The organism is Enterobacter sp. 296B2, from assembly GCF_034106185.1.
In the GTDB taxonomy this organism is placed as follows: Bacteria; Pseudomonadota; Gammaproteobacteria; order Enterobacterales; family Enterobacteriaceae; genus Enterobacter; species Enterobacter cloacae_N.
Window position 1 is genome coordinate 57,478 of the sequence record NZ_JAWNCA010000018.1, and the last position, 43,970, is coordinate 101,447.

Genomic DNA, 43,970 nt, shown 5'->3' on the forward strand with positions numbered 1-43,970 from the left:
CGATAAGCCCGCCGGAGAGCAGCATGTCGTCGCGCAGAAATATCGCCAGGAAGGGAACGACGGCGTAAAACCCAATGTTAAAAACAAACTGACTACCCAGTAAAACGGGCGGCCAGAGCGTGGTGGCGGGGCGAAGGGACATTGTCGAACACTCGTCCCTACACGATAAAGTGAATGTGCTTTTTGCCATGGAACGGCGAGATCTCAATTTTGGTTTTGACTCTGAAGACCTCCCAGAGCAACGACTCGGATAAAATGTTCTGCGGTGTTCCGGTCGCCACAATTTGCCCTTTCTGCATCACAATCAGCGAGTCGCAGAACATTGAGGCGTGGTTGAGATCGTGGATGGCGACAATGCTGGTAACAGGTAATTCGCTGATCAACTGCATCAGCTGCATCTGATGATGGATGTCCAGGTGGTTGGTCGGTTCATCCAGCAGGATTTCCGTTGGGGTCTGGGCCAGCGCGCGGGCAATATGTACGCGCTGGCGCTCGCCGCCGGAGAGGCTCAGCCAGCCCTGCTCGCTGCGGTCCAGCATATCGACACGCTGCAGAGCCGCGGTGACGGTGTCGTCATCTTGCGCGCTCCAGTTCGAAAAAGCGGAGTGGTGCGGAATACGCCCGAGTTTCACCACGTCGCGCACGCGCATATTGGCGTCGGTCATCCCGTGCTGCTCAACGAACGCCACCCGGCGGGCAAGCTGCTTTTTGGCGATGCGGGAAATGTCCTGCCCGTCCAGGGTCACGCTGCCCGCATCCGGGCGACGCAGGCCAGCCAGGATACGCAAAAGAGACGATTTGCCGCAGCCGTTAGGGCCAAGGAGACCCACGGTTTCGCCCCGGGAAACCTTCAGCGAGACGTCATTGACGATAACTTTTTTGCCGACCTTCCAGGTAATATTTTCAGCGCAGATACTCATCACTTATTCCTTGAACGGTAGATAATCACGGCAAAGAAAGGCACGCCCACCAGCGCGGTGACTACGCCGACGGGGAGGCTTTGCGGCGCAATCAGCATCCGCGAGGCGATGTCGGCCAGCACCATCAGGATCGCCCCGGCCAGCGCGCTGGCAATCAGCAGCGTGCGGTGCAGCGGCCCGAACAGGAAACGCATAACGTGCGGTACCACCAGCCCCACAAAGCCGATTGAACCCGCCATGCTGACAATCGTCGCGGTAATTAGCGCGGTAGTGGTAAAGAGCGTCAGGCGAACCCACGGGACGGCAATACCTAAAGAGGCCGCGGCGTCATCACCAAAGGTAAAGGCGTCCAGCGCCCGGGAATAGTAGAGGCAGACGGCAAGGCCCGCCAGCACGACAACCAGCGCCAGCTGGAATTCCGGCCATCGCACGCCGCTAAAGCTGCCCAGTAGCCAGAACATCACGTCGCGCGCCTGCTGGGCGCTGGCGGAGGTGCTGATGGTATAGGCGGTAATGGCGTTGAACAGCTGAGAGGCCGCAACCCCTGCCAGAATGGTACGTTCATTCCCCCCGCGCGCGCCGTTCGTCAGAAACGCGACAAACGCAAAGGCGGCGAACGCCCCGGCAAACGCGCCCGCAGAGAGCGATACCGCGCCGGTGCCGATGCCCAGAACGACGACCGACACCGCCCCGGTTGAAGCACCCGCCGACACGCCGAGCACGTAAGGTTCTGCCAGCGCGTTTTTCAGCAGGCTTTGCAGCACGGCGCCGCAGATGGCTAAACCGGCCCCGCAGCACGCCGCCACCAGCGCGCGGCTCAGGCGGAAGTCCCAGATAACGCTCTCATAGATGCGGTTGAGCGGAACGTCGGTCAGCCCCAGCTTATTACCGATAGCATAAAAGACATTGGACAGCGGAATCGACAGCTCGCCGACGCTGACGCCAAGGGCAATCACCAGAAACAGCAGGATAACAGCAAGAAGAGCAGAAGTGGTCAGGATCAGGCCCTGGCGGGCCTGAAGTACGGCAACTGTCATCAGTTCAGCCCCAGCTTTCTGAGCTGTTCGCCCACCTGTTCAGCACCGTAAATCGTACGAATCGTCGGGTTCATCGCCTGACCGTCCATCACCACGATATGGCCTTTCTTCACGGCGTCCATCTGGCTGACGGCGGGATCGCTTTTCAGGAATTTGATTTTCTCTTCCGCGTTATCCAGCGCCCAGCGGTTACGATCCAGGCTGGAGACCACAATCACATCCGGGTTCGCAGCGATAATGCTTTCCCAGCCGACGGTTGGCCATTCGGTCTCAGCAGTAATGGCGTTATGGCCGCCCAGCAAGTTGGCAATAAAACCGGAGGCGCTGTTTTTCCCGCCGACATAGGCATCCGCCGAAGGCGAGGCGCTTGAGAACCAGAAGACAAACGAGAGATCTTTTTTGTTTTTACCAAATTCCTGACGCAGGTCGGCCTCGCGTTTTTTGAAATCGGCAATGACGGCCTGGCCGCGCGCTTCAACGTTGAAAATCTTCGCGAAATCTTCAATCTCTTTATAAAGGTACGTCATATCCCACAGCGTCTGGCGGCTGCCGTACATATCGCCTGCGGCCTTTTTGGTGGCGCACATGCCTGGTGATAAATAGCTGTTCACGCCGACGGTGGCCAGATCTTCACGTTTTGCGACCTTACTTTCCGGCCCGAGCAGCAGCGGCAGCTGGGCAGGAACAAAATCGGGATTTTGCGAAAGGATGGATTCAAGGGTAGGAATTTCAACCGTCAGGGTTTTGATTTTGGCATTCTGTTCCGCCAGCTGCGGCAGCACTTTTGTCGGCCAGAAGGCGCTGGCCTTCACCTTATCTTCAAGGCCCAGCAGGAGCAAAATTTCCACGGTGTTCTGGCCCAGGGCCACGACGCGTTCCGGCGCTTTAGCGAATGTCTCTTTGTAGCCACAGTTTTCAATCGTCAGAGGATATGTGGTTGCCAGAGCGGAACTGACCGACGCAATCGCCAGGCCTAACGCGCAGATGACCTTCTTCATGAAATGCTACCCTTCATTAAAATTATTTTTGATGCAAATGAAACGCATTATTAAGGCGGAATTTTATACAGAGGAAACGATTTTGTGTCAATGAGGGACAATTGCGCAGGGTAACAAAAGGCGGTGTCAGAAAAACACCGCCGGAATAAAGCCTTAAATGAGACTCTCTTTATCAATCCCGAGACGCTTCATGCGCGACAGCAGGGTGGTGCGTTTTAACCCCAGCCGCTGGGCCGCCCCTTTCGGCCCGGCCACCACGCCGTTGGTCTCTTTCAGCACGCGCAGAATGAGCTGATATTCATCTTCTCCCTCTTTCGCTACCTCGGCGGTGGGTACGGTCACGTCAGGAAGGGCAATCTCCGGCAGGGAGAGCTGCAGCACGTTCCCGCGCGTCAGCAGCACCGCGCGCTCAATGACGTTTTCCAGTTCACGCACGTTGCCCGGCCACTCCATCGATGAAAGGGTGCGCAGCGTCTCGGCGGGAATGCTGTCGATGTTTCGCCCCATCCGGCGCGCGATTTTCGCGGTAAAGGCCTTGACCAGAAGGGGGATATCTTCCGGGCGTTCGCGCAGCGGCGGCAGGCAGATCGGAAAGACGTTCAGGCGATAGTAAAGGTCGCTTCTGAATTCGCGGTCGGTAACCATTTTTTTCAGATCGCGGTTGGTGGCGGCAATCAGGCGCACGTCGGTCTGGATAAGCTTGTTGCTGCCGAGGCGCTCAAACTCCTGCTCCTGCAAAACGCGCAGCAGCTTGGGCTGTAGCTCCAGCGGCATATCGCCCACTTCGTCGAGGAAAAGCGAGCTTTTATCCGCCAGCTCGAAACGTCCCAGGCGCTGGCTGCTGGCTCCGGTAAACGCGCCGCGCTCGTGGCCGAAGAGATCGCTTTCCAGCAGACCCGCTGGCATCGCCGCGCAGTTCATCTTCACCATGCGGCGGCTGTTGCGGTTGCTCAGGTTATGGATGGCGCGGGCAATCAGCTCTTTACCGGTACCGGTTTCGCCGAGGATCAGCACCGTGCTGTCGCTCTGTGCCACCATTTCCACCTGCTTGAGGACGCTGTACATGGCGTCGCTGCGCCCGATGATTTCGCCAAACTCGCTGTCCACGTTGTTGAGCTGCTCGGTCAGGGCCAGATTCTCGTCCACCAGCCGCTCTTTCAGGCGGTGGATCTCCTGATAGGCGAGGGCGTTATCCAGCGCGATAGAAATACGCTCGGCGATCTGGCGCAGCAGCTTCAGGTTGGCGGTGGTAAACACGGCTTCATCGCACTGCGCCAGTTTGAGCACCCCAAGCATGGTGCTGCCGGACATCAGCGGCAGCAGGCACAGGGTCTGAATTTTGTTGCCCCAGGTGTTAAACAGCATCCGCTCGTACGGCGCCACCGGATCCTGCTCGCTAAGGTTAAGCAGCAGGATCTCCTTGCTTTTAAACACCCGCTCAGAAAGGGTGCCCGCTTCGTCCACCTCGCTCTGCTCGTGCGCCGGGTTGGCCTCATCGAGGTAGTGGGTGGAATAGATGTTCAGCTTGCCTTTGCGGTTCCCGCGCAGCGCGATGCTGATGGCGTCGATTTTGAAATAGTGGTGGATCTCCTTCGAGACTTCGCTGACCAGCTCATCCATATCGAGACGCGACAGCACGGCGTTGGTGATGGCGACCAGAATACGAAAGTTGTCGCGCTCGCGGCTCAGCAGGTCGTAATCCACGTTATTGGTGACGCGGCTTTGGATCTGCTCCGCGACGACGGCCACGATCTGGGTAAAGGTATGCAGACGCTCGTACTCCGCCTCGCTCCAGGGCTGGTCGATATTGCGGATAAACTCGCAGCCGCCAAAAATATGGCCCTCCGCCGCCAGCGGCAGCATGCCGTAATGACCGAAAGGCTGATAAAGATTGCTCTCTGCCAGCCGCGGCCACGCCATCCGAAACTCTTCAAAATTGCAGTGCAGCACTTCAGGCCGGGAGAGAATGCGGCGCACCGGGCCATGCGCCAGATACGTCTCGTCCTCGTACTCAAACGCTTTGCCATTATCGCGCGTTGAGTAGTAGCTCGCGCGGTGCGTTCCGCTATGCCAGAGCACAATCGCCGCGCTGTCCGCCAGCGCTGATTGCCTGACCAGCCGCGTCAGGGCATCGCTCAGCGCGCCGAGATCGGGCTGTTGTAAAAGTGTGCGCGTAATGTCAAACAGGCCCTGCTGTCCAAGATCGCTCATCGGTGTATACGGCATTATTGCTTTCCAATAGAAACTGGCAAAAAAGAGAGATTCAGTGCTGACCGCTTATGGCGCGGCTCTAGCAAATTCGGGGTAGCGGCTCAGCGTGCGGCAGGTCCAGCGTGCGCTTCACGCCATAAAGCCCGGCCAGGCGCACCCCTTTGCGCTCAACCACGTCGCCGATGATGGCCGCGTCTTTCCCTAAGGGATGCGCACGTAGCTGCTCAAGCACCGCCTCAGCAGCCTGGCGCTCCACGCCGATCGCCAGCTTGCCTTCGTTAGCAAAGTTTAGCGGGTCAAGCCCCAATAGCTCGCACAGCCCGCGTACGGCAGGCTTAACGGGCAGGCTGCGCTCGGTGAGTTCAATTCCGCACCCGCAGCTTGCGGCGAACTCGTGGACGACGGCATTCACCCCTCCACGGGTGGCATCGCGCAGGGCCTTCACGCCGGGAATGGCGCGCAGCGTCTGAATCAGCGGGGTGAGTACCGCGCAGTCGCTGCGAAGCTCGCCGTCCAGACCTAATCCTTCGCGCAGGTTAAGGATAGTCGCCCCGTGGCAGCCCAGCGTGCCGGTCACGATCAGCACGTCGCCGACGCTAAGCCGCTGCGCGCCCCAGTGAACGTCTGCGGGGATCGCCCCCATGCCGGCGGTGTTGATGAAGAGCTTATCGGCCGCACCGCGCTGGACCACTTTGGTGTCCCCGGTGACGATAGCGATCCCCGCCTCGCGCGCGGTGTGCGCCATGCTGTTCACCACCGCCGTGAGCGTTTCCATCGGTAACCCTTCTTCGAGAATAAATCCGCAGGAGAGGTAGCGCGGAATGGCGCCGCTGACCGCTACGTCGTTGGCCGTGCCGCAGACGGCGAGCTTGCCGATATCGCCGCCCGGGAAGAACAGCGGGTCAATCACGTAGCTGTCGGTGGAGAACGCCAGCCGATCGCCCTGTGCGGTGAGGGACGCGAGGTCAATGCGCGCCTGATCCTCCTGCTCGGCAAGCCAGGGGTTATTGAAGGCCTCCATGAACAGCCGGTTAATCAGCTGCTGCATCGCCTGTCCACCACTTCCGTGCGCCATTTCCACCGTGTTCATTCTTCACACTCCTGGTTGCGATACTGATACCACGCGGCGCAGGCTCCTTCGGAGGAGACCATCAGCGCGCCAAACGCGGTTTGCGGGTTACAGGTGTTGCCAAATAACGGGCAGTGATGAGGTTTGCATTTGCCGGTAAGCACCTCGCCGCAGCGGGCGCGGGGATCGTCGCACACCTGCTGTGGCTGTGGGCGGAAGTGCGCTTCGGCATCGAATGCGCGATAGGCAGGCGTCAGGCGCACGCCGGATTCGGCAATCAGCCCCAGCCCGCGCCACTCGCTGTCGCCCTCAACGCTAAACACGTCGGCTATAGCCTGCTGCGCCCGTTCATTTCCCGCATCGGGCACCACGCGGCGATACTGATTTTCCACCGCGCTCAGGGCCGCTATTTTCTGCTCAACCAGCATGGTCACACCTTGCAGTAGATCAAGCGGTTCGAAACCAGCGACCACTAACGGACGATTGTACTGTTCAGCGATAAAACCGTAGGCGTCTGTGCCAATCACCATGCTGACGTGGCCCGGTGCCAGAAACGCGTCGATGCCGTTGTCCGGCTCTTCCAGCAGGCTGCGCAGCGTGGGAATGAGCGTAATGTGCTGGCAGAAAAAGAAAAAGTTACCGACACCGCGCGCTTTCGCCTGCTGCAGCGTGATTGCCGTAGCGGGCATGGTGGTCTCAAAACCCAGCCCGAAAAAGACGACCTTGCGCTCAGGGTTATCCATCGCCAGCGTCAGGGCATCCATCGGTGAGTAAACGATCCGCACGTCCGCCCCGTGCGCTTTCGCCTGCAGCAGCGAGCCGTTTTTCCCCGGCACGCGCATCGCGTCGCCAAAGGTGCAGAAAGTAACGTCGGGCTGGCCGGCAATTTCAATGCAGCTGTCGATGCGCCCCATCGGCAGCACGCACACCGGGCAGCCGGGGCCGTGAATAAACTCGATGTTCTCCGGCAGCAGCTGGTCGAGGCCAAATTTGAAGATGGCGTGCGTATGTCCGCCGCACACCTCCATGATCCGCAGCGGCTTTTCTTTCGTGTAGTCCAGCAGCGCCGCGCGCGTTTTCAGATGCCCGATAAGCTGCATCACCTGCTCCGGCGCGCGGTATTCATCAACGTAACGCATGATTACCTTTCCTCGCCGTACAGGAGCGCGCCCACGTCCGGCTCCACGTCAAACATGTTTTGCAGCGCGTCGAGCGTGTCGCGGGCTTCTGCTTCGTTAATCACGCTCATCGCAAAGCCTACGTGGACCAGCACCCACTGGCCGAGACGCGAGGCGCCGCTTTCATCGGTGCTGCCCACCAGCGTCAGGTCGACGTCGCGTAGGATGCCGCAAACCTCGACTTTGGCCTGATTGCCGTCAATGGAGTGGATTTGTCCGGGTACGCCTATGCACATCGTTCGCTCTCCAGCCAGTCCAGCCAGGCGTCCATCCCGTCGCCGCGCGTGGCGGAAACCAGCAGGATGTGAATGTCCGGGTTCACCTCGCGGGCATACGCCATGCACTTATCAACGTCAAAATTCAGGTACGGCAGCAGGTCGACTTTGTTCAGCAGCATGATGGAGGCGGCGGCGAACATGTGCGGATACTTCAGCGGCTTGTCTTCGCCTTCGGTCACCGAAAGCACCGCCACCTTGTGTCGTTCACCCAGATCGAAGCTCGCCGGGCACACCAGGTTGCCGACGTTTTCAATAAACAGGATGCCGTTATCTGCCAGCGGCAGGCGCGGGGCGGCGTCGGCAATCATCTGCGCGTCCAGGTGGCAGCCTTTACCGGTGTTGACCTGGATCGCGGGCGTGCCGGTTTCACGAATGCGCGCCGCGTCGTTAACGGTTTGCTGGTCGCCTTCGATCACCGCGCAGGAGACGCGTTCATTCAGACACTTCAGGGTTTCGGTAAGCAGGGTGGTTTTTCCGGATCCGGGGCTGGAGACCAGGTTCAGCACCAGCTGCCTGCGCGCGGCAAAGCCCGCGCGGTTGCGGGCAGCGATCTGGTTATTTTTGTCCAGCACGTCGAGCTCCACCTCCAGCATCTGGCGCTGGCTCATGCCCGGCGCGTGGGTGCCCGCTTCGCCGTGGCCGTAATGCAGGTCACCCGCGTCGGAGCGCTGCGGTGCAAAGGTGATCCCGGTCAGGGCCGCCACAGGACGCGGGGCGGGGGAAAAGGGCGCGGAGCGAAACGCGGAGTGGGGGCGGTGTTCATCCCCTTCTATATACAGGTTGCCTTCGGCGCAACCGCAGGTACTACACATACTTTACTCCTTCTCAATTTCGAGACGTTGGATCTGCATGCCGTCATCCGCCACGATGCGCAGCCTGGCGCTCTGGCACTGCGGGCAGCGCTGAACCTTCGATGACAGCAGGGTGACGTACTGCTGGCACTGTTCGCACCAGCACTCCGCCTGCTGTTCTTCAATATGCAGCGCGCAGCCTTCCGCCAGCGTGCCGCGGCACACCAGCTCAAAGCAGAAGGTCAGGGCGCTGGTCTCGACGCAGGAAAACGCCCCGATCTTCAGCCAGACGCCGGTGACGCGTTTCGCGCGGTTTTGCACTGCCTGCTGTTCGATAAGTTCCAGAGCCCGCTGGCAGAGGGTGATTTCGTGCATGACGCCTCCTCAATGAATTGCGCCATTAAATGCAATAACGGTGCCAGCTTGATTTTTGTTAAGGCGTGACGATGTCAACGCTGTCGAAATGACACGTCGACATCGCAGCGTTGACAGTGACTTTTTTGATAAAAGCAATATGAATCAATTAATTAAAAACTGGCACGGAATCTGCTTAACAGCCGCTATCTCCATTAACCGGATACCTTTTATGACTATTTGGGAAATCAGCGAAAAAGCGGATTACATCGCGCAGCGCCACCAGCAGCTTCAGGATCAGTGGCACCTCTACTGCAACTCTCTGGTTCAGGGGATCACCCTGTCAAAAGCGCGTCTGCATCACGCGATGAGCTGTGCGGCGCAGGGCGATATGCGATTTGTCCTCTTCGGCCATTTCACGGTTTTTGTCACCCTGGCAGACAGCTTTAACAGCCACACCATCGAGTACTACGTCGAGAACAAAGAGGGTGAAAAACAGTGTATTGCGCAGGCCCAGCTGATGGCCGACGGCATGGTCGACGGCTACGTCAGCAACCGCGATCGCCAGCAGGTGCTTGAGCACTATCTGGAGAAAATCTCGCCGGTTTACAACGGTCTCTACGCCGCGGTTGAACACGACTTGCCGGTCGACCTGAAACAGCTGGTCGCGGGAAAGATTCCCGCTAACCCTGCCTGATAACCGCGTGTCGAAAAGTGTCGATGAGACAGTTTTTCGTCGTCAAAAATGACCATCACCTGAGGATTGCCCGGTGAACCGTTTTGTAATTGCTGACTCGACGGTCTGTATTGGCTGTCGAACCTGTGAGGCGGCGTGCTCGGAAACGCACCGCCTGCACGGGCTGCAGTCCATGCCGCGCCTGCGCGTCATGCGTAATGAAAAAGAGTCTGCCCCGCAGCTCTGCCACCACTGTGAAGATGCCCCGTGTGCGGGCGTGTGCCCGGTTAACGCCATCACCCGCGTCGATGGCGCGGTCCAGCTGAACGAAAGCCTGTGCGTCAGCTGCAAGCTGTGCGGCATCGCCTGCCCGTTCGGCGCCATTGAATTTTCCGGCAGCCGCCCGTTGCATATCCCGGCGAACGCCAATACCCCGAAAGCGCTGCCTGCGCCACCCGCTCCGGCGAAGGTGAGCACGCTGCTGGACTGGGTGCCCGGCATCCGCGCTATCGCGGTGAAGTGCGACCTGTGCAGCTTTGACGAACAGGGCCCGGCCTGCGTGCGGACCTGCCCGACCAAAGCGCTGATCCTGGTCAACATCCGCGACATCGCCCGCACCAGCAGGCGCAAGCGCGAGCTGACCATTAATACCGACGTCGGCGATCTTTCGCTTCTGCAGTCGCTTAACGAGGGGGCGAAATGAACGCGATATTTATGATTAACAGCGCCGTGGCGTACTTTGCCGCTGCCGCCGTGCTGGCGCTGGTGTTCTCTTTCCATAAAACCCTGAGCGGCTGGATAGCCGGTATCGGCGGGGCGGTCGGCAGCCTGATGACGCTGGCCGCTGGCGGCGTGGTTCTGCTCGGCGGGCAATCCGTGGAAACACTTATGCCGCTGATTCGCCACACCGTGGCGATTACACCGCTAAACGCCATCTGGCTGGTGACCTTTGGCCTGTGCGGGCTGTTTATCAGCCTGTTCAATATTGACTGGCACCGTCATCAGCAGGTCAAAGCCAACGGCCTGCTGGTGAACCTGCTGATGGCCACGGCGGTCTGCACGGTTATCGCCAGCAACCTCGGCGCGCTGGTGGTGATGGCGGAGATCATGGCCCTGTGTGGCGTGTTCCTGACGGGCTGCAGCGCCTCCGGCAAGCTGTGGTTTGCGCTCGGTCGCCTCGGGACGCTGCTGCTGGCGCTGGCCTGCTGGTTGGTGTGGCAGCGTTTCGGCACCCTGGACTTTTCCGCGCTTAACGGCCAGACGCTGGGCAACGACGTCTGGCTGCTTGGCGTCGTCGGCTTTGGCTTGCTGGCCGGGATTATCCCGCTGCACGGCTGGGTGCCGCAGGCGCATGCGAATGCCCCGGCGCCGGCTGCCGCGCTGTTCTCCACAGTGGTGATGAAGGTGGGGCTGTTCGGTATCCTGACCCTCACGCTGACCGGCGGTCAGCCGCCGCTGTGGTGGGGCGTGGTGCTGCTGATTGCGGGCATGGTCACCGCGTTCGTTGGCGGGTTGTACGCCCTGATGGAGCACAACATTCAGCGCCTGCTGGCGTACCACACCCTTGAAAACATCGGCATCATCCTGCTCGGTATGGGCGCGGGCGTCGCCGGGCTGGCGCTTAACCAGCCGGCGCTGATTGCTGCCGGGTTTATCGGCGGCCTGTATCACCTCGTCAACCACAGCCTGTTTAAAAGCACCCTCTTCCTCGGGGCGGGTAGCGTCTGGTTCCGCACCGGCCATCGGGATATCGAAAAGCTCGGCGGCATCGGCAAAAAGATGCCGGTGATTTCACTCGCCATGCTGGTGGGGCTGATGGCGATGGCTGCGCTGCCGCCGCTGAACGGCTTTGCCGGGGAGTGGGTGATCTACCAGTCCTTCTTCGCGCTCGGTCAGAGCGATCTCTTTATCGCGCGCCTGTTAGGCCCGCTACTGGCAGTCGGGCTGGCGATTACCGGGGCGCTGGCGGTGATGTGCATGGCGAAGGTTTACGGCGTGACCTTCCTCGGCGCGCCGCGCACTCGCGAAGCTGAAAACGCCTGCTGCGCACCGGTACTGATGTGTGCCAGCGTGGTCGCGCTGGCGCTGTGCTGCATTGCGGGCGGGGTTGCCGCGCCGTGGCTACTGCCGCTGCTGGGCAACGCCGTTCCGCTGCCGCTGACCACGGCGCATACCGTCGTATCCCAGCCGATGATGGCGCTGCTGCTGGTTGCCGCACCGCTACTGCCGTTCGTGCTGATGCTGTTCTTTAAACGCGACCGACTCGCCTCCCGCTCGCGCGGCGCGGCGTGGGCCTGCGGCTACGAACACGAGCAGTCGATGGTCATCACCGCCCACGGTTTCGCCATGCCGGTGAAGGAAAACTTCGCCGCCGTGCTGAAGCTGCGCCGCTGGCTGAACCCGGTGGGCTGGGTACCGGGCTGGCAGAGCGCCGCCGCACCCGCGCTGTTCCGCCGTCTGGCGGTCATCGAGCTGGCGGTGCTGGTGGTTATTGTGATTTCACGAGGAGCCTGACATGAGTCTGTTACTGGCAATTCTTCAGGCGCTGGTGCTGTTCGCCGCCGCGCCGCTGCTGTCGGGCACCACGCGCGTGGCGCGCGCCCGAATGCACAACCGCCGAGGGCCTGGGGTGCTCCAGGAGTACCGCGATCTCTTCAAGCTGCTTTCTCGTCAGAGCGTGGCCCCGGACGCCGCAGGCTGGGTCTTCCGCCTGACGCCGTTCGTGATGGTTGGCGTGATGCTGACCATCGCCACCGCTCTGCCGGTGGTGACGGTGGCGTCGCCGCTGCCGGCGCTCGGCGATCTAATCACGCTGATTTACCTCTTCGCCATCGCCCGTTTCTTCTTTGCGATTGCGGGCCTGGACACCGGAAGCCCGTTTACCGGCATCGGCGCCAGCCGCGAGGCGATGCTCGGCGTGCTGGTGGAGCCGATCCTGCTGCTGGGGCTGTGGGTCGCCGCGCAGGTGGCCGGTTCCACCCATATCAGCTTTATCACCGACACCGTTTATCTCTGGCCGGTGGCCCGCTCCATTCCGCTGGTGCTGGCGCTCTGTGCCTGCGCGTTCGCCACGTTTATTGAGATGGGCAAACTGCCATTCGATCTGGCGGAAGCCGAGCAGGAGCTGCAGGAAGGTCCGCTTACCGAGTACAGCGGCTATGGCTTCGCGGTGCTGAAGTGGGGCATCAGCCTCAAGCAACTGGTGGTGCTGCAGATGTTTGTCGGCGTCTTCGTCCCGTGGGGACAAATGACGCACTTCACCGCGGGTGGTCTGGTGCTGGCCGTCGTGATTGCCGCCCTCAAGCTGCTGGTCGGCGTGCTGGTGATTGCCCTGTTTGAAAACAGCATGGCGCGCCTGCGTTTTGTCGAAACGTCACGCATCACCTGGGCCGGTTTTGGTTTTGCATTTTTAGCGTTCGTCTCCTTGCTGGTGGCGTGATTAAAGAGAATTTTTATGTCTGAAGAAAAGAAAGGTCAGCAGTATCTCGCCGCGTTGCATCAGGCTTTCCCCGGCGTGGTGCTGGAGGAGTCCTGGCAAACCAAAGACCAGGTAACCGTCACCGTGAAGGTGAACTACCTGCCGGAAGTGGTGGAGTTTCTTTACTATCGTCAGGGCGGCTGGCTGTCGGTGCTGTTCGGTAACGACGAGCGCCAGCTGTGCGGCAACTACGCGGTGTACTACGTGATGTCGATGGAGCAGGGCGAGAAGTGCTGGATCACCGTGCGCGTTGAAGTCGACCCGAATAAGCCGGAATACCCGTCTGTCACGCCGCGCGTGCCTGCCGCCGTCTGGGGCGAACGCGAGGTGCGCGACATGTACGGCCTGGTGCCGGTCGGCCTGCCGGACGAGCGCCGCCTGGTGCTGCCGGACGACTGGCCGGACGAACTCTACCCGCTGCGCAAAGACAGCATGGACTACCGCCAGCGCCCGGCGCCGACCACCGACAGCGAAACCTACGAGTTCATCAACGAGCTCGGCAGCAAGAAGAACAACGTGGTGCCGATCGGCCCGCTGCACGTCACCTCCGACGAACCGGGCCACTTCCGCCTGTTCGTCGACGGTGAGAACATCATCGACGCCGACTACCGCCTGTTCTACGTCCATCGCGGCATGGAAAAGCTGGCGGAAACCCGCATGGGCTATAACGAGGTAACGTTCCTCTCTGACCGCGTGTGCGGCATCTGCGGCTTTGCCCACAGCACTGCCTATACCACATCTGTGGAAAACGGCATGGGGATCGTGGTGCCGGAACGCGCGCAGATGATCCGCGCCATTCTGCTGGAGGTGGAACGCCTGCACTCACACCTGCTTAACCTCGGCCTGGCCTGCCACTTCGTTGGCTTTGACTCCGGGTTTATGCAGTTCTTCCGCGTGCGCGAGGCGTCGATGAAGATGGCGGAGATCCTCACCGGGGCGCGTAAAACCTATGGTCTGAACCTGATCGGCGGGATCCGCCGCGACCTGCTGAAGGACGACATGATCCAGACCCGCCAGCTGGCTCAGCAGATGCGCCGCGACGTGCAGGAGCTGGTGGATATGCTGCTCAGCACGCCAAACATCGAGCAGCGCACCGTCGGCATCGGCCGCCTTGACCCGGAAATCGCCCGCGACTTCAGTAACGTCGGCCCGATGGTACGCGCCAGCGGCCACGCCCGCGACACCCGCGCCGATCACCCGTTTGTCGGCTACGGCCTGCTGCCGATGACCGTGCACAGCGAGCAGGGCTGCGACGTCATCTCGCGCCTTAAGGTGCGCATCAACGAGGTGTTCACTGCCCTGAATATGATCGACTTCGGCCTCGATAACCTGCCGGGCGGCCCGCTGATGGTGGAGGGCTTCACCTACATCCCGAACCGCTTCGCCCTTGGCTTTGCCGAAGCACCGCGCGGGGACGACATTCACTGGAGCATGACCGGCGACAATCAGAAGCTGTACCGCTGGCGCTGCCGCGCGGCCACCTACGCCAACTGGCCAACCCTGCGCTATATGCTGCGCGGCAACACGGTTTCCGATGCGCCGCTGATCATCGGCAGCCTTGACCCGTGCTACTCCTGCACCGACCGCATGACCGTCGTGGACGTGCGTAAGAAGAAAAGCCAGGTGGTGCCGTACAAAGAGCTTGAGCGCTACAGCATCGAGCGTAAGAACTCGCCGCTGAAATAAGGACTCGCCATGTTTACCTTTATCAAAAAAGTCATCAAAACCGGCGTGCAGACCAGCAGCTATCCGCTGGAGCCGATGCCGGTGGACAAAAACTTTCGCGGCAAGCCGGAGCACAATCCGCAGCAGTGCATCGGCTGCGCGGCCTGCGTCAACGCCTGCCCGTCGAACGCCTTAACGGTGGAAACGGATCTCAAAACCGGTGAGCTGGCCTGGCAGTTCAACCTCGGGCGCTGCATTTTCTGCGGCCGCTGCGAGGAGGTCTGCCCGACGGTCGCCATTCGCCTGTCTCAGGAATACGAGCTGGCGGTGTGGAAGAAAGAGGATTTTCTGCAGCAGTCGCGCTTTGACCTGTGCAACTGCCGCGTCTGCCAGCGCCCGTTCGCCGTGCAAAAAGAGATCGACTACGCCATCGCGCTGCTGCAGCACAACGGCGACGCCCGCGCGGAGCATCACCGTGAAAGCTTCGAAACCTGCCCGGCGTGCAAGCGTCAGAAGTGTCTGCTGCCGTCCGACCGCATTGATATCACCCGCCACATGAGAGAGGCCAGCTGATGGAAAACCTACTGGGCCCGCGCGACGAAAACGGCCTTCCGGTGCCGATGACGGTGGACGAATCCATCGCCAGCATGAAGGCGTCGCTGCTGAAAAAAATCAAACGCTCGGCCTACGTTTACCGCGTGGACTGCGGCGGCTGCAACGGCTGCGAGATTGAGATCTTCGCTACCCTGTCGCCGCTGTTTGACGCCGAGCGCTTCGGTATCAAAGTCGTGCCGTCCCCGCGTCATGCGGACATCCTGCTGTTTACCGGCGCCGTCACCCGCGCCATGCGCTCGCCCGCGCTGCGCGCCTGGCAGTCCGCACCGGACCCGAAAATCTGCATCTCGTACGGCGCCTGCGGCAACAGCGGGGGCATCTTCCACGACCTTTACTGCGTCTGGGGCGGCACCGACAAAATCGTGCCGGTGGACGTCTATATTCCAGGCTGCCCGCCGACGCCCGCCGCAACGCTGTACGGCTTTGCCATGGCGCTCGGCCTGCTGGAGCAGAAAATCCACGCCCGCGAGCCGGGCGAGCTGGACAACCAGCCTGCCGCCATTCTGCACCCGGACATGGTGCAGCCGCTGCGGGTGAAGGTTGACCGCACGGCGCGCAGGCTGGCGGGCTACCGCTACGGGCGTCAGATTGCCGACGATTATCTGCGCCTGCTGAGCCAGGGCGACCATCAGGTGGCGCGCTGGCTGGAGGCCGAGAACGATCCGCGTCTTAATGAGATTGTGGCGAATCTGAACAGCATCGTGGATGAGGCGCGTATCCGATGAGTGAAACGGTGGTGTTCAGCCAGCTGAGCCGTAAGTTTATTGATGAGAACGATGCCACGCCGGATGCGGCGCAGCAGGTGGTCTATTACAGCCTGGCGATTGGGCATCACCTTGGGGTGATTGACTGCCTGGAGGCGGCGCTGAGCTGCCCGTGGCCCGAGTATCTGGCGTGGATCGCCACGCTGGAGGAGGGCAGTACGGCGCGGCGCAAGATGGAGGGCGTGCCGAAGTACGGCGAGATCGTCATCGACGCCAACCACATTGCGATGCTCGCCAACGCCTTTGACGCGACGCTCTGCAGGCAGACCCCGGCGCAGCAGGCGTGGAGCACAACGCTGCTCGGCATGTTGCACGATATTCATCAGGAGAGCGCCATCTACCTGATGGTGAGGAGATTACGTGACTGACGTTTTACTGTGTGTCGGCAACAGTATGATGGGCGACGACGGCGCGGGTCCGCTGCTGGCAGAAATGTGCACCGCGAACCCGCAGGGCAACTGGGTAGTGATTGACGGCGGCAGCGCGCCGGAAAATGACGTGGTCGCCATACGCGAGCTGCGTCCGGAGAGACTGTTAATCGTCGATGCCACCGATATGGGGCTCAACCCCGGCGAGATCCGCCTGATAGACCCGGACGACATCGCCGAGATGTTTATGATGACGACGCACAATATGCCGCTGAACTACCTGGTCGATCAGATTAAAGACGACGTGGGCGAGGTGCTGTTTTTGGGGATCCAGCCGGACATTGTCGGGTTCTATTACCCGATGACGCCGCCGGTGAAAGAGGCGGTGGAAGTGGTCTATTCACGGCTTGCGGGGTGGGCTGGAAAGGGGGGATTTGAACCCCTCACCCCGGCCCTCTCCCCATAGGGGAGAGGGTGTGTTTTGTCCCCTCTCCCCTATGGGGAGAGGGTTAGGGTGAGGGGTAAGGACAGGCTACTCCAGATCCCCCCCGTTACTCGCAATCACCTTCTTATACCACCAGAACGATTTCTTGCGCTTGCGGTCCAGCGTGCCGTTCCCGGCGTCATCGCGGTCAACGTACACAAACCCGTAGCGCTTGCTCATCTCGCCCGTTGAGGCCGATACCAGGTCGATGCAGCCCCAGGTGGTGTAGCCCATCAGCGGCACGCCGTCCTCGATCGCGTCGCCCATCGCGCGGATATGCTCGCGCAGGTAGCTGATGCGGTAGTCGTCGTTGATCTCGCCGTTGGCGTCAATCTCGTCCTTCGCCCCCAGGCCGTTTTCCACCAGGAACAGCGGCTTCTGGTAGCGGTCGTACATCATGTTCATGGTGATGCGCAGGCCGAGCGGGTCGATGCCCCAGCCCCACTCGCTCACCTGAATGTGCGGGTTACGCAGGGACTTCACGATGTTCGCCGCGCTGGTGTTGCCCGCGTTCATGTCCGCCGACGCGCAGCGCGAGGCGTAATAGCTGAACGAGACAAAATCGACGGTGTTTTTCAGAAGTAGATCGTCGCCGGGATCTTTCACAATCACCACGCCTTTCTCGCGGAACACGCGGGCAGAATAGGCCGGATAGCTGCCGCGCGCCTGCACGTCGATAAAGAACAGGTTCTCGCGGTCTTTCTCCAGCGCCATCCACACGTCTTCCGGCTTGCAGGAGTAGGGGTAGAAGTTCCCGCCCGCCAGCATGCAGCCGACCTGGTTTTCCGGGTTCACCTCATGGGCGATTTTGGTCGCCAGCGCGCTTGCCACCAGTTCATGGTGCGCGGCCTGGTATTTCACCTGGTCTTCGTTTTCACCTTCCTCAAACACCAGCCCCGCGCCAGAGAACGGGCTGTGCAGCATGATGTTGATTTCGTTGAATGTCAGCCAGTATTTCACCAGCCCGTTAAATTCTTCAAAGCAGGTGCGGGCGTAGCGGGCGAAGAAATCGACCATCTTACGGTTGCGCCACGAGCCGTACTCCGTCACCAGGTGCATCGGCACGTCGAAGTGGCACAGGGTGACCAGCGGCTCAATATTGTACTTTTTGCACTCCTCGAACACCGCGCGGTAGAAGGCAATACCCTCTTTGTTCGGCAATGGCTCGTCGCCGTTCGGGTAGAGACGGCTCCAGGCAATCGAGGTGCGGAACACCGTAAAGCCCATCTCCGCCATCAGGGCGATGTCTTCTTTGTAGCGATGGTAAAAATCAATCGCCTCGTGGCTCGGGTAGAATTCGTCGTCACGCAGCGAAAAACGCTTTTCCTGACCGATCTTCACCGCCAGACGATGCGCGCCGTGGGGGATCATATCGACCGTTGTCAGTCCTTTGCCGCCCTCACGGTAAGCACCTTCACACTGGTTGGCGGCAAGCGCGCCGCCCCATAAAAATCCTTGTGGAAAAACAGACATTCTTACCTCGCTTTCAATTTATGCTTTTGCTGCGTTGTTCTGAACCGGTGCGGTCTGCAGGGCGCGCGCTTTTTCAGCTTCGTCTTCGACCGGGATATCCTCAAACCCTAAAAGCAGGGTCAGAACAAACGACAGCACCACCGCCAGCCCCATTACGCCAAACACCCAGACGATGGTCATCGGGTTAGACGGGTCGAAGAACTGCACGCTGGTGAATAGCCCCGGCGCCGCCATCGAGTGGCTGGCGAGACCGGCCATACCGGCGACCGCCCCGCAGATAAAGCCGCTGATCAGGCTCGCAATCAGCGGACGTTTCAGACGCACCGCCACGCCGTACAGCGCCGGTTCAGAGATCCCCGCCATAATGGCGGAGGCCGCTGCCGCCAGCGCCGTCTGGCGCAGCTCCGGGTTTTTGGTTTTCCACGCCACCGCCAGCGACGAGCCGCCGAGCGACAGGTTAGCGCCGATTTCCGACGGCATGACCATCCCTTCCTTGCCCGTTTCGGCGATGGTCTGAATGATGGTCGGCGTAAACACGCGGTGCATCCCGGTCATCACCAGCAGCGGCCAGAGCGCGCCCATGATGGCGACGGAGAGCCAGCCCAGATAGCCGTGAATGGTGTAGACCAGCGCGGAGATGGCGCTACCGATCCAGATCCCCAGCGGGCCAATCAGCACGATGGCGAGCGGGGCGGCAATCAGCACGATCAGCATCGGCTTCAGGAAGTTTTTGGTTACCGCCGGGGTAATGCGATCTACCCAGCGTTCGATGTACGACAGGCACCAGGTCATCACCAGTGCCGGGATGACGGTGTAGGTGTATTTCACCGCCGTCACCGGAATAAAGGCGAACTCAACGTGTTCGCCCTGCGCGGCTTTCGCCATCAGCTCGATAAAGCTCGGGTGCACCAGCACGCCCGCGATGGCGATCGCCAGAGACATATTGGTTTTGAACTTCACCGCCGCCGAGGCCGCTACCATCAGCGGCAGGAAGAAGAACGCGCCGTCGCCGATGACGGTCAGAATGGTGAGCGTCGGCGCGCCTTTTGGCAGCACGCCGGTCATCTCAAGGATCATCGCCAGCAGCTTGACCATCGAACCGCCGATGATCGCCGGGATCAGCGGGGACATGGTGCCGATCAGTGCGTCGAGGATCCCGGCACCAATGCGGCGTAAGGTCAGTTTCTGCGGACCTTCCGGTACGGCAGGCTGCAGGCTGGTTGGCAACAGACTCACCACTTCGCGATACGCCTGTGAAACGGTGTTGCCAATAATGACCTGACACTGGTTGTCATTGCGCACCACGCCGAGCACGCCGCTGATGCTTTTCAGGCGCGCAACGTCGGTGAGGGTTTCGTCTTTCAGAACGAAACGCAGTCGCGTCATGCAGTGGGTGACGGCGACGATGTTCTCTTTGCCGCCCAGCGCGCTGATAACGTCGTTCGCCAGCGCAGCGTAATTTTTGGCCATCGGATGTGATCCTGTTATCGTTGTGTGAAATGTAGGAAACCGGTTCCACATAATCATCATGAGTTTCTTTTGATGAAACAAGATCGCTTTTTGAACATTTTTCTTTTTCGTGATTCAGATCGCAATGAGATGCCGAAAGCGTGATGTTGCCGCTGCGACAATTTTTCCGCGGTGCAGTACACTGCCCGCATGAGTTTCGGATGGAAGAACAGTATGACCACGATGCTGGAAGTGGCGAAGCGGGCAGGCGTTTCGAAAGCGACGGTTTCCCGGGTGTTGTCGGGTAACGGCTACGTTAGCCAGGAGACCAAAGACCGGGTGTTTCAGGCCATTGAAGAGAGCGGCTATCGCCCGAATTTGCTGGCGCGCAACCTGGCGACCAAACGCACCCAGACCCTGGGGCTGGTGGTGACGAACACCCTTTATCACGGCGTCTACTTTAGCGAACTGCTGTTTCACGCCGCGCGGATGACGGAAGAAAAAGGGCGGCAGCTGATCCTCGCCGACGGCAAGCACAGCGCCGAAGAAGAGCGCGAGGCGATCCAGTATCTGCTGGATATGCGCTGCGATGCGGTGATTATCTACCCGCGTTTTCTGAACGTGGAAGAGCTGGACGAGCTCGTTGAGAAATGCGAGCAGCCGATTATGGTGCTCAACCGCCGCCTGCGGAAAAACAGCAGCCACAGCGTCTGGTCCGATCATAAAGCCTCGTGTCAGGACGCGGTGTCGCAGCTGATTGCAAAAGGGCACCGGGAGATTGCATTTATCACCGGCTCGATGGATTCCCCCACCGGGGTCGAGCGTCTTTCCGGTTACAGGGATGCGCTGGCGCAGCACGCTATTCCGCTGCGCGAGGGGCTGATTGCGCAGGGGAAGTGGAACCCCACCAGCGGCGCGGCGGCGGTTTCTGAACTGCTTGCTCGCGGGGAACGCTTTACCGCGCTGGTGGCGAGCAATGACGATATGGCGATCGGCGCCATCAAGCAGCTGCACGACAGCGGCGTCGCTACGCCGGACGCGGTATCCGTCATCGGTTTTGACGACGTGGCCATCGCGCCCTATATCGTGCCATCGCTCTCCAGCGTGCGTATTCCGGTGACGGAGATGATTCAGGAGACCATCAGCCGCCTGATCTTCATGCTCGACGGCGGGGAGTTTAAATATCAGCAAACCTTCTCCGGCGAGCTTGTCCTGCGCGACTCCGTCATTGATGGCCCGTACCGCTGACGTCGACATCTGTCATCGTCACTAATGACGATGACAGAAAATTTGTTTTACATTTCCATTAAAATCAAACATTTAAATGTTGGCACGGTTTATGAATAGCTTCGCGCATAACAGTTATGCCGGAGAAGCAGATGAACCGTTTTATTATGGCCGATGCCAGTAAGTGCATTGGTTGCCGTACCTGTGAAGTGGCGTGCGTGGTTTCCCATCAGGCGGAGCAGGACTGCGCCTCTCTCACTCCCGATACTTTCCTGCCGCGCATCCACGTCATTAAAGGCGTGAATATTTCCACCGCCGCCATCTGTCGCCAGTGCGAAGACGCACCGTGCGCCAACGTCTGCCCGAACGGGGCGATTAAGCGCGAGAAGGGCTTTGTGCACGTGATGCAGGAGCGCTGTATCGGCTGCAAAACCTGCGTTGTCGCCTGCCCGTATGGCGCGATGGAGGTGGTGGTTCGTCCGGTGGTGCGCAACAGCGGTATGGGGCTGAGCGTGCGGGCAGAGAAGGCCGAAGCCAATAAATGCGACCTTTGCTATCACCGTGAAGCCGGCCCGGCCTGTATGGAAGCCTGCCCGACGCACGCGCTGGTCTGCGTGGATCGCGATAAGCTTGAGCAGATGAGCGCCGAAAAACGCCGTCGCGCGGCGTTCGACACATCGTCATCGCTGCTGTTTTAAGCCGCGATGAGCGTTAACGGCGTACAGCTTCGGGTGCGCGGCAAGGTGCAGGGCGTGGGGTTTCGGCCCTTCGTCTGGCAGCTGGCGCACCGGCTGAAACTTGTGGGCGATGTCTGCAACGACGGAGAGGGTGTTCTGGTGCGCCTCGCGGGTAATGGGGGGGACTTTACCGCGAGGCTGCGCCAGGACTGCCCACCGCTGGCGCGTATCGACGAGGTTGATACGCAGCCCTACAGCTGGTCTGGCGTGCCGACGGAATTTACCATCCGCCAGAGCGAGCGCGGAGCGATGGACACGCAAATCGTGCCGGATGCCGCCACCTGTCCGGCGTGTCTGGCTGAAATGCGCGACCCTGGCGAGCGCCGCTACCGTTACCCGTTTATCAACTGCACCCACTGCGGGCCGCGGTTTACTATTATCCGCGCGATGCCCTATGACCGTCCGGCCACGTCGATGGCCGCATTTCCGCTGTGCGCGCCGTGCGAAACCGAGTACCGCAACCCGGCTGACCGGCGTTTCCACGCCCAGCCGGTGGCCTGCCCGGACTGCGGGCCGCAGCTGGAATGGCGGGCCGGAGATGCCGTTGGTGCCCGTGAATCGGCTTTACGCGCGGCGGTGGCGATGCTGAAAGGCGGCGGCATTGTCGCGGTTAAAGGGCTGGGCGGTTTCCACCTCGTCTGCGACGCGCTGGATCCGCAGGCGATACTGAAACTGCGGATGCGCAAGCAGCGCCCGACGAAGCCGCTGGCGGTGATGATCCCGGATGCGAACGACCTGCCGGAGACGATACAGACGCTGCTACGCTTGCCCGCCGCACCGATTGTGCTCACGCCAAAAGCCTCGCTTCCCGCGTTTCCCGAGGAAATTGCACCGGGGCTCGATTGCATTGGCGTGATGCTGCCCGCGAACCCGCTCCAGCATCTTCTGATGATGGACTGCCGGCGCCCGCTGGTGATGACCTCCGGCAACCTCAGCGGCAGACCGCCTGCCGTCACTAACCAGCAGGCGCTGGAGGAGCTCAGCGGCATCGCGGACGGCTTCCTGCTGCATAACCGCGACATCCTTCAGCGCATGGATGATTCGGTGATGGATCGGGATGGCGCTATCCTGCGTCGCGCGCGCGGCTTTGTGCCGGACGCCGTCACGTTGCCCGCGGGTTTTGAGGATATCCCCGCCATGCTGTGCACCGGTGCAGAGATGAAAAACACCTTCTGCCTGGTGCGCGGGAACCAGGCGGTACTGAGCCAGCACTTTGGCGATCTCAGCGACGAGGGCGTCGAGGCGCAATGGCACAGCGCGCTCTCGACGATGCAGGACATCTATGCCTTTCAGCCGGAGCGCGCGGTGTGCGATGCCCATCCGGCGTACCGCGCCCGACGGTGGGCGCAGGAGCAGGCACTGCCCGTCGAAACCGTGCTGCATCATCACGCCCATGCGGCGGCGTGTCTGGCTGAGAACGGCTGGCCGCTCGACGGCGGAGACGTTATCGCCCTGACGCTGGACGGGATCGGCATGGGTGAAAACGGCGCGCTGTGGGGCGGCGAGTGCCTGCGGGTCAACTATCTCGACTGCGAACGGCTCGGCGGCCTGCCTGCCGTTGCGCTGCCGGGGGGCGATCTGGCGGCGACGCAGCCGTGGCGAAATTTGCTTGCCCACTGTCTGGCGTTTGTCCCGGACTGGCAGCAGTACCCGGAAACGCGGGCAATCCAGCGTCAAAACTGGCCACTGCTGGCAACGGCTGTGTCGCGCGGCATCAACGCGCCGCGGGCGTCTTCCTGCGGTCGTCTGTTTGACGCCGTCGCCTGCGCGCTGGGCATCGACGCGCAGCGCTACGAAGGCGAAGCGGCCTGTCGGCTGGAGGCGCTGGCATCGCAGTGCGCGGGGGTTGATCATCCGGTGACGCTGGAAGTGGATAACCTCGCGCTGTTCTGGCGGCAGTGGCTGAGCTGGCAGGCGGAGCCCCGCGAGCGCGCGTGGGCCTTTCACGACGCGCTGGCAAAAGGGCTGGCGCAGCTCGCCGCGTGCCATGCCCGACGCCTGTCGCTGTCGACAATCTGCCTCAGCGGCGGCGTGTTGCACAACCGTCTACTGCGCGCGCGCCTGCGTCACTATCTTTCTGACTTTACGTTTCTTTTTCCTTCGCGCCTGCCCGCAGGTGACGGAGCGATCTCCTTCGGGCAGGCGGTGGTCGCCGCTGCCCGGTCATGTTCAAAAAGGATTTAAAATGTTACGACAGTTACGCAACGAACCTCGCGCCGCGCTTCTGCTGCTGGCTCTGGTAATGGCAAACCTGCTGGCCTGGGGATGGGCATGGCACACCTTCAGCGGCAGCACGGCGCTGATGGCGGCCAGCCTGCTGGCGTGGTGCTACGGGCTGCGTCACGCCGTGGACGCCGACCACATCGCGGCCATTGATACCGTGACGCGTAAGATGATGCAGCAGGGCAAGCGCCCGTCCGGGGTGGGGGCGTGGTTCTCGCTGGGTCACTCCACCATTGTGGTGCTGGCCTCCATCGCCATCGCCGCCACCGCCACGGCGTTTCAGAAAAACATGGCATGGTTCCACGAGACCGGGAGCCTGATTGGCACCGCGGTGTCCGCCACCTTCCTGCTGGCGATGGCGCTGGTGAATATGGTGATCCTTCGCGGGGTCTGGCGCAGTTTTCAGGCGCTGAAAAAAGGCCAGCCGGTGCAGGGAGACATCACGCTGCCTGCCCAGGGCGGCGTCATGAACTGGTTGTTTGGCAAAACCTTCCGCCTGGTGAATAAAAGCTGGCAGATGTACCTGGTCGGTTTCCTGTTTGGCCTTGGCTTTGACACGGCCACCGAGATCGGCGTGCTGGGGATCTCTGCCGCCAGCGCCTCCAGCGGCATGTCGGTATGGTCAATCATGATCTTCCCGGCGCTGTTCGCCAGCGGCATGGCGCTGGTGGATACTCTCGATAACCTGCTGATGGTCGGCGCTTATGGCTGGGCGTTTGATAAACCGCAGCGCAAGCTCTACTACAACATTACCATCACCGGCACCTCCGTGGTGGTGGCGCTGTTTATCGGCGGGCTGGAAGCGCTGGGCCTGCTGATGGACAAATTTGCCCTCAGTGGCGGCGTCTGGGATCTGATCGGCGCGGTAAACGACAACCTGGGCAACGCCGGGTTTGTGGTGGTCGGGCTGTTTGTCGCCTGCTGGCTGATCTCCATGGTCAACTACCGTTGGCGCGGCTACGACGCGCTGGTGGTGCGTTCCTGAACTACCCAGCCCTGTTTTTGCCCGGCGGCGCTACGCTTGCGCGGGCCTACAAGGTTTACCGTTTTGGGGTTGAGTAGGCCGGGTAAGCGGAGCGCCACCCGGCATTGCGAGGGTTAAGCAGGTAGCGATTTTAGCAGCGTGAACGCCTCCTTCATCCGGTCTTCACTGACGACAAAGGCGCGTATCTGACCCTCGCTGTCCGCACCTCGCGCGACCATTCCCTGTGGTTCGAGGGTAATTTGCCAGCTCAGATCCTGACGCTGCGTTTCACCTGCGAGATGCAGCGGTAATTCCGGCGTTTTTACTTTTACCAGCATGGCGGGCAATTTCAGCGGCGCGCTGCTGCCGAGCAGATTTTTCGCCAGATACATTGCGCTTAACTGAATCGGCTGCAAAAAGGGCAGCACCTGACCGTTAATTTCCGCACAGTCGCCCAGGGCATAAATGTCCGGCCGCGTGGTTTGCAGGTAGCTGTCTACCTTCACGCCGCGGTTTATCTCAGCCCCTGCGCGATGCGCCAGCGCGGTTTCCGGGCGCAGCCCCGTCGCGGCAACCACCGCATCCACTTCTACGCTGCGGCTGCGGTCGAGCGTGGCGCGAATACCGCCTTCGGTTTTGCTCAGGCTCTGCAGCTGCGATTTCAGCAGCAGATGGACGCCCATATCGGTCAGACGATGCTGTAAGCGACTGCTTACTTCTGCGGGCATCAGCGCCGACAGAATACTGGCCGCGTGGTCAACCAGGGTGACGGATTTCCCCGCGCGGCAGAAATCCATCGCCAGCTCGGTGCCGATCAGCCCGCCGCCGACAATCATCACCCGTTGCGCATCGCGGAGCAGGGTTTCGCTGGCCTGGTACTCCTGCTGGCTGTTGAGGGTAATCATCAGCTCGCGGCCCTCAACCGGCGGCACAAAGGCTGATGCCCCGGTCGCCAGCACCAGCCTGTCGTACTGCCAGGTTTTCTCTTTCGCTTTCACCACGTGGGCGTCGGCGTCGATGTCGGTGACCCAGGTGTACGGAAACAGACGCAGGTTAAACTGCTCCGCGAACTCCCCCGCCGTCTGGCGGGTGAGGTCTTCGGCGCGCTGATTCTGGCTGATGACGTGGCTTAAATCAGGCTTGTTGTACTCGTCCATGCTGTCAGCGGCAATCACCGTCAGCGGCACGTGAGCGTCCTGCTTGCGGATATTTTTCACCAGCTGGCGGGCGGCAAAGCCCGAGCCGATGATAACGATGCCGTTGCTCATTTTGCCTCCGCTGCCAGTTCGTCAAAGACGTCTTTGCCGAGGGAACATTCCGGGCAGAGGAAGTTGTCCGGCACCTCGCTCCACGGCGTGCACGGAGAGACATCCTGTAGCGGCTCGCCCAGCTCAGGATCGTAAACCCACTGGCAGACGCTGCACTGCATGCGTGGGCCGAGATCGGCGCTGGCGGCAACGTCACAGGTTTGCGGCTGTTCGGCGGGTGTTGCATCGGCATCAGGAAGCGGTGCGAGCGCCCACTGACGGGCAATGTCGCGACCGTGCTGGCGGCAGATTTCCAGCGCGTCGAGATCAGGACGCCATTTCGCCTTCAGGCTCAGGGACATCTCAAAACCGGCATCCTGTAAACGGGTGGAGAGACGGTCTACCGCGCCGCCGCTCCAGCCGTGTGAACCAAAGGCACTGGCGCGTTTGTTGCGAAAGCGCAGACCGGTCATCTCTTCCACCAGGCCGGCAATTTTCGGCATCATCACGTTATTCATGGTGGAGGTGCCCACCAGCACGCCCTTAGAGCGGAAGACGTTGGTCAATACCTCGTTCTTATCGCTGCGCGCCACGTTGAAGATTTTCACCGCCACGTTCGGGTCCACTTCGTTGATGCCCTGGGCAATGGCGTCCGCCATCATGCGGGTGTTGTTGGACATGGTGTCGTAGAAAATCGTAATGCGGTCTTCCTGATAATCTGCCGCCCATTTCAGGTACAGCTCCACTATCTGGGTTGGGTTTTCACGCCACACCACGCCGTGGGAGGTGGCAATCATCTCCACCGGCAGGTTGAAGCCGAGGATCTCGGTGATTTTCGGCGTCACCAGGCGGCTGAATGGGGTCAGGATGTTGGCGTAGTAACGCTGGCACTGTTCGAACAGCTCGGCTTGGTCCACTTCGTCGTTGAACAGGCGCTCGTCGCAGTAGTGCTGGCCGAAGGCGTCGTTGCTGAACAGCACCGCGTCGCCGGTCATGTAGGTCATCATGCTGTCCGGCCAGTGCAGCATCGGGGTTTCCACAAAGATCAGCTGCTTGCCGTTGCCGATATCCAGCGCGTCGCCGGTTTTCACGGTGTGGAAGTTCCACTCCGGATGGTGATGGTGGCCGTTGATCGAGTCGATGGCGTTGGTGGTGCAGTAGATTGGGGTGTCCGGGATGCAGGACATCAGTTCGGTCAGGGCCCCGGCGTGATCCTCTTCCGCATGGTTGATGATGATGTAGTCGATGGCGTTCAGATCGATTTCGCTGCGCAGGTTCTGCACGAACTCGCGGCTGAACTTGTGATCGACGGTATCGATCAGCACGTTTTTACCTTCGCGAATGAGATAGCTGTTGTAGCTGCTGCCGCGCAGCGTTTTGTATTCCGTCCCGTGGAAATCGCGCACTTCCCAGTCACGTTGACCCACCCAATGAATGTTATTTTTAACCAGAATAGACATAGCAACCTCAGCGTAATACAGCGTTTCAAATAAGATGCTGTACCTATATCAAGGTGCGTGCCAACTATTTAATTGATTGATAATATTGAGTTTATAAATGTATTGTCCGTAAAGGATAGTCATTATGACTATCAAGAAAGCTGTCAATATGACACTATGTATTGTCAAAATGACTGTGAGGCTGACATGAGCTTTTCTGTAGATGTGCTGGCGAAGATTGCCATTGAACTGCAAACCGGTATCGGCCATCAGGACCGTTTTCAACGGCTGATCTCCACGCTGCGCCAGGTGCTGGCGTGTGACGCCTCGGCGCTGCTGCGCTACGAGGGAAGACAGTTTATTCCGCTGGCTATCGACGGGCTGGCGCAGGACGTGCTCGGACGGCGCTTTACCCTTGAAGGCCATCCGCGGCTGGAGACCATCGCCCGCGCGGGTGACGTGGTGCGTTTCCCGGCGGACAGCGATCTGCCCGACCCGTACGACGGCCTGATCCCCGGACAGGAGAGCCTGAAGGTGCACGCCTGTATCGGCCTGCCGCTGTTTGCCGGGCAAAACCTGATTGGCGCGCTGACGCTCGACGGCATGTCGCCGGACCAGTTCGACACCTTCAGCGACGAAGCGCTGCGCCTGATTGCGGCGCTGGCCGCCGGGGCGCTGAATAATGCGCTGTTGATAGAGCAGCTGGAGAGCCAGAATATTCTTCCCGGCAGCCCGGCGGCGTTTGAGCAGGTCACGCACACGGAGATGATCGGTCTTTCGCCCGGCATGGCGCAGCTCAAAAAAGAGATTGAGATTGTCGCCGCGTCCGATCTGAACGTGCTGATCTTCGGGGAGACCGGCACCGGTAAGGAGCTGGTGGCGAAAGCCATTCACGAAGCCTCGCCGCGGGCGGCCAACCCGCTGGTGTACCTCAACTGCGCCGCGCTGCCGGAAAGCGTGGCGGAGAGCGAGCTGTTTGGTCACGTCAAAGGGGCGTTTACCGGGGCGATCAGCAACCGCAGCGGCAAGTTCGAAATGGCCGATAACGGCACGCTCTTCCTGGATGAGATTGGCGAATTATCCTTATCACTTCAGGCCAAACTGCTGCGCGTATTGCAGTACGGCGATATTCAGCGCGTGGGGGATGACCGCAGCCACAGAGTGGACGTGCGCGTGCTGGCAGCGACTAACCGGGATCTGCGTGAAGCGGTGCTGGCGGGCAATTTCCGCGCCGACCTGTTCCACCGCCTGAGCGTGTTCCCGCTGTCCGTGCCCCCGCTACGCGAGCGCGGGGACGACGTGGTGCTGCTGGCGGGCTTTTTCTGCGAGCAGTGCCGCCTCAGGATGGGGCTTTCCCGCGTGGTGCTGAGCCCGGGGGCGAGATCGCATCTGCTGAGCTACGGCTGGCCGGGCAACGTGCGCGAGCTGGAGCATGCGATTCACCGCGCGGTAGTGCTGGCGCGGGCGACGCGCTCGGGGGATGAAGTGGTTATTCATGCGCGCCATTTTGCGCTGCAGGATGAAAATACGCCGTCCGTGAAGCCTGCAACGCCTGAGAGCGTGAACGAGAACCTGCGCGAGGCGACGGAAGCATTTCAGCGTCAGATGATTACCCGCGCGCTGGAGCAGAACAACCGCAGCTGGGCGGCGTGCGCCCGTGCGCTGGAGATGGACGTCGCCAACCTGCACCGGCTGGCGAAGCGTCTCGGGCTGAAGGGTTAGATTATCCCGGCCTGGTAGAAGTCCTGCAGGTTGATGGCGCCGCACAGCCTGCCGTGCTCGTCCACCACCGGTGCGGCGGTGATTTTGCGCTTCATCAGCACCTCTTTGGCTTCAATGGCGCGGCTGTCGGCGTTCAGCGTTAGCCCGCCTTTGGTCATGGCGTCCGACACGTTCGTTTCCAGCCTGCCGCCGCCCACCAGCCAGCGGCGCAGGTCGCCGTCGGTGAACACGCCCTTCACGTTGCCGCTGTCATCGCACACCGCCACCAGCCCCAACCCGGTGCGGCTCAGCTCCAGCATCGCGTCCATCACGCTGGTATCGAGTTTGACCTGCGGAATGGCATCGTCGGTGCGCATCAGGTGGTGAACTTTATTGAGCAGGCGAGCACCGAGCGCGCCTGCCGGATGCGAACGGGCAAAATCTTCTTCGTTAAAGCCGCGCGCCTGCATCACCGCCATCGCCAGCGCGTCGCCCATCATCAGGGTGTTAACGGTGCTGGAGGTCGGGGCAAGGTGCATCGGACAGGCTTCACGCTCAACGGAAATGTCCAGTGTCGCCTTGGCGGCCAGCGCCAGCGGCGAGCGGGGTTTCCCGGTCATCGCCAGCAGGGCGACCGATTTTTCCTGCAGGCGAGGGATGATGAGATCCAGCTCCTTGGCCGAGCCGGAGTAGGAGATAAACAGCATCACGTCGCGGCTTTCAATCATCCCCAGATCGCCGTGCAGCGCCTCTGCCGGATGCACGAAAAACGCCGGGGTGCCGGTGCTGGCGAGCGTCGCGGCAATCTTTTTACCGATATGGCCGGATTTACCGATGCCCGCCACGATCACTTTGCCTTCGCAGTGGATAATGGTGTTGGCGGCGCGGACGAAATCCTCGCCCAGACGTTCCGGCAGGCGGCTGGCTTCCTGCAGCTCCAGCATTAGCGTCTGGCGGCCCGTTTCTAACAGAAAATCACTCATCTCTCTCTCCGGTTACGATCACGTCGATGCCTTTTTCTTCCAGCGCTTTTTTGAACGCCGGATCGATACCCGCGTCGGTAATCAGCTTATCAACGCTTTCAAGGCTACAGACAATGTTGGGGCTTTTGCGGCCAAACTTCGACGAGTCTGCCATCAAAATCACTTCCCGCGCGGCGTTGCACATCGCTTTGCTGACGCTGAAGACCTCGTTAAACGTCGTGACGCCCGCGTTCAGGTCGATGCCGTCGGTGCCCATAAACAGTTTATCGAAGCTGAAGTGGTCGAAGGCGTTCTCTGCCAGCTGACCGTGAAACGATGCCGATTTTTTGCGGAAGGTACCGCCGGGCATCAGGATGGTCTGCTCGCTGTCGAACTCCGACAGGGCGTTAACGATGTGCAGGCTGTTGGTCATCACCGTGATGTTGTTAAAGCGGCTGAGCAGGGGGATCATCTGCAGGACGGTGCTGCCGGCGTCGAGGATGATGGAATCGCCATCGTGGATAAATTTTACGGCGGCTTCGGCAATCAGCGCTTTCTGGTGGGTATTGATCAGCGTTTTGTGATCGATAGGCGGGTCGGCTTCGTCTTTGTTAAGCACCACGCCGCCGTAGGTTCGAATGACGGCGCCAGAGTTTTCGAGCAATACCAGGTCCTTGCGTATCGTCGTGCCGGTGGTGTCAAAGTAGTGGGCGAGGTCCTCTACCGAGCATTTTCCCTGCTTTTGCAGATGCTCAAGAATGGCCGCCTGCCGCTGACGAGGTTTCATAGGCGCTTCGTTCCTTAGGTTGCGAAATGATAATTTCGCAAGCCTATAGCTTTCACAACGAAATTATCCATGTTTCAGATTAAGCGCTAATGATAGTGCATTCTGACAGAGTGGATCATGGGGAAAGATCACATCAGGCCGTAATTCCTGCAGCGAAATGCCGTTGATTGCCTGGATTTTCACCGGACGGGCGAAGACGGTCATGCCACGCATGATGAGGGAATCGCAGACCTTATTGTTTTCATCCAGCGCAACAGCGACGACGACCCGCGGCTTGAAACGTCCACCGGAACGCCCGACGCCCACGCGGCCTTTCTGGCACAGGGCGTCAAACGCGCGGTTGAACTGGTGGATCTGCCAGCCGCCAAACGCCATCTGGCAGATCCAGGCGAGGGCGGCGACGGTAATGAGTGCGGTGACCATATCGGCTCCTTAATTGCCGGGTGGCGGCTGCGCCTTACCCGTCCTACGGGGATTGTAGCCCCGGTAAGCGCAGCGCCACCGGGGAATGAACTCAGAACATCACCTGCCCACCGGTCACGTTAATCGACTGCCCGGTGCAATACGAGGCTTTCGGGCTGGCGTAAAACAGCAGCATATTCAGCACGTCCTGATAATCGCACCCGCGCTTCAGCGGCACTTTATCGATGTAGTACTGCTCCACTTCCTCAGCTTTGATGCCGAGCTTGGTGGCATACTGCGGCAGCAGGGACTGGAACATCGGCGATTTCAGCAGGTTGCCCAGCATTAGCGAGTGAACGGTGATGCCGTACTCGGCCAAATCCAGCGCCAGAGACTGCGTCAGCCCCACGCCGCCAAACTTCGCCGCGCTGTAGCCGGAGTTGTGCTTGCTGCCCACTTTCCCGGATTTGGAGTTGATCTGAATGATGCGCCCCTGAATGCCGTCGCGGATCATCAGACGGGAAAACTCGCGGGCGCAGAGGAAATAGCCCACCAGATTCACCTGCAGCGAACGGTCAAAATCCCCCAGTTCGAAATCGCTGATAAAGGCCGCTTTCGCAATCCCCGCGCTGTAGACCAGCAGGTCGGTGCGCCCAAAAATCTCGTCCACGCCGCGGGCCAGCGCCATCACGCTCTGCTCGCTGGTGGCGTCGGCACCAAAGCCGTATGCCACCCCTTCGCCAAATTCGGTGTTGATGGCGTCCGCCACGCGGGCGGCTTTTTCACTCTGAATGTCCACTACCGCCACGCGGTAACCCTCTGCGGCAAGCCCACGGCAGAGGAACTCGCCTAAGGTTTGTCCTCCACCAATGACAACGGCAACCTGACTCATGTGATTCTCCTTAATTACGCAACAAATTTTAACGTGCAGCCTGGGGTGACAGCCTGCGGAACCGGGCCCGCTACGTGCACCGTGCCGGGATACTCGGCCTGCGGCTGGCCGTCGAAACGCAGGGTGATGTGGCCCAGCTCGCGCAGGTTTTGCTCGGCCACGTCGCCGACGGCGGTCACGGCATAGCGCGCCTCGCCCAGCTCCAGCTGGCTTCCTGCCTTCAGCTCGCCCTTCAGCTCGCCGTGGCAGTGGATAAAGCAAAACTCTTCGATATCCGCAGGCGCGCCTTCGCGGAAGGTGATTAGCATCTGGTCGCTCAGCGCGTCCGCTGCGCTCTGGCCGATGCGGGTAATGGTGGTCTGGTAAATGACGGTCATCGCAGGAACCTCTTATTGATAAATAAAGCCGGAGACAAACCAGGCAATCAGCACCGTCGGCGCGCCCGTCAGGAAGCGGCTGACCAGCACGGACGGCACACCCACGCGCACGGTGTCCTGGCGCGCTTCGGCCAGCGACAGCCCAACGGGGATAAAGTCGCACGCCGCCTGGGCGTTAATGGCAAACAGAGCGGGCAGGGCGAGGTGCGGAGGGATGTTCCCCAGACCAATCTGTACGCCAATCAGCACGCCGATGACCTGGGCAATCACCGCGCCCGGGCCGAGGAACGGCGACAGCAGCGGGAAGGAGCAGATCAGTGCCAGCGTCACCAGCCCAAGCGGGTGGCTGGCGAGCGGGGCGAGGCCGTGGGCAATCCAGTCGCCCAGGCCGGACGCCATGATGATGCCGATAAGCGCCGAGACGAACGCCATAAACGGCAGAATCGTTTTCAGTACCGTGTCGATGGTGTCGCGCCCGGACTGGAACAGCACCGCCACGGCGGAGCCCATCCCCATCCCGACCTTTGCCAGCAGGCCGTCGCTCTGCTCGGTGATTTTCTTGCTGGTGTCGTACTCGCGCGGGGCCGCTTTTTGCGGCGCAGGACTGCCATTCACCACAGTGATGTTGTCCTCCTTTACGCCTGAGACATAAATGTCCTCAAGGATGTATTGTGCCAGCGGGCCGGATTTTCCGGTGGAGTGAATATTCACCGTCGGAATGCGGCGCTTCGGATAGATACCGCAGCGCAGCGTGCCGCCGCAGTCAATCACCGCCACGCCGATGTCCGCTTCCGGCGGTTCGCCTTCCTTGAAGCCGTCGACCGCTTCCCAGCCGGTCAGCTCGCGCAGCCTGTCGACGATTGCCGGGCGCGTCCCTGCGGTGATGTAGACGATCTTTTTGCCTTCGGTAGCGTCGAACTCCAGCGGGCCGCCCCAGCCGCCCGTGCCTTTCTCAATGCGGATCCGGTTCATGCTGTGGCTCCTGAAAGATGGACCTTCTGTTCAAGCTGGATGCCCATTTTTTTCTCGAAAATGGCGGTGGTGAGGTCGGTCACCCAGCCGCGGAAGAAGTTGGTCACCAGGCCGACCAGCAGGTAGCTCACCGCCAGCGGGCCGAGCGGAAGGCCAAGGGTGGTGAGACCGCTGGCGATCCCGAGATAGACAAACAGCTCTCCGGGGTTAATGTGCGGGAACAGGCCGTTCATGGAATGGCAGCTGTAGGAGGCGGCGGCGTAGTAGCTCGGCTTGTACTTCTCTGGCATAAAGCGGCCGAGGCTCAAGGTCATTGGGTTGCAGAAAACAAAGGTACCGATAAACGGCAATACCAGGTAACGGGACAGCGGATTACCGGCGCAGCGCTGGGCAAAGCGTTCGATGCGCTGCTGGCCGATAAAGTTGATCAGCGCGTTCATGATCACCAGCAGGCTGATCAGCAGAGGCAGGATCCCGGTCACCATGCCGGTGAACACTTCTCCGCCTTTCTGAAACAGCCCGATGAACCACTCGGCGCCGTGGGTGATGGTCTCTATCATTCTTCTCTCCTGTGGGGCTTTTTTGTTTTGTATTACTGTGGCTAATAATAATCACTTTGAAAGATTTTAAAGTGTTAATTAGATCTCACAATGAAAGAAAAATGGATTATTTTGAAAGTTAATTGATGGGGTGAATGATTTTCAGTGGAAAAAAGCGCGGATTTGCGTGGGAGAGGTGCGTACCGCTTCCTTGAGGTGTTGCGGATGCTTTACCATACTGGGTTCTTATCGAACCCGTTAAATGGATGTCTCATGTTCAAGCGTCGTTATGCAGCGCTGTTGCCTGCGCTTATCCTGCTGTCTGCCTGTAGCAGCAAACCTAAGACCGAAGCCGTTCAGCAAACGGCGGGCGCGCCTTCCGGGGGATTCCTGCTGGAGCCGCAGCACAATATGATGCAGATGGGAGGCGACTTCGCGAATAACCCGGCGGCCGAGCAGTTCATCGATAAAATGGTGAGCAAACACGGTTTCGACCGCCAGCAGCTGCATGAAATTTTGTCTCAGGCCAAGCGTCTGGACTACGTGCTGCGCCTGATGGACAGGCAGGCACCGTCCGCCCAGGTGCCGAGCGGGCCAAATGGCGCATGGCTGCGCTACCGCAAACAGTTTATTACCCCGGACAACGTGCAAAACGGCGTGGTGTTCTGGAACCAGTATGAAGATGCGCTCAACCGCGCGTGGCAGGTCTACGGCGTGCCGCCGGAAATCATCGTCGGGATTATCGGCGTGGAGACCCGCTGGGGCCGCGTGATGGGCAAAACCCGCATCCTTGATGCGCTGGCGACGCTCTCCTTTAACTACCCGCGCCGCGCCGAATACTTCTCTTCCGAGCTGGAAACCTTCCTGCTGATGGCGCGCAACGAGCAGGACGATCCGCTCGATTTGAAAGGGTCGTTTGCCGGCGCGATGGGCTACGGCCAGTTTATGCCGTCCTCCTATAAGCAGTATGCCGTCGACTTTAACGGAGACGGCCACATTAACCTGTGGGATCCGGTGGATGCCATCGGCAGCGTGGCGAACTACTTCAAAGCGCACGGCTGGACGCCGGGCGGGCAGGTGGCCGTGCAGGCGAACGGCGAGGCGTTTGGTCTGGAAAATGGCTTTAAAACAAAATACAGCGTAGCGCAGCTAACGGCGGCAGGCTTAACGCCAACCCAGCCGCTGGGCAACGTTGACCAGGTGAGCCTGCTGCGTCTGGATGTGGGAACCGGGTACCAGTACTGGTACGGTATGCCGAACTTCTACACCATCACCCGCTATAACCACAGTACGCACTACGCGATGGCGGTGTGGCAGCTGGGGCTGGCGGTGTCTCAGGCGCGCGTTCCTGCGGCGTCACCGTTTAGTCAGTAAGTCGCTTTATTCCCTCTCTCCCTTGAGGGTGAGGGCTGTGGTGAGGGCACCCGCGTGCCCCTATTTCCTGCAGAAACATTTCGCCACACTCCCGTTTCAAACCCGCCGTTTACATCTCTGCCGTCTTTCATTATTGTTATGTTATAACATTTAATTGGGTGTCGAGATGTCAACCTCCCTTTTTTCTCTTTCTGCGCCGGTTCGGCTTTTGCTGGCGCTGGGACTTATTGTGTTGCTCGGCCTGGCCGTGCGCTGGGCGGTGGCGTTGCCATGATTGTGATGAACGAACTGGTTGCGGGCTATGACCGCCAGCCCGTCACGCGTCCGCTTTCGGGCGTGATTGAACGCGGCAGCATGACCGCCATTATCGGCGCCAACGGCTGCGGCAAATCCACGCTGCTGAAAACGCTCGCCGGATTTATTCCGCCCGTCAGCGGCAGATTTCGCTGGCAGGGTAGACGACCGGTAATCGGCTGGCTGGCACAGCGTCACGCGCTGGAGGCGCAGTTTCCGCTGACCGTGCAGGACGTAGTAAGCATGGGCTGCTGGCCCGGAATTTCGCTTTTTGCCGGTTTTCGTCGTGAAGCGCGCCTGCGTATTAGTGGCGCACTTGAGCGCGTGGGGCTGGAGTCAATGGCGTTATCCACTATCGATGAACTCTCCGGCGGCCAGTTTCAGCGCATGCTGTTTGCCCGCGTATTAGTGCAGCAGGCGCCGCTGGTAATGCTGGACGAGCCTTTTACCGGGGTCGATGAAGCAACCTGCAACGTGCTGATGGATCTGATGCTGGAGATGTATATGCAGGGGCAAACCCTGCTCGCGGTGCTGCACGACAGCGAGCGCGTGGCGCGCCACTTCCCGCAGACGCTGCGGCTGGATGCTGATATTCCCCAGTGGAAAACCGAGCGGGTGAGGGTGGCATGATCTGGCACACATTCTTCCAGCCGTTTATTGAGTACGGCTTTATGCGTCGCGCGCTGGTGGTTTGCCTGGCGCTTTCTATCAGTACCACCGCGCTCGGCGTGTTTCTTCAACTGCGTCGGATGAGCCTGATGGGCGATGCGCTTTCTCACGCCATTTTGCCCGGCGTCGCCGTGGGGTATTTGCTCAGCGGGATGTCACTAATGGCGATGACCGTCGGCGGGTTTATCGCCGGAATTGCCGTTGCGCTGGTGGCCGGGCTGGTCAGCCGCCGCACGCCGCTGAAAGAAGATGCCAGCTTTGCCGGATTTTACCTGGGTTCACTGGCGCTGGGCGTCACGCTCGTTTCGCTGCGCGGCTCGAATGTCGATCTGCTGCATCTGCTGTTTGGCTCCATCCTCGCCGTGGACAATGACGCCGCGCTGTTTGTGACCGGCGTGTGCATCTTCACCCTTATCACGCTGGCCCTTTTTTACCGCGGGCTGGTGACGGAGGCGTTTGATACCGCCTGGCTGCAGGTGAATACCCGCTGGCTGCCCGGGCTGTTGCACGGCCTGTTTCTGGCGCTGCTGGTGCTTAACCTGGTGGCCGGTTTTCAGGTGCTTGGCACGCTGATGGCCGTCGGGCTGATGATGCTCCCGGCGGTGGCGGCGCGCTGTTGGGTACGCACCTTACCCGGATTACTCCTGATGGCCGGTATCAGCGGTATTTTCTGCGCGTGGCTGGGGCTGAGCCTCTCCTGGGCGGCAAGTTTGCCCGCGGGGCCGTCCATTGTGCTGACTGCCAGCGCGCTGTTCTTTATTTCCATTTTATTTGGCACGCAAAGCAGGCTTGCTGGCAGTCTGCGGGCGCTTTTTTAACGTAAGGGGAAACGATGAAACGTACAGGATTAATCATGGCGCTTGCGCTGGGGATGATGTCGCATAGCGTAATGGCGAAAACGCTGAATGTGGTCACCAGCTTTTCGATACTGGGGGATATCACGCAGGAGGTGGGGGGAGATCGCGTGAACGTGACGACGCTGGTCGGGCCGGACGGCGATCCGCATACCTTTGAACCGTCACCAAAAGACAGCGCGGCGCTGAGCAAGGCTGACGTAGTAGTGGTCAACGGCCTGGGGCTGGAAGGCTGGCTCGACCGTCTGGTTAAAGCCTCCGGGTTCAAAGGGCAGCTGGTCGTCGCCTCAACCGGAGTGAAAACCCACACGCTTGAGGAAGATGGAAAGACCGTGACCGATCCGCACGCCTGGAACAGCGCGGCGAACGGTGCGCTGTATGCACAAAATATTCTGAACGGGCTGGTGAAAGCCGATCCGGAAGGCAAAGCGGCGCTGGAGGCTTCAGGGAAGCCGTACATTGCGCAACTGACTCAGCTGGACGGCTGGGCTAAAACACGCTTTAGCCAGATCCCGCAGGAAAAGCGTAAAGTGCTGACCAGCCATGACGCGTTCGGCTATTTTGGCCGCGCTTACGGCGTAACCTTCATGGCACCTCAAGGACTCTCTTCCGAGAGCGAGGCCAGCGCGGCGCAGGTTGCGGAGATTATCAATCAGATTAAAGCCGACGGCGTGAAAACGTGGTTTATGGAAAACCAGCTCGATCCGCGTCTGGTGAAGCAGATTGCGTCGGCGACGGGCGCACAGCCGGGCGGCGAACTTTACCCGGAAGCGCTGTCGGCCAAGGGTGGGGTGGCAGACTCCTACGTTAAGGCGTTTCGTCATAATGTCGATACGATTGCGAACAGCATGAAATAACATTTCTGTAGCCGGTGCGCCCGCACCGGCTTTTTTCTGAAGCCCCCTCGTAAAACCTGAAGCGCATCCCCATATCTGACGAGAAAGTGCTATCTTGTGCTGCACGTTTTTCTCAAGCCTGGAGCAAGAATGACTGACCATGAATTGATGCAGCTTAGCGAGATCGTTGGCCTTGCACTGAAGCAGCGTGGCGCGACAATTACCACCGCAGAATCCTGCACCGGCGGCTGGGTGGCGAAAGCGATTACCGATATCGCCGGCAGTTCCGCCTGGTTTGAACGCGGCTTTGTGACCTACAGTAACGAAGCTAAGGCGCAGATGATTGGCGTGCGCGAAGCCACGCTGGAACAGCATGGCGCGGTCAGTGAACCGGTTGTCATTGAAATGGCCATTGGCGCGCTGAAAGAGGCGCGGGCAGATTACGCCGTTTCCATCAGCGGTATCGCGGGGCCGGACGGCGGCAGCGACGTGAAGCCTGTCGGCACCGTCTGGTTCGGGTTTGCCACGTCCAAAGGGGAAGGGATCACCCGCCGGGAGTGCTTCAGCGGCGATCGTGAAAGCGTGCGTCGTCAGGCAACCGTGTATGCGTTAAAAACGCTCTGGCAACAATTTCTACAAAACACTTGATACTGTATGACCATACAGTATAATTGCACCAACAGAACAGAAGTCCATGGTGAAGCGCAGTTGCTTCTCCCGGCATGACAGGAGTAATAATGGCTATCGACGAAAACAAACAGAAAGCGTTGGCGGCAGCACTGGGCCAGATCGAAAAGCAATTCGGTAAAGGCTCCATCATGCGCCTGGGTGAAGACCGTTCCATGGATGTGGAAACTATCTCCACCGGTTCGCTTTCTCTGGATATCGCACTGGGCGCGGGCGGTTTGCCGATGGGGCGTATCGTAGAAATCTACGGTCCGGAATCCTCAGGTAAAACGACTCTGACCCTGCAGGTTGTTGCAGCGGCGCAGCGCGAAGGTAAAACCTGTGCGTTTATCGATGCCGAGCACGCGCTGGACCCGGTCTATGCCCGTAAGCTGGGCGTTGATATCGACAACCTGCTGTGTTCCCAGCCGGACACCGGCGAGCAGGCGCTGGAGATTTGTGACGCGCTGGCGCGCTCTGGTGCGGTTGATGTGATCATCGTCGACTCCGTTGCGGCGCTGACGCCAAAAGCGGAAATCGAAGGTGAAATCGGTGACTCTCACATGGGCCTCGCGGCACGTATGATGAGCCAGGCGATGCGTAAGCTGGCCGGTAACCTGAAGCAGTCCAATACGCTGCTGATCTTCATCAACCAGATCCGTATGAAAATTGGTGTGATGTTCGGTAACCCGGAAACCACCACCGGTGGTAACGCGCTGAAATTCTACGCCTCTGTCCGTCTGGATATCCGCCGTATCGGCGCGGTGAAAGAGGGCGAGAACGTGGTGGGTAGTGAAACCCGCGTGAAGGTTGTGAAGAACAAAATCGCCGCACCGTTCAAACAGGCTGAGTTCCAGATCCTCTACGGCGAAGGTATCAACTTCCTCGGCGAGCTGGTTGACCTGGGCGTGAAAGAGAAGCTGATTGAAAAAGCGGGCGCCTGGTACAGCTACAACGGTGACAAGATTGGTCAGGGTAAAGCGAATGCTATCTCCTGGCTGAAAGAGAACCCGGCTGCGGCGAAAGAGATTGAGAAGAAGGTGCGTGAGCTTCTGTTGAACAACCAGGACTCCAAACCTGATTTCGTGGTGGATGCTGCGGATGCTGAAGAAACCAACGAAGACTTTTAAGTCTCTCGTATAAAGATGAAGGGCTGCTGACGCGGCCCTTTTTGCATTTCTGAATCTGCAGGTTTTTTATGAGTGAACCGACATCACGCCGACCCGCCTACGCGCGCTTGCTGGACCGTGCGGTACGCATTCTCGCCGTGCGCGACCACAGTGAGCAGGAGCTGCGGCGGAAGCTGTCAGCGCCCGTCATGAGCAAAAACGGGCCGGAAGAGATTGATGCCACTGCGGAAGACAACGACCGCGTGGTGGCCTGGTGCTATGAGCATCATTACCTGGACGATGACCGCTTTGCCTCGCGCTTTCTCGCCAGCCGCGGCCGCAAAGGGTATGGGCCCGCGCGCATCCGGCAGGAGCTGAACCAGAAAGGGGTAGCCAGGGAGTCCATCGAAAAAGCGATGCGCGAAAGCGACACCGACTGGTGCGAGCTGGCAAAAGAGCAGGCTATTCGTAAATACGGCGAACCGCTGCCGCGTGAATTTTCAGAAAAAGTCAAAATCCAGCGCTTTTTGCTCTACCGCGGCTTTCTGATGGAAGATATTCAGGATATCTGGCGTAATTTTGCCGATTGAACGCATGCGGGATTTTACTTCCCACTAAAGAAAACTTATCTTATTCCCACTTTTTCCAGTAGCTGGTCTGTCCAACGGTTTACCGATACAGGCTGGCTACGACATTTCGTTAGCTTGATTTCAGGATAATTATGAGCAAGAGCACCGCTGAGATCCGTCAGGCGTTTCTCGATTTTTTCCATAGTAAGGGACACCAGGTTGTTGCCAGCAGCTCCCTGGTACCGAACAACGATCCGACTCTGCTGTTTACCAACGCCGGGATGAACCAGTTCAAGGATGTGTTCCTTGGTCTCGACAAGCGTAATTATTCCCGCGCTACAACCTCACAGCGTTGCGTGCGTGCGGGCGGTAAACACAACGACCTGGAAAACGTCGGTTACACCGCGCGTCACCACACCTTCTTCGAAATGCTGGGTAACTTCAGCTTCGGCGACTACTTCAAACACGACGCCATTCAATACGCGTGGGAACTGCTAACCGGTGAAAACTGGTTCAACCTGCCGAAAGAGCGTCTGTGGGTTACCGTCTATGAAACCGATGACGAAGCGTTCGAAATCTGGGAAAAAGAGGTCGGTATCCCGCGCGAGCGTATTATTCGCATCGGTGATAACAAAGGCGCGCCATATGCGTCTGATAACTTCTGGCAGATGGGTGATACCGGTCCTTGCGGTCCGTGCACCGAGATCTTCTACGATCATGGCGACCACATCTGGGGCGGCCCTCCAGGTAGCCCGGAAGAAGACGGCGATCGCTATATTGAGATCTGGAACATCGTCTTCATGCAATTCAACCGTCAGGCTGACGGCACCATGGAGCCGCTGCCGAAGCCGTCCGTTGATACCGGTATGGGCCTGGAGCGTATCGCCGCGGTTCTGCAGCACGTTAACTCCAACTACGAGATTGACCTGTTCAGCACCCTGATCAAAGCCGTTGCAGAAGTGACCGGCGCGACCGATCTGAACAACAAATCGCTGCGCGTTATCGCAGACCATATTCGTTCCTGTGCGTTCCTGATTGCTGACGGCGTTATTCCGTCGAATGAAAACCGTGGCTACGTGCTGCGTCGCATCATTCGTCGTGCGATCCGTCACGGCAACATGCTGGGCGCGAAGGACACCTTCTTCTACAAACTCGTTGGGCCGCTGATTGGCGTGATGGGTTCAGCCGGTGACGAGCTGAAACGCCAGCAGGCGCAGGTTGAGCAGGTTCTGAAAACCGAAGAAGAGCAGTTTGCCCGTACGCTGGAGCGCGGCCTGGCGCTGCTGGACGAAGAGCTGGCGAAGCTTAAGGGCGACACGCTGGACGGCGAAACCGCTTTCCGCCTGTACGATACCTACGGCTTCCCGGTTGACCTGACGGCGGACGTTTGCCGCGAGCGCAACATCAAGGTTGATGAAGCAGGCTTTGAAGCCGCGATGGAAGAGCAGCGTCGCCGTGCGCGTGAATCCAGCGGTTTCGGTGCAGACTACAACGCGATGATCCGCGTTGATAGCGCGTCTGAATTTAAAGGTTATGAAGCGCTGGAACTGACCGGCAAAGTGACCGCCCTGTTTGTTGACGGTAAAGCCGTAGACAGCATCAGCGCGGGCCAGGAAGCCGTCGTCATTCTGGACAAAACCCCGTTCTATGCGGAATCCGGTGGCCAGGTTGGCGATAAAGGCGAACTGAAAGGCAACGGCTTTAGCTTCAGCGTAAGCGACACCCAGAAATACGGTCAGGCGATTGGTCACCAGGGCAAACTGGTTTCCGGTTCTCTGAAAGTGGGCGAGGGCGTACAGGCTAACGTTGATGAAGCACGCCGCGCGCGTATTCGCCTGAACCACTCTGCAACCCACCTGATGCACGCTGCCCTGCGCGACGTGCTGGGCACCCACGTTGCACAGAAAGGTTCTCTGGTTAACGACAAGGTGCTGCGTTTCGACTTCTCGCATTTTGAAGCGATGAAACCGTCTGAAATCCGCGCGGTGGAAGACCTGGTGAACGCGCAGATCCGTCGTAACCTGCCAATCGAGACCCACATCATGGATCTTGAGGACGCGAAGAAAAAAGGTGCGATGGCGCTGTTTGGCGAGAAATATGACGAGCGCGTTCGCGTGCTGAGCATGGGTGACTTCTCTACCGAGCTGTGCGGCGGTACTCACGCCTCGCGCACCGGTGACATCGGCCTGTTCCGCATTGTTTCCGAATCCGGTACGGCGGCAGGTGTGCGTCGTATTGAAGCGGTAACCGGTGAAGGCGCAATCGCCAGCCTGCATGCGCAGAGCGATCAGCTGCACGACATCGCGCAGCTGCTGAAAGGCGATAGCCAGAACCTGAGCGAGAAAGTGCGCGTTGCGCTGGATCGTACCCGTCAGCTGGAAAAAGAACTTCAGCAGCTGAAAGAACAGGCTGCGGCGCAGGAGAGTGCAAACCTCTCCAGCAAAGCGGTAGACATTAAGGGCGTCAAACTGCTGGTCAGCGATCTGGCGGGCGTGGAGCCTAAGATGCTGCGTACTATGGTCGACGATCTGAAGAACCAGCTTGGTTCAACGGTTATCGTGCTGGCGACGGTGGCAGAAGGTAAGGTTTCTCTGATTGCGGGCGTCTCTAAGGATGTGACCGACCGCGTTAAAGCAGGGGAACTGATTGGTATGGTCGCCCAGCAGGTGGGCGGTAAGGGTGGCGGTCGTCCGGACATGGCGCAAGCCGGTGGTACGGATGCGGCGGCACTTCCTGCAGCATTAGCCAGCGTTGAAAGCTGGGTGAGCGCGAAATTGTAATAACTACAAAGCACAATCAGACGCCATAGCGGTAACGTTATGGCGTCTTGTTCACTGTGCTATCGATAACGATAAAGTCAGGTTGAGTTTGTGTATATCGGCTAAACTTACGTTTAACAGAATGTGATGCCGTGACTGCTTACACTTTACGTGTTTGTCATCGCTTACTTTTTGGCGTTATATGATGGATAATGCCGGGATACAAGAGACCCGACTCTTTTAATCTTTCAAGGAGCAAAGAATGCTGATTCTGACTCGTCGAGTTGGTGAGACCCTCATGATTGGGGATGAGGTCACCGTGACAGTTTTAGGGGTAAAGGGTAACCAGGTACGTATTGGTGTTAACGCTCCTAAAGAAGTATCTGTCCACCGTGAAGAGATCTACCAGCGTATCCAGGCTGAAAAATCCCAGCAGTCCAGTTACTGATATTGTCGCGTCTAGCTGTCGGGCGCGCCGCCACCCGCCCCCGATTTTTTCTGCGTAAAGTTTGCGGTTTATTTTAATAGGGCGGTTTTTTAACCCTACGTTTCCCGTAAAACGG

The 43,970-nt window shown here is 59.7% G+C and carries 44 protein-coding genes (1 of these 44 running past the window's edge); 23 read left to right on the forward strand and 21 right to left on the reverse strand.

Annotated features, from left to right (window positions below; all coding sequences use genetic code 11):
* The 10 genes from URZ40_RS14410 to hypA form a co-directional block, all read right to left on the reverse strand.
* Nucleotides 1-142: the 5' end (the start) of an MFS transporter gene (locus URZ40_RS14410; protein WP_192984344.1), read on the reverse strand. 1,079 nt of this gene lie to the left of the window's left edge; only the first 142 of its 1,221 coding nucleotides appear in the window; the start codon lies at nucleotides 140-142; the stop codon falls past the left edge of the window.
* A gap of 16 nt (nucleotides 143-158) precedes the next feature.
* Entirely contained in the window at nucleotides 159-920 is a 762-nt protein-coding gene (locus URZ40_RS14415; RefSeq protein ID WP_192984347.1) for an ABC transporter ATP-binding protein, read from the reverse strand.
* A complete protein-coding gene (locus tag URZ40_RS14420) occupies nucleotides 920-1,957 on the reverse strand; it encodes an iron ABC transporter permease (protein ID WP_163330096.1) in 1,038 nt (345 codons plus the stop codon). The genes URZ40_RS14415 and URZ40_RS14420 overlap by 1 nt, the downstream gene beginning before the upstream one ends.
* Nucleotides 1,957-2,955, reverse strand: a complete 999-nt coding sequence (locus URZ40_RS14425) for an ABC transporter substrate-binding protein (RefSeq protein ID WP_320720721.1) — start codon at nucleotides 2,953-2,955, stop codon at nucleotides 1,957-1,959. Before URZ40_RS14425 ends, URZ40_RS14420 begins: the two co-directional genes overlap by 1 nt.
* Before the next feature lie 153 nt (nucleotides 2,956-3,108).
* On the reverse strand, nucleotides 3,109-5,181 hold the full coding sequence (gene flhA / locus URZ40_RS14430) for a formate hydrogenlyase transcriptional activator FlhA (RefSeq protein WP_320720722.1): 2,073 nt from the start codon (nucleotides 5,179-5,181) through the stop codon (nucleotides 3,109-3,111).
* A 64-nt stretch (nucleotides 5,182-5,245) separates the two neighbouring features.
* Nucleotides 5,246-6,256: a hydrogenase expression/formation protein HypE gene (hypE, locus tag URZ40_RS14435; RefSeq protein WP_316380142.1), complete on the reverse strand. Its 1,011-nt coding sequence runs from the start codon at nucleotides 6,254-6,256 to the stop codon at nucleotides 5,246-5,248.
* Nucleotides 6,253-7,374, reverse strand: a complete 1,122-nt coding sequence (gene hypD, locus URZ40_RS14440; protein ID WP_320720723.1) for a hydrogenase formation protein HypD — start codon at nucleotides 7,372-7,374, stop codon at nucleotides 6,253-6,255. The genes hypE and hypD overlap by 4 nt, the downstream gene beginning before the upstream one ends.
* Nucleotides 7,375-7,376: 2 nt before the next feature.
* On the reverse strand, nucleotides 7,377-7,649 hold the full coding sequence (locus URZ40_RS14445; protein ID WP_316380143.1) for a HypC/HybG/HupF family hydrogenase formation chaperone: 273 nt from the start codon (nucleotides 7,647-7,649) through the stop codon (nucleotides 7,377-7,379).
* A complete protein-coding gene (gene hypB, locus URZ40_RS14450) occupies nucleotides 7,640-8,503 on the reverse strand; it encodes a hydrogenase nickel incorporation protein HypB (protein WP_320720724.1) in 864 nt (287 codons plus the stop codon). The genes URZ40_RS14445 and hypB overlap by 10 nt, the downstream gene beginning before the upstream one ends.
* 3 nt (nucleotides 8,504-8,506) lie before the next feature.
* A complete protein-coding gene (hypA, locus tag URZ40_RS14455) occupies nucleotides 8,507-8,857 on the reverse strand; it encodes a hydrogenase maturation nickel metallochaperone HypA (protein WP_320720725.1) in 351 nt (116 codons plus the stop codon).
* A 211-nt stretch (nucleotides 8,858-9,068) separates the two neighbouring features.
* Between hypA and hycA the strand changes: the two genes are divergently transcribed.
* The 9 genes from hycA (at nucleotide 9,069) to hycI (ending at nucleotide 16,868) form a co-directional block, all read left to right on the forward strand.
* On the forward strand, nucleotides 9,069-9,533 hold the full coding sequence (hycA, locus tag URZ40_RS14460) for a formate hydrogenlyase regulator HycA (RefSeq protein ID WP_320720726.1): 465 nt from the start codon (nucleotides 9,069-9,071) through the stop codon (nucleotides 9,531-9,533).
* Nucleotides 9,534-9,606: 73 nt separating this feature from the next.
* Nucleotides 9,607-10,215, forward strand: a complete 609-nt coding sequence (locus tag URZ40_RS14465) for a 4Fe-4S dicluster domain-containing protein (RefSeq protein WP_163330102.1) — start codon at nucleotides 9,607-9,609, stop codon at nucleotides 10,213-10,215.
* On the forward strand, nucleotides 10,212-12,026 hold the full coding sequence (hycC, locus tag URZ40_RS14470; RefSeq protein WP_320720727.1) for a formate hydrogenlyase subunit 3: 1,815 nt from the start codon (nucleotides 10,212-10,214) through the stop codon (nucleotides 12,024-12,026). Before URZ40_RS14465 ends, hycC begins: the two co-directional genes overlap by 4 nt.
* A gap of 1 nt (nucleotide 12,027) precedes the next feature.
* Complete coding sequence (locus tag URZ40_RS14475) at nucleotides 12,028-12,951, forward strand: respiratory chain complex I subunit 1 family protein (RefSeq protein WP_320720728.1); 924 nt, start codon at nucleotides 12,028-12,030, stop codon at nucleotides 12,949-12,951.
* Between the two features lie 15 nt (nucleotides 12,952-12,966).
* On the forward strand, nucleotides 12,967-14,676 hold the full coding sequence (gene hycE, locus URZ40_RS14480) for a formate hydrogenlyase subunit HycE (RefSeq protein ID WP_116343442.1): 1,710 nt from the start codon (nucleotides 12,967-12,969) through the stop codon (nucleotides 14,674-14,676).
* A gap of 9 nt (nucleotides 14,677-14,685) precedes the next feature.
* Nucleotides 14,686-15,228: a formate hydrogenlyase complex iron-sulfur subunit gene (locus URZ40_RS14485; protein ID WP_116343441.1), complete on the forward strand. Its 543-nt coding sequence runs from the start codon at nucleotides 14,686-14,688 to the stop codon at nucleotides 15,226-15,228.
* Complete coding sequence (locus URZ40_RS14490; protein WP_320720729.1) at nucleotides 15,228-15,995, forward strand: NADH-quinone oxidoreductase subunit B family protein; 768 nt, start codon at nucleotides 15,228-15,230, stop codon at nucleotides 15,993-15,995. Before URZ40_RS14485 ends, URZ40_RS14490 begins: the two co-directional genes overlap by 1 nt.
* Nucleotides 15,992-16,402 carry a formate hydrogenlyase maturation HycH family protein gene (locus URZ40_RS14495; RefSeq protein WP_320720730.1) on the forward strand — a complete coding sequence of 137 codons (411 nt, stop codon included), beginning with the start codon at nucleotides 15,992-15,994 and terminating at the stop codon, nucleotides 16,400-16,402. The genes URZ40_RS14490 and URZ40_RS14495 overlap by 4 nt, the downstream gene beginning before the upstream one ends.
* Nucleotides 16,395-16,868 carry a hydrogenase maturation peptidase HycI gene (gene hycI, locus URZ40_RS14500; RefSeq protein ID WP_316380149.1) on the forward strand — a complete coding sequence of 158 codons (474 nt, stop codon included), beginning with the start codon at nucleotides 16,395-16,397 and terminating at the stop codon, nucleotides 16,866-16,868. The genes URZ40_RS14495 and hycI overlap by 8 nt, the downstream gene beginning before the upstream one ends.
* 66 nt (nucleotides 16,869-16,934) lie before the next feature.
* On the opposite strand, the gene URZ40_RS14505 is transcribed toward hycI, so the two are convergent.
* Together URZ40_RS14505 and ascF are read right to left on the reverse strand one after the other, a co-directional pair.
* Nucleotides 16,935-18,359, reverse strand: a complete 1,425-nt coding sequence (locus tag URZ40_RS14505) for a 6-phospho-beta-glucosidase (protein WP_320720731.1) — start codon at nucleotides 18,357-18,359, stop codon at nucleotides 16,935-16,937.
* Between the two features lie 18 nt (nucleotides 18,360-18,377).
* On the reverse strand, nucleotides 18,378-19,829 hold the full coding sequence (gene ascF / locus URZ40_RS14510; RefSeq protein ID WP_116343436.1) for a PTS cellobiose/arbutin/salicin transporter subunit IIBC: 1,452 nt from the start codon (nucleotides 19,827-19,829) through the stop codon (nucleotides 18,378-18,380).
* Nucleotides 19,830-20,042: 213 nt separating this feature from the next.
* On the opposite strand from ascF, the gene URZ40_RS14515 reads away from it, so the two are divergent.
* The 4 genes from URZ40_RS14515 to URZ40_RS14530 all read left to right on the forward strand — a co-directional run bounded on the left by URZ40_RS14515 (nucleotide 20,043) and on the right by URZ40_RS14530 (nucleotide 24,980).
* On the forward strand, nucleotides 20,043-21,056 hold the full coding sequence (locus URZ40_RS14515) for a LacI family DNA-binding transcriptional regulator (RefSeq protein ID WP_116343435.1): 1,014 nt from the start codon (nucleotides 20,043-20,045) through the stop codon (nucleotides 21,054-21,056).
* 131 nt (nucleotides 21,057-21,187) lie between these two features.
* Nucleotides 21,188-21,733 (forward strand): electron transport protein HydN, encoded by a 546-nt coding sequence (gene hydN, locus URZ40_RS14520; RefSeq protein WP_008499565.1) that lies wholly within the window; start codon nucleotides 21,188-21,190, stop codon nucleotides 21,731-21,733.
* Between the two features lie 6 nt (nucleotides 21,734-21,739).
* A complete protein-coding gene (hypF, locus tag URZ40_RS14525) occupies nucleotides 21,740-23,956 on the forward strand; it encodes a carbamoyltransferase HypF (RefSeq protein WP_320720732.1) in 2,217 nt (738 codons plus the stop codon).
* A gap of 1 nt (nucleotide 23,957) precedes the next feature.
* A complete protein-coding gene (locus URZ40_RS14530; RefSeq protein WP_320720733.1) occupies nucleotides 23,958-24,980 on the forward strand; it encodes a HoxN/HupN/NixA family nickel/cobalt transporter in 1,023 nt (340 codons plus the stop codon).
* A gap of 113 nt (nucleotides 24,981-25,093) precedes the next feature.
* On the opposite strand, the gene norW is transcribed toward URZ40_RS14530, so the two are convergent.
* Both norW and norV read right to left on the reverse strand, forming a co-directional pair.
* Nucleotides 25,094-26,227, reverse strand: coding sequence for an NADH:flavorubredoxin reductase NorW (norW, locus tag URZ40_RS14535; protein ID WP_302219786.1), 1,134 nt, complete (start codon nucleotides 26,225-26,227; stop codon nucleotides 25,094-25,096).
* Nucleotides 26,224-27,666 (reverse strand): anaerobic nitric oxide reductase flavorubredoxin, encoded by a 1,443-nt coding sequence (gene norV, locus URZ40_RS14540; RefSeq protein WP_320720734.1) that lies wholly within the window; start codon nucleotides 27,664-27,666, stop codon nucleotides 26,224-26,226. Before norV ends, norW begins: the two co-directional genes overlap by 4 nt.
* A 186-nt stretch (nucleotides 27,667-27,852) precedes the next feature.
* On the opposite strand from norV, the gene norR reads away from it, so the two are divergent.
* A complete protein-coding gene (norR, locus tag URZ40_RS14545) occupies nucleotides 27,853-29,367 on the forward strand; it encodes a nitric oxide reductase transcriptional regulator NorR (protein ID WP_192984374.1) in 1,515 nt (504 codons plus the stop codon).
* On the opposite strand, the gene gutQ is transcribed toward norR, so the two are convergent.
* The 7 genes from gutQ to srlA all read right to left on the reverse strand — a co-directional run bounded on the left by gutQ (nucleotide 29,364) and on the right by srlA (nucleotide 34,298).
* Entirely contained in the window at nucleotides 29,364-30,329 is a 966-nt protein-coding gene (gutQ, locus tag URZ40_RS14550) for an arabinose-5-phosphate isomerase GutQ (RefSeq protein ID WP_116343430.1), read from the reverse strand. The two genes, norR and gutQ, sit on opposite strands and share 4 nt — an antisense overlap.
* Complete coding sequence (locus URZ40_RS14555; protein ID WP_032640855.1) at nucleotides 30,322-31,095, reverse strand: DNA-binding transcriptional repressor; 774 nt, start codon at nucleotides 31,093-31,095, stop codon at nucleotides 30,322-30,324. Before URZ40_RS14555 ends, gutQ begins: the two co-directional genes overlap by 8 nt.
* A gap of 63 nt (nucleotides 31,096-31,158) precedes the next feature.
* Nucleotides 31,159-31,518: a transcriptional regulator GutM gene (gene gutM / locus URZ40_RS14560; RefSeq protein ID WP_320720735.1), complete on the reverse strand. Its 360-nt coding sequence runs from the start codon at nucleotides 31,516-31,518 to the stop codon at nucleotides 31,159-31,161.
* A 91-nt stretch (nucleotides 31,519-31,609) separates the two neighbouring features.
* Complete coding sequence (gene srlD / locus URZ40_RS14565; protein ID WP_116343428.1) at nucleotides 31,610-32,389, reverse strand: sorbitol-6-phosphate dehydrogenase; 780 nt, start codon at nucleotides 32,387-32,389, stop codon at nucleotides 31,610-31,612.
* Between the two features lie 14 nt (nucleotides 32,390-32,403).
* Nucleotides 32,404-32,766, reverse strand: coding sequence for a PTS glucitol/sorbitol transporter subunit IIA (gene srlB, locus URZ40_RS14570; protein ID WP_023308951.1), 363 nt, complete (start codon nucleotides 32,764-32,766; stop codon nucleotides 32,404-32,406).
* A 12-nt stretch (nucleotides 32,767-32,778) separates the two neighbouring features.
* Nucleotides 32,779-33,738 (reverse strand): PTS glucitol/sorbitol transporter subunit IIB, encoded by a 960-nt coding sequence (locus URZ40_RS14575; RefSeq protein ID WP_192984377.1) that lies wholly within the window; start codon nucleotides 33,736-33,738, stop codon nucleotides 32,779-32,781.
* A complete protein-coding gene (gene srlA, locus URZ40_RS14580) occupies nucleotides 33,735-34,298 on the reverse strand; it encodes a PTS glucitol/sorbitol transporter subunit IIC (RefSeq protein ID WP_023333189.1) in 564 nt (187 codons plus the stop codon). The genes URZ40_RS14575 and srlA overlap by 4 nt, the downstream gene beginning before the upstream one ends.
* A 252-nt stretch (nucleotides 34,299-34,550) precedes the next feature.
* Between srlA and mltB the strand changes: the two genes are divergently transcribed.
* The 9 genes from mltB (at nucleotide 34,551) to csrA (ending at nucleotide 43,855) form a co-directional block, all read left to right on the forward strand.
* A complete protein-coding gene (gene mltB, locus URZ40_RS14585) occupies nucleotides 34,551-35,651 on the forward strand; it encodes a lytic murein transglycosylase B (RefSeq protein ID WP_170228335.1) in 1,101 nt (366 codons plus the stop codon).
* 270 nt (nucleotides 35,652-35,921) lie between these two features.
* On the forward strand, nucleotides 35,922-36,575 hold the full coding sequence (locus tag URZ40_RS14590) for a metal ABC transporter ATP-binding protein (protein WP_116344152.1): 654 nt from the start codon (nucleotides 35,922-35,924) through the stop codon (nucleotides 36,573-36,575).
* On the forward strand, nucleotides 36,572-37,432 hold the full coding sequence (locus tag URZ40_RS14595) for a metal ABC transporter permease (RefSeq protein WP_166712185.1): 861 nt from the start codon (nucleotides 36,572-36,574) through the stop codon (nucleotides 37,430-37,432). Before URZ40_RS14590 ends, URZ40_RS14595 begins: the two co-directional genes overlap by 4 nt.
* A 14-nt stretch (nucleotides 37,433-37,446) precedes the next feature.
* Nucleotides 37,447-38,325, forward strand: coding sequence for a metal ABC transporter substrate-binding protein (locus URZ40_RS14600; RefSeq protein ID WP_166712183.1), 879 nt, complete (start codon nucleotides 37,447-37,449; stop codon nucleotides 38,323-38,325).
* 129 nt (nucleotides 38,326-38,454) lie between these two features.
* On the forward strand, nucleotides 38,455-38,952 hold the full coding sequence (pncC, locus tag URZ40_RS14605; RefSeq protein WP_061097290.1) for a nicotinamide-nucleotide amidase: 498 nt from the start codon (nucleotides 38,455-38,457) through the stop codon (nucleotides 38,950-38,952).
* Nucleotides 38,953-39,041: 89 nt separating this feature from the next.
* A complete protein-coding gene (recA, locus tag URZ40_RS14610; RefSeq protein WP_028014189.1) occupies nucleotides 39,042-40,100 on the forward strand; it encodes a recombinase RecA in 1,059 nt (352 codons plus the stop codon).
* A 68-nt stretch (nucleotides 40,101-40,168) separates the two neighbouring features.
* Nucleotides 40,169-40,669 (forward strand): recombination regulator RecX, encoded by a 501-nt coding sequence (gene recX, locus URZ40_RS14615; protein WP_320720736.1) that lies wholly within the window; start codon nucleotides 40,169-40,171, stop codon nucleotides 40,667-40,669.
* Nucleotides 40,670-40,800: 131 nt separating this feature from the next.
* The gene (gene alaS, locus URZ40_RS14620; protein ID WP_116344148.1) at nucleotides 40,801-43,428 is read left to right on the forward strand and encodes an alanine--tRNA ligase; all 2,628 of its coding nucleotides are present in this window, start codon (nucleotides 40,801-40,803) and stop codon (nucleotides 43,426-43,428) included.
* Nucleotides 43,429-43,669: 241 nt separating this feature from the next.
* Entirely contained in the window at nucleotides 43,670-43,855 is a 186-nt protein-coding gene (gene csrA / locus URZ40_RS14625; RefSeq protein ID WP_000906486.1) for a carbon storage regulator CsrA, read from the forward strand.
* Nucleotides 43,856-43,970: the final 115 nt, after the last annotated feature.

Excerpts from the sequence above, each read along its gene's own strand:
- URZ40_RS14415 (WP_192984347.1), bottom strand. The coding sequence starts at position 920 with ATGAGTATCTGCGCTGAAAATATTACCTGGAAGGTCGGCAAAAAAGTT.
- URZ40_RS14420 (WP_163330096.1), bottom strand. The coding sequence starts at position 1,957 with ATGACAGTTGCCGTACTTCAGGCCCGCCAGGGCCTGATCCTGACCACT.
- URZ40_RS14425 (WP_320720721.1), bottom strand. The coding sequence starts at position 2,955 with ATGAAGAAGGTCATCTGCGCGTTAGGCCTGGCGATTGCGTCGGTCAGT.
- flhA (WP_320720722.1), bottom strand. The coding sequence starts at position 5,181 with ATGCCGTATACACCGATGAGCGATCTTGGACAGCAGGGCCTGTTTGAC.
- hypE (WP_316380142.1), bottom strand. The coding sequence starts at position 6,256 with ATGAACACGGTGGAAATGGCGCACGGAAGTGGTGGACAGGCGATGCAG.
- hypD (WP_320720723.1), bottom strand. The coding sequence starts at position 7,374 with ATGCGTTACGTTGATGAATACCGCGCGCCGGAGCAGGTGATGCAGCTT.
- URZ40_RS14445 (WP_316380143.1), bottom strand. The coding sequence starts at position 7,649 with ATGTGCATAGGCGTACCCGGACAAATCCACTCCATTGACGGCAATCAG.
- hypB (WP_320720724.1), bottom strand. The coding sequence starts at position 8,503 with ATGTGTAGTACCTGCGGTTGCGCCGAAGGCAACCTGTATATAGAAGGG.
- hypA (WP_320720725.1), bottom strand. The coding sequence starts at position 8,857 with ATGCACGAAATCACCCTCTGCCAGCGGGCTCTGGAACTTATCGAACAG.
- hycA (WP_320720726.1), top strand. The coding sequence starts at position 9,069 with ATGACTATTTGGGAAATCAGCGAAAAAGCGGATTACATCGCGCAGCGC.
- hycC (WP_320720727.1), top strand. The coding sequence starts at position 10,212 with ATGAACGCGATATTTATGATTAACAGCGCCGTGGCGTACTTTGCCGCT.
- URZ40_RS14475 (WP_320720728.1), top strand. The coding sequence starts at position 12,028 with ATGAGTCTGTTACTGGCAATTCTTCAGGCGCTGGTGCTGTTCGCCGCC.
- hycE (WP_116343442.1), top strand. The coding sequence starts at position 12,967 with ATGTCTGAAGAAAAGAAAGGTCAGCAGTATCTCGCCGCGTTGCATCAG.
- URZ40_RS14485 (WP_116343441.1), top strand. The coding sequence starts at position 14,686 with ATGTTTACCTTTATCAAAAAAGTCATCAAAACCGGCGTGCAGACCAGC.
- URZ40_RS14490 (WP_320720729.1), top strand. The coding sequence starts at position 15,228 with ATGGAAAACCTACTGGGCCCGCGCGACGAAAACGGCCTTCCGGTGCCG.
- URZ40_RS14495 (WP_320720730.1), top strand. The coding sequence starts at position 15,992 with ATGAGTGAAACGGTGGTGTTCAGCCAGCTGAGCCGTAAGTTTATTGAT.
- URZ40_RS14505 (WP_320720731.1), bottom strand. The coding sequence starts at position 18,359 with ATGTCTGTTTTTCCACAAGGATTTTTATGGGGCGGCGCGCTTGCCGCC.
- ascF (WP_116343436.1), bottom strand. The coding sequence starts at position 19,829 with ATGGCCAAAAATTACGCTGCGCTGGCGAACGACGTTATCAGCGCGCTG.
- URZ40_RS14515 (WP_116343435.1), top strand. The coding sequence starts at position 20,043 with ATGACCACGATGCTGGAAGTGGCGAAGCGGGCAGGCGTTTCGAAAGCG.
- hydN (WP_008499565.1), top strand. The coding sequence starts at position 21,188 with ATGAACCGTTTTATTATGGCCGATGCCAGTAAGTGCATTGGTTGCCGT.
- hypF (WP_320720732.1), top strand. The coding sequence starts at position 21,740 with ATGAGCGTTAACGGCGTACAGCTTCGGGTGCGCGGCAAGGTGCAGGGC.
- URZ40_RS14530 (WP_320720733.1), top strand. The coding sequence starts at position 23,958 with ATGTTACGACAGTTACGCAACGAACCTCGCGCCGCGCTTCTGCTGCTG.
- norW (WP_302219786.1), bottom strand. The coding sequence starts at position 26,227 with ATGAGCAACGGCATCGTTATCATCGGCTCGGGCTTTGCCGCCCGCCAG.
- norV (WP_320720734.1), bottom strand. The coding sequence starts at position 27,666 with ATGTCTATTCTGGTTAAAAATAACATTCATTGGGTGGGTCAACGTGAC.
- norR (WP_192984374.1), top strand. The coding sequence starts at position 27,853 with ATGAGCTTTTCTGTAGATGTGCTGGCGAAGATTGCCATTGAACTGCAA.
- gutQ (WP_116343430.1), bottom strand. The coding sequence starts at position 30,329 with ATGAGTGATTTTCTGTTAGAAACGGGCCGCCAGACGCTAATGCTGGAG.
- URZ40_RS14555 (WP_032640855.1), bottom strand. The coding sequence starts at position 31,095 with ATGAAACCTCGTCAGCGGCAGGCGGCCATTCTTGAGCATCTGCAAAAG.
- gutM (WP_320720735.1), bottom strand. The coding sequence starts at position 31,518 with ATGGTCACCGCACTCATTACCGTCGCCGCCCTCGCCTGGATCTGCCAG.
- srlD (WP_116343428.1), bottom strand. The coding sequence starts at position 32,389 with ATGAGTCAGGTTGCCGTTGTCATTGGTGGAGGACAAACCTTAGGCGAG.
- srlB (WP_023308951.1), bottom strand. The coding sequence starts at position 32,766 with ATGACCGTCATTTACCAGACCACCATTACCCGCATCGGCCAGAGCGCA.
- URZ40_RS14575 (WP_192984377.1), bottom strand. The coding sequence starts at position 33,738 with ATGAACCGGATCCGCATTGAGAAAGGCACGGGCGGCTGGGGCGGCCCG.
- srlA (WP_023333189.1), bottom strand. The coding sequence starts at position 34,298 with ATGATAGAGACCATCACCCACGGCGCCGAGTGGTTCATCGGGCTGTTT.
- mltB (WP_170228335.1), top strand. The coding sequence starts at position 34,551 with ATGTTCAAGCGTCGTTATGCAGCGCTGTTGCCTGCGCTTATCCTGCTG.
- URZ40_RS14590 (WP_116344152.1), top strand. The coding sequence starts at position 35,922 with ATGATTGTGATGAACGAACTGGTTGCGGGCTATGACCGCCAGCCCGTC.
- URZ40_RS14595 (WP_166712185.1), top strand. The coding sequence starts at position 36,572 with ATGATCTGGCACACATTCTTCCAGCCGTTTATTGAGTACGGCTTTATG.
- URZ40_RS14600 (WP_166712183.1), top strand. The coding sequence starts at position 37,447 with ATGAAACGTACAGGATTAATCATGGCGCTTGCGCTGGGGATGATGTCG.
- pncC (WP_061097290.1), top strand. The coding sequence starts at position 38,455 with ATGACTGACCATGAATTGATGCAGCTTAGCGAGATCGTTGGCCTTGCA.
- recA (WP_028014189.1), top strand. The coding sequence starts at position 39,042 with ATGGCTATCGACGAAAACAAACAGAAAGCGTTGGCGGCAGCACTGGGC.
- recX (WP_320720736.1), top strand. The coding sequence starts at position 40,169 with ATGAGTGAACCGACATCACGCCGACCCGCCTACGCGCGCTTGCTGGAC.
- alaS (WP_116344148.1), top strand. The coding sequence starts at position 40,801 with ATGAGCAAGAGCACCGCTGAGATCCGTCAGGCGTTTCTCGATTTTTTC.
- csrA (WP_000906486.1), top strand. The coding sequence starts at position 43,670 with ATGCTGATTCTGACTCGTCGAGTTGGTGAGACCCTCATGATTGGGGAT.